Origin of the sequence: Neorhizobium descurainiae (assembly GCF_051400715.1) — a bacterium.
Lineage (GTDB): Bacteria > Pseudomonadota > Alphaproteobacteria > Rhizobiales > Rhizobiaceae > Neorhizobium.
The window spans coordinates 307652-362898 of record NZ_JBLFFK010000003.1 but is presented as its reverse complement, the minus strand read 5'-3'; the positions used below and the strand labels follow the sequence as shown (position 1 = coordinate 362898).

At 61.6% G+C, this 55247-nt stretch carries 52 protein-coding genes and 5 tRNA genes (2 of these 57 running past the window's edge); 15 read left to right on the top strand and 42 right to left on the bottom strand.

Annotated elements, in window-relative coordinates:
• From rplP to rpsL, 13 genes are all read right to left on the bottom strand, one after another.
• Positions 1 to 126 carry the beginning of a 50S ribosomal protein L16 gene (rplP, locus tag ACMGE0_RS08430; RefSeq protein WP_436815398.1) on the bottom strand. The gene continues 288 nt to the left of window position 1, outside the view, so only the first 126 of its 414 coding nucleotides appear in the window; its start codon is at positions 124 to 126; its stop codon lies beyond the left edge, outside the window.
• A 38-nt stretch (positions 127 to 164) separates the two neighbouring features.
• Entirely contained in the window at positions 165 to 905 is a 741-nt protein-coding gene (gene rpsC, locus ACMGE0_RS08425; protein WP_436815397.1) for a 30S ribosomal protein S3, read from the bottom strand.
• Positions 905 to 1294 (bottom strand): 50S ribosomal protein L22, encoded by a 390-nt coding sequence (gene rplV, locus ACMGE0_RS08420; RefSeq protein ID WP_085423140.1) that lies wholly within the window; start codon positions 1292 to 1294, stop codon positions 905 to 907. The genes rpsC and rplV overlap by 1 nt, the downstream gene beginning before the upstream one ends.
• 2 nt (positions 1295 to 1296) lie before the next feature.
• Positions 1297 to 1575 (bottom strand): 30S ribosomal protein S19, encoded by a 279-nt coding sequence (rpsS, locus tag ACMGE0_RS08415; protein ID WP_085423139.1) that lies wholly within the window; start codon positions 1573 to 1575, stop codon positions 1297 to 1299.
• An 18-nt stretch (positions 1576 to 1593) separates the two neighbouring features.
• Entirely contained in the window at positions 1594 to 2430 is an 837-nt protein-coding gene (gene rplB / locus ACMGE0_RS08410; RefSeq protein ID WP_436815396.1) for a 50S ribosomal protein L2, read from the bottom strand.
• A gap of 11 nt (positions 2431 to 2441) precedes the next feature.
• Positions 2442 to 2735: a 50S ribosomal protein L23 gene (locus tag ACMGE0_RS08405; protein ID WP_436815395.1), complete on the bottom strand. Its 294-nt coding sequence runs from the start codon at positions 2733 to 2735 to the stop codon at positions 2442 to 2444.
• Positions 2732 to 3352: a 50S ribosomal protein L4 gene (rplD, locus tag ACMGE0_RS08400; RefSeq protein WP_436815394.1), complete on the bottom strand. Its 621-nt coding sequence runs from the start codon at positions 3350 to 3352 to the stop codon at positions 2732 to 2734. Before rplD ends, ACMGE0_RS08405 begins: the two co-directional genes overlap by 4 nt.
• Before the next feature lie 14 nt (positions 3353 to 3366).
• Positions 3367 to 4008 (bottom strand): 50S ribosomal protein L3, encoded by a 642-nt coding sequence (rplC, locus tag ACMGE0_RS08395; RefSeq protein ID WP_085423136.1) that lies wholly within the window; start codon positions 4006 to 4008, stop codon positions 3367 to 3369.
• Between the two features lie 50 nt (positions 4009 to 4058).
• The gene (rpsJ, locus tag ACMGE0_RS08390) at positions 4059 to 4367 is read right to left on the bottom strand and encodes a 30S ribosomal protein S10 (RefSeq protein ID WP_003547547.1); all 309 of its coding nucleotides are present in this window, start codon (positions 4365 to 4367) and stop codon (positions 4059 to 4061) included.
• Positions 4368 to 4629: 262 nt separating this feature from the next.
• The gene (gene tuf / locus ACMGE0_RS08385) at positions 4630 to 5805 is read right to left on the bottom strand and encodes an elongation factor Tu (RefSeq protein ID WP_436815385.1); all 1176 of its coding nucleotides are present in this window, start codon (positions 5803 to 5805) and stop codon (positions 4630 to 4632) included.
• A gap of 69 nt (positions 5806 to 5874) precedes the next feature.
• Positions 5875 to 7974: an elongation factor G gene (fusA, locus tag ACMGE0_RS08380; protein WP_436815393.1), complete on the bottom strand. Its 2100-nt coding sequence runs from the start codon at positions 7972 to 7974 to the stop codon at positions 5875 to 5877.
• A gap of 33 nt (positions 7975 to 8007) precedes the next feature.
• Positions 8008 to 8478: a 30S ribosomal protein S7 gene (gene rpsG / locus ACMGE0_RS08375; RefSeq protein ID WP_085423134.1), complete on the bottom strand. Its 471-nt coding sequence runs from the start codon at positions 8476 to 8478 to the stop codon at positions 8008 to 8010.
• An 83-nt stretch (positions 8479 to 8561) separates the two neighbouring features.
• Positions 8562 to 8933 (bottom strand): 30S ribosomal protein S12, encoded by a 372-nt coding sequence (gene rpsL / locus ACMGE0_RS08370; RefSeq protein ID WP_003507760.1) that lies wholly within the window; start codon positions 8931 to 8933, stop codon positions 8562 to 8564.
• Positions 8934 to 9420: 487 nt separating this feature from the next.
• Between rpsL and ACMGE0_RS08365 the strand changes: the two genes are divergently transcribed.
• Entirely contained in the window at positions 9421 to 9714 is a 294-nt protein-coding gene (locus ACMGE0_RS08365; protein WP_436815392.1) for a transcriptional regulator, read from the top strand.
• Positions 9715 to 9850: 136 nt separating this feature from the next.
• Here ACMGE0_RS08365 and rpoC read toward each other — a convergent pair whose 3' ends face one another.
• The 10 genes from rpoC to ACMGE0_RS08315 all read right to left on the bottom strand — a co-directional run bounded on the left by rpoC (position 9851) and on the right by ACMGE0_RS08315 (position 23779).
• Entirely contained in the window at positions 9851 to 14059 is a 4209-nt protein-coding gene (gene rpoC, locus ACMGE0_RS08360) for a DNA-directed RNA polymerase subunit beta' (RefSeq protein WP_436815391.1), read from the bottom strand.
• Positions 14060 to 14244: 185 nt separating this feature from the next.
• Positions 14245 to 18381 (bottom strand): DNA-directed RNA polymerase subunit beta, encoded by a 4137-nt coding sequence (gene rpoB / locus ACMGE0_RS08355; RefSeq protein WP_436815390.1) that lies wholly within the window; start codon positions 18379 to 18381, stop codon positions 14245 to 14247.
• A gap of 255 nt (positions 18382 to 18636) precedes the next feature.
• Positions 18637 to 19020, bottom strand: coding sequence for a 50S ribosomal protein L7/L12 (gene rplL / locus ACMGE0_RS08350; RefSeq protein ID WP_436815389.1), 384 nt, complete (start codon positions 19018 to 19020; stop codon positions 18637 to 18639).
• 60 nt (positions 19021 to 19080) lie between these two features.
• The gene (rplJ, locus tag ACMGE0_RS08345) at positions 19081 to 19602 is read right to left on the bottom strand and encodes a 50S ribosomal protein L10 (protein ID WP_113131338.1); all 522 of its coding nucleotides are present in this window, start codon (positions 19600 to 19602) and stop codon (positions 19081 to 19083) included.
• A 364-nt stretch (positions 19603 to 19966) separates the two neighbouring features.
• Positions 19967 to 20662: a 50S ribosomal protein L1 gene (rplA, locus tag ACMGE0_RS08340; protein ID WP_436815388.1), complete on the bottom strand. Its 696-nt coding sequence runs from the start codon at positions 20660 to 20662 to the stop codon at positions 19967 to 19969.
• 1 nt (position 20663) lies between these two features.
• On the bottom strand, positions 20664 to 21095 hold the full coding sequence (rplK, locus tag ACMGE0_RS08335; RefSeq protein ID WP_085423127.1) for a 50S ribosomal protein L11: 432 nt from the start codon (positions 21093 to 21095) through the stop codon (positions 20664 to 20666).
• A gap of 179 nt (positions 21096 to 21274) precedes the next feature.
• Positions 21275 to 21805 carry a transcription termination/antitermination protein NusG gene (gene nusG, locus ACMGE0_RS08330; protein WP_085423126.1) on the bottom strand — a complete coding sequence of 177 codons (531 nt, stop codon included), beginning with the start codon at positions 21803 to 21805 and terminating at the stop codon, positions 21275 to 21277.
• Between the two features lie 16 nt (positions 21806 to 21821).
• Positions 21822 to 22022 carry a preprotein translocase subunit SecE gene (gene secE / locus ACMGE0_RS08325; protein WP_085423125.1) on the bottom strand — a complete coding sequence of 67 codons (201 nt, stop codon included), beginning with the start codon at positions 22020 to 22022 and terminating at the stop codon, positions 21822 to 21824.
• Between the two features lie 199 nt (positions 22023 to 22221).
• Positions 22222 to 22297 (bottom strand) — tRNA-Trp (locus tag ACMGE0_RS08320).
• 105 nt (positions 22298 to 22402) lie between these two features.
• Positions 22403 to 23779: a capsule polysaccharide biogenesis protein gene (locus tag ACMGE0_RS08315; RefSeq protein ID WP_436815387.1), complete on the bottom strand. Its 1377-nt coding sequence runs from the start codon at positions 23777 to 23779 to the stop codon at positions 22403 to 22405.
• A 163-nt stretch (positions 23780 to 23942) separates the two neighbouring features.
• Here ACMGE0_RS08315 and ACMGE0_RS08310 point away from each other — a divergent pair, with 163 nt between their 5' ends.
• Positions 23943 to 25235 (top strand): capsule polysaccharide biogenesis protein, encoded by a 1293-nt coding sequence (locus ACMGE0_RS08310; protein ID WP_436815386.1) that lies wholly within the window; start codon positions 23943 to 23945, stop codon positions 25233 to 25235.
• 101 nt (positions 25236 to 25336) lie between these two features.
• Here the strand turns inward: ACMGE0_RS08310 and tuf (ACMGE0_RS08305) are convergent, their stop codons facing one another.
• From tuf (ACMGE0_RS08305) to ACMGE0_RS08295, 3 genes are all read right to left on the bottom strand, one after another.
• On the bottom strand, positions 25337 to 26512 hold the full coding sequence (gene tuf, locus ACMGE0_RS08305) for an elongation factor Tu (protein WP_436815385.1): 1176 nt from the start codon (positions 26510 to 26512) through the stop codon (positions 25337 to 25339).
• Between the two features lie 267 nt (positions 26513 to 26779).
• Positions 26780 to 26853, bottom strand: a tRNA-Gly gene (locus tag ACMGE0_RS08300).
• A gap of 25 nt (positions 26854 to 26878) precedes the next feature.
• A tRNA-Tyr gene (locus ACMGE0_RS08295) sits at positions 26879 to 26963 on the bottom strand.
• Positions 26964 to 27171: 208 nt separating this feature from the next.
• Between ACMGE0_RS08295 and ACMGE0_RS08290 the strand changes: the two genes are divergently transcribed.
• The 4 genes from ACMGE0_RS08290 to ACMGE0_RS08275 all read left to right on the top strand — a co-directional run bounded on the left by ACMGE0_RS08290 (position 27172) and on the right by ACMGE0_RS08275 (position 31175).
• The gene (locus ACMGE0_RS08290; RefSeq protein WP_436815384.1) at positions 27172 to 28050 is read left to right on the top strand and encodes a TrmH family RNA methyltransferase; all 879 of its coding nucleotides are present in this window, start codon (positions 27172 to 27174) and stop codon (positions 28048 to 28050) included.
• A gap of 159 nt (positions 28051 to 28209) precedes the next feature.
• Entirely contained in the window at positions 28210 to 28779 is a 570-nt protein-coding gene (locus ACMGE0_RS08285; protein WP_436815383.1) for a DUF982 domain-containing protein, read from the top strand.
• A gap of 80 nt (positions 28780 to 28859) precedes the next feature.
• A complete protein-coding gene (gene cysQ / locus ACMGE0_RS08280) occupies positions 28860 to 29648 on the top strand; it encodes a 3'(2'),5'-bisphosphate nucleotidase CysQ (protein WP_436815514.1) in 789 nt (262 codons plus the stop codon).
• A gap of 225 nt (positions 29649 to 29873) precedes the next feature.
• The gene (locus ACMGE0_RS08275; RefSeq protein WP_436815382.1) at positions 29874 to 31175 is read left to right on the top strand and encodes a UDP-glucose dehydrogenase family protein; all 1302 of its coding nucleotides are present in this window, start codon (positions 29874 to 29876) and stop codon (positions 31173 to 31175) included.
• Between the two features lie 92 nt (positions 31176 to 31267).
• Here ACMGE0_RS08275 and ACMGE0_RS08270 read toward each other — a convergent pair.
• Positions 31268 to 31343, bottom strand: a tRNA-Thr gene (locus ACMGE0_RS08270).
• 252 nt (positions 31344 to 31595) lie between these two features.
• Between ACMGE0_RS08270 and ACMGE0_RS08265 the strand changes: the two genes are divergently transcribed.
• The gene (locus tag ACMGE0_RS08265; protein WP_436815381.1) at positions 31596 to 32369 is read left to right on the top strand and encodes an NAD kinase; all 774 of its coding nucleotides are present in this window, start codon (positions 31596 to 31598) and stop codon (positions 32367 to 32369) included.
• Positions 32370 to 32416: 47 nt separating this feature from the next.
• Here ACMGE0_RS08265 and ACMGE0_RS08260 read toward each other — a convergent pair whose 3' ends face one another.
• The gene (locus tag ACMGE0_RS08260; protein ID WP_436815380.1) at positions 32417 to 33073 is read right to left on the bottom strand and encodes a TetR/AcrR family transcriptional regulator; all 657 of its coding nucleotides are present in this window, start codon (positions 33071 to 33073) and stop codon (positions 32417 to 32419) included.
• 170 nt (positions 33074 to 33243) lie between these two features.
• On the opposite strand from ACMGE0_RS08260, the gene ACMGE0_RS08255 reads away from it, so the two are divergent.
• Positions 33244 to 34449, top strand: a complete 1206-nt coding sequence (locus ACMGE0_RS08255; RefSeq protein ID WP_436815379.1) for a multidrug effflux MFS transporter — start codon at positions 33244 to 33246, stop codon at positions 34447 to 34449.
• Between the two features lie 73 nt (positions 34450 to 34522).
• Here ACMGE0_RS08255 and prfB read toward each other — a convergent pair.
• From prfB to ACMGE0_RS08240, 3 genes are all read right to left on the bottom strand, one after another.
• Positions 34523 to 35654 (bottom strand): peptide chain release factor 2 gene (prfB, locus tag ACMGE0_RS08250; protein WP_436815378.1). Its coding sequence is split into 2 segments (ribosomal slippage): positions 34523 to 35584 and positions 35586 to 35654, totalling 1131 coding nucleotides; the frame shifts between segments, so codons are not numbered across the junction.
• A gap of 106 nt (positions 35655 to 35760) precedes the next feature.
• Positions 35761 to 38217 (bottom strand): penicillin-binding protein 1A, encoded by a 2457-nt coding sequence (locus ACMGE0_RS08245; protein ID WP_436815377.1) that lies wholly within the window; start codon positions 38215 to 38217, stop codon positions 35761 to 35763.
• 253 nt (positions 38218 to 38470) lie between these two features.
• Positions 38471 to 39619: an N-acetylmuramoyl-L-alanine amidase gene (locus ACMGE0_RS08240; protein ID WP_436815513.1), complete on the bottom strand. Its 1149-nt coding sequence runs from the start codon at positions 39617 to 39619 to the stop codon at positions 38471 to 38473.
• A gap of 720 nt (positions 39620 to 40339) precedes the next feature.
• Between ACMGE0_RS08240 and ACMGE0_RS08235 the strand changes: the two genes are divergently transcribed.
• The 6 genes from ACMGE0_RS08235 (at position 40340) to aat (ending at position 47356) form a co-directional block, all read left to right on the top strand.
• Positions 40340 to 43279 (top strand): Rne/Rng family ribonuclease, encoded by a 2940-nt coding sequence (locus ACMGE0_RS08235; protein WP_436815376.1) that lies wholly within the window; start codon positions 40340 to 40342, stop codon positions 43277 to 43279.
• 279 nt (positions 43280 to 43558) lie between these two features.
• On the top strand, positions 43559 to 44320 hold the full coding sequence (locus ACMGE0_RS08230; RefSeq protein ID WP_436815375.1) for a DsbA family protein: 762 nt from the start codon (positions 43559 to 43561) through the stop codon (positions 44318 to 44320).
• Positions 44321 to 44447: 127 nt separating this feature from the next.
• On the top strand, positions 44448 to 44885 hold the full coding sequence (aroQ, locus tag ACMGE0_RS08225; RefSeq protein WP_436815374.1) for a type II 3-dehydroquinate dehydratase: 438 nt from the start codon (positions 44448 to 44450) through the stop codon (positions 44883 to 44885).
• Positions 44886 to 44913: 28 nt separating this feature from the next.
• The gene (gene accB, locus ACMGE0_RS08220; RefSeq protein ID WP_436815373.1) at positions 44914 to 45378 is read left to right on the top strand and encodes an acetyl-CoA carboxylase biotin carboxyl carrier protein; all 465 of its coding nucleotides are present in this window, start codon (positions 44914 to 44916) and stop codon (positions 45376 to 45378) included.
• A gap of 5 nt (positions 45379 to 45383) precedes the next feature.
• Positions 45384 to 46730, top strand: coding sequence for an acetyl-CoA carboxylase biotin carboxylase subunit (gene accC, locus ACMGE0_RS08215; RefSeq protein WP_436815372.1), 1347 nt, complete (start codon positions 45384 to 45386; stop codon positions 46728 to 46730).
• An 8-nt stretch (positions 46731 to 46738) separates the two neighbouring features.
• On the top strand, positions 46739 to 47356 hold the full coding sequence (gene aat, locus ACMGE0_RS08210) for a leucyl/phenylalanyl-tRNA--protein transferase (RefSeq protein ID WP_436815371.1): 618 nt from the start codon (positions 46739 to 46741) through the stop codon (positions 47354 to 47356).
• A gap of 4 nt (positions 47357 to 47360) precedes the next feature.
• On the opposite strand, the gene ACMGE0_RS08205 is transcribed toward aat, so the two are convergent.
• The 6 genes from ACMGE0_RS08205 to ACMGE0_RS08180 form a co-directional block, all read right to left on the bottom strand.
• Positions 47361 to 47780 (bottom strand): DUF2155 domain-containing protein, encoded by a 420-nt coding sequence (locus tag ACMGE0_RS08205; protein ID WP_436815370.1) that lies wholly within the window; start codon positions 47778 to 47780, stop codon positions 47361 to 47363.
• A gap of 75 nt (positions 47781 to 47855) precedes the next feature.
• Complete coding sequence (locus tag ACMGE0_RS08200; RefSeq protein ID WP_436815369.1) at positions 47856 to 48254, bottom strand: NADH:ubiquinone oxidoreductase subunit NDUFA12; 399 nt, start codon at positions 48252 to 48254, stop codon at positions 47856 to 47858.
• Between the two features lie 102 nt (positions 48255 to 48356).
• Positions 48357 to 48818 (bottom strand): GNAT family N-acetyltransferase, encoded by a 462-nt coding sequence (locus ACMGE0_RS08195; RefSeq protein WP_436815368.1) that lies wholly within the window; start codon positions 48816 to 48818, stop codon positions 48357 to 48359.
• Between the two features lie 21 nt (positions 48819 to 48839).
• A complete protein-coding gene (locus ACMGE0_RS08190) occupies positions 48840 to 49346 on the bottom strand; it encodes a GNAT family N-acetyltransferase (protein WP_436815367.1) in 507 nt (168 codons plus the stop codon).
• A gap of 61 nt (positions 49347 to 49407) precedes the next feature.
• Positions 49408 to 50910: an Asp-tRNA(Asn)/Glu-tRNA(Gln) amidotransferase subunit GatB gene (gene gatB / locus ACMGE0_RS08185; protein ID WP_436815366.1), complete on the bottom strand. Its 1503-nt coding sequence runs from the start codon at positions 50908 to 50910 to the stop codon at positions 49408 to 49410.
• A gap of 88 nt (positions 50911 to 50998) precedes the next feature.
• A complete protein-coding gene (locus tag ACMGE0_RS08180; protein WP_436815365.1) occupies positions 50999 to 51508 on the bottom strand; it encodes a GNAT family N-acetyltransferase in 510 nt (169 codons plus the stop codon).
• Positions 51509 to 51788: 280 nt separating this feature from the next.
• On the opposite strand from ACMGE0_RS08180, the gene ACMGE0_RS08175 reads away from it, so the two are divergent.
• Positions 51789 to 52046 (top strand): YjhX family toxin, encoded by a 258-nt coding sequence (locus ACMGE0_RS08175; protein ID WP_436815364.1) that lies wholly within the window; start codon positions 51789 to 51791, stop codon positions 52044 to 52046.
• 65 nt (positions 52047 to 52111) lie between these two features.
• On the opposite strand, the gene ACMGE0_RS08170 is transcribed toward ACMGE0_RS08175, so the two are convergent.
• The 5 genes from ACMGE0_RS08170 to gatA form a co-directional block, all read right to left on the bottom strand.
• On the bottom strand, positions 52112 to 52387 hold the full coding sequence (locus ACMGE0_RS08170; protein ID WP_436815363.1) for a hypothetical protein: 276 nt from the start codon (positions 52385 to 52387) through the stop codon (positions 52112 to 52114).
• A 68-nt stretch (positions 52388 to 52455) separates the two neighbouring features.
• Complete coding sequence (locus tag ACMGE0_RS08165) at positions 52456 to 53598, bottom strand: slipin family protein (RefSeq protein WP_436815362.1); 1143 nt, start codon at positions 53596 to 53598, stop codon at positions 52456 to 52458.
• A 397-nt stretch (positions 53599 to 53995) separates the two neighbouring features.
• A tRNA-OTHER gene (locus ACMGE0_RS08160) sits at positions 53996 to 54069 on the bottom strand.
• A 214-nt stretch (positions 54070 to 54283) separates the two neighbouring features.
• Positions 54284 to 54748: a GNAT family N-acetyltransferase gene (locus ACMGE0_RS08155; RefSeq protein ID WP_436815361.1), complete on the bottom strand. Its 465-nt coding sequence runs from the start codon at positions 54746 to 54748 to the stop codon at positions 54284 to 54286.
• 20 nt (positions 54749 to 54768) lie between these two features.
• Positions 54769 to 55247 carry the end of an Asp-tRNA(Asn)/Glu-tRNA(Gln) amidotransferase subunit GatA gene (gene gatA / locus ACMGE0_RS08150; protein WP_436815360.1) on the bottom strand. The gene runs 1003 nt beyond the window's last position, so 479 of the gene's 1482 nt are visible here — the last part of the coding sequence; its start codon lies beyond the right edge, outside the window — the gene reads right to left on this strand; the stop codon is at positions 54769 to 54771.

The following is a 55247-nucleotide window of genomic DNA, read 5'->3' as shown; positions in this document are numbered from 1 at the left end:
GACGCGGTTCGGTTCCTGAGCCTTCAGGCCGAATTCGCCGAAGGCCAGGTCGAAGCCGCCCTTGGCCACACCCTTGATGCGGCCCTTGAACTGCTTGCGATACTTGGTACGCTTTGGCTGCAACATTTTCTTACTTCTCCGAGCTTATCTTTCGCCAGCGCTTATCAAGCGTTTTCGCGTTCGCGGCGGCGATCACGGTCGCCACGGTCGCGGTCGCGGCTTGCCGGACCCTGCGCATCGCCTTCCAGCGCGCGGCGTTCGGAAGCCATCGGATCGTGCTCAAGGATTTCGCCCTTGAAGATCCAGACCTTGATGCCGCAGATGCCGAAGGCGGTTTCGGCTTCGGCCGTGCCGTAGTCGATGTCGGCGCGCAGCGTGTGCAGCGGAACGCGGCCTTCACGATACCATTCGGTACGGGCGATTTCCGCACCGCCGAGACGACCGGCGCAGGTGATCTTGATGCCTTCGGCGCCGAGACGCATGGCCGACTGAACGGCACGCTTCATCGCACGGCGGAAAGCCACGCGGCGCTCGAGCTGCTGGGCGATCGACTGGGCGACGAGCGTCGCGTCGATTTCCGGCTTGCGCACTTCGACGATGTTGAGGTGCGTTTCCGAAGACGTCATCTGCGAAAGCGTCTTGCGGAGCTTCTCGATGTCGGCGCCCTTCTTGCCGATGATCAGACCCGGGCGAGCCGAGTGGATCGTGACGCGGCACTTCTTGTGCGGACGCTCGATGACGACCTTGGCGATGCCGGCCTGCTTCAGCTCCTGCATCAGATAGGCGCGGATCTTCAGGTCCTCGTGGAGGAGCTGACCGTATTCCGCGTTATCGGCGAACCAGCGGCTGTCCCAGGTACGGTTGATGCCGAGGCGGAAACCGATCGGATTGATTTTCTGGCCCATTATGCGGCCTCCCCTTTTTCCTCGACTTCGCGAACGACGATCGTCAGATGCGAAAACGGCTTCTCGATCCGCGATGCGCGGCCGCGGCCGCGGGCGTGGAAGCGCTTCATCACGATCGACTTGCCGACATAGGCTTCGGAGACGATCAGCGAGTCGACGTCGAGGTCATGGTTGTTTTCGGCATTGGCGATCGCAGACTCGAGAGTCTTCTTCACCGTGCCGGCGATGCGCTTGCGCGAGAATTCGAGCTCGGCGAGCGCGCGGTCGACCTTCTTGCCGCGGATCATGGCGGCAACGAGGTTCAGCTTCTGGGGGCTGACACGGAGCGTGCGCGCAACTGCCTGCGCCTCGTTGTCCTTCAGCCGGCGTTCGGTCTTAGCCTTCGCCATGATTACTTCCTCTTCGCCTTCTTGTCCGCGCCGTGACCGTAATAGGTACGGGTGGGAGCGAATTCACCGAACTTGTGTCCGACCATGTCTTCGTTGACGCTGACCGGAATGTGCTTCGAGCCGTTGTAGACGCCAAACGTCAGACCAACGAACTGCGGCAAGATCGTGGAGCGACGGCTCCACATCTTGATTACTTCTGCGCGTCCGCCTTCGCGTACCTTCTCAGCCTTCTTGAGAAGATAGCCGTCAACAAACGGACCTTTCCATACTGAACGAGCCATTGAACGACTTCCCTTCTCTTACTTCTTGCGCTGATGGCGCGAACGCATGATGAACTTGTCCGTGGACTTGTTCGAACGGGTGCGCTTGCCCTTGGTCGGCTTGCCCCACGGGGTCACCGGGTGGCGACCACCGGAGGTGCGGCCTTCACCACCGCCGTGCGGGTGGTCGACCGGGTTCATGACGACGCCGCGGTTATGCGGACGCTTGCCCCGCCAAACGGTACGACCAGCCTTGCCGTCGTTGATGTTGCCGTGATCCGGGTTGGACACCGCACCGACCGTGGCCAGGCAGGAGCCCGGAACGAGGCGCTGCTCGCCGGAGTTCAGACGAAGGATCGCCATGCCGGCGTCGCGGCCGACGAGCTGGACATAGGTGCCGGCCGAACGAGCGATCTGGCCACCCTTGCCCGGCTTCATTTCCACGTTGTGGACAATGGAGCCGACCGGGATGTACTGCAGCGGCATGGTATTGCCGGGCTTGACGTCCACTGCCTTGTCGGAAGCGATGACCTTGTCGCCGGCAGCAAGGCGCTGCGGAGCGAGGATGTAGGCCTGCTCGCCGTCCGTATAGGTGACGAGCGCGATGAATGCCGTGCGGTTCGGGTCGTATTCCAGACGCTCGACCGTGCCTTCGACGTCGAACTTGCGACGCTTGAAGTCCACGAGACGGTAGGTGCGCTTGTGACCACCACCGATGAAACGAGCGGTGATGCGACCGTTGTTGTTACGGCCGCCGCTCTTGGTGAGACCTTCCGTCAGCGTCTTGACCGGCTTGCCCTTCCAGAGGCCGGACCGGTCGACGATGACCAGCTGACGCTGGCTCGGGGTCGTCGGGTTGTAGCTTTTCAATGCCATTGTTCTTTACCTCAGAGACCGGTGGAGACGTCGATCGTCTGACCTTCGGCCAGGGTGACGACAGCCTTCTTGACGTCCTTCTGCTTGCCGATGAAGCCGCGGAACCGCTTCACCTTGCCCTTGCGGACAAGCGTGTTGACGGCCGTGACCTTCACGCCGAACAGCGCCTCGACGGCAGCCTTGATCTCCGGCTTGGAAGCAGTCTTGGCAACGTTGAAGACGACCTGGTTCTGCTCGGATACCAGCGTCGACTTTTCGGTGATCGCCGGCGAGACGATCACATCATAGTGGCGAAGATCCGTCATTTGAACCGCTCCTCCAGAGCTTCTACCGCAGCCTTGGAAAGCACGAGCTTGCCGCGGCGCAGGATATCGTAAACATTGATGCCCTGAACCGGCAGAACGTCCACGTTCGGGATGTTCTGGGCTGCGAGCTTGAAGTTGCTGTCGAGCTCGGCGCCGCCGATGAACAGCACGTTGGTGAGGCCGAGCGAAGCGAAGGAACCGGCGAGCGCCTTGGTCTTGGCCTCAGCCGCAACCAGGCTATCGACGATGATGATGTCTTCAGCCTTCATCTTGGCAGACAGGGCGTGACGCAGAGCGAGCGCGCGGACCTTCTTCGGAAGGTCGTGCTCGTGGCTGCGGACGACCGGGCCATGGGCCTTGCCGCCGCCGCGGAACTGCGGAGCGCGAGCCGAATGGTGACGAGCGCGGCCCGTACCCTTCTGCTTGTACATCTTCGCGCCGGTGCGAGCGATCTCGGAACGGCCCTTCGACTTATGAGTGCCCTGCTGCTTCTTGGCGAGCTGCCAGCGAACCATGCGGGCCAGAATGTCTTCGCGGGGGTCGAGGCCGAAAATCTCGTCCGACAGGGCTACCTTGCCGGCGTCTTTTCCCTCGAGGGTCTTGACGTTAAATTCCATTGTAGCTGGCTCCCTTACTTCGCGGCCGACTTGACGGCGTCGCGAACGACGATCCAGGCGCCCTTGGAGCCGGGGACGGCACCCTTGACGAGGATCAGGCCACGGTTCTCGTCGGTGGAGACGACTTCGAGGTTCTGGGTGGTGACGCGGGTCTGGCCCATGTGACCAGCCATGCGCTTGCCCTTCCAGACGCGGCCCGGATCCTGGTTGTTACCGGTCGAACCATGCGAGCGGTGCGAAACGGACACACCGTGCGTGGCACGCAGACCACCGAAGTTGTGGCGCTTCATAGCGCCGGCGAAACCCTTACCGATCGTGGTGCCGGTGACGTCCACCAGCTGGCCGGCCTGGAAATGGGCCGCCGTCAGCTCGGTGCCGACATCGATCAGATTGTCTTCGGAAACGCGAAACTCGACGAGCTTCGCCTTCGGCTCGACGTTGGCGACGGCAAAGTTGCCGCGCATCGCCTTGGTGGTATTCTTCACCTTGGCCGTGCCTGCACCCAGTTGAAGAGCGGTATAGCCGTTCTTCTCGACGGTGCGGTGCGCGACGACCTGGCAATTTTCCAGCCGCAATACGGTTACCGGGATATGCTCGCCGGCGTCGTTGTAGACGCGGGTCATTCCCACCTTCTGTGCAATTACACCCGAACGCATCGGTTCAATCCTTCTCACTCAGTCCGAAACCCTGGCCGAAACCTTAAGTCTCAGAGCTTGATCTCAACATCGACACCTGCGGCGAGGTCGAGCTTCATCAGCGCGTCCACCGTCTGCGGCGTCGGGTCAACGATATCGAGAAGGCGCTTATGGGTGCGCATCTCGAACTGCTCGCGGCTCTTCTTGTCGATGTGGGGGGACCGGTTAACCGTAAACTTCTCGATGCGGGTCGGAAGCGGAACGGGGCCCCGGACGCTTGCGCCGGTGCGCTTCGCCGTCGACACGATCTCGCGCGTGGAAGCATCGAGAATCCGGTGATCGAACGCCTTCAGGCGAATGCGGATATTTTGGCCGTTCATTCGACGTTATCCTTGTTGTCTGTTATCCGCGTGCCAACCAAATACGGCACGGGTTGTTCTTTCTTTCCTAAGGCGGACCACCGGTTTCAAAGATCGAAGGGGACACCGAAACCGGCATCCCTTTCCAGTCTTCGGGCCGTTTGGCCCACCTTATGTGTTGATTGCTGCCTCGAAGCCGAAGCAGAGGCAAATCGCGCTGGCGCGCCATTTGCTACATTTTTATGTCATAAGCAAGCGGCGTTCTGCCGCTTGCTTAAAAAGATCACTCGACGATGGAGGCGACGATGCCTGCGCCGACGGTGCGGCCGCCTTCGCGGATGGCGAAGCGCAGCTTCTCTTCCATGGCGATCGGCACGATCAGCTCGACATCGACCGTCACGTTGTCGCCCGGCATCACCATTTCCGTGCCTTCCGGCAGCGTCACGATGCCCGTCACGTCCGTCGTGCGGAAGTAGAACTGCGGACGGTAGTTGGTGAAGAACGGCGTATGACGGCCACCCTCTTCCTTCGTCAGGATGTAGGCTTCCGCCTTGAACTTCTTGTGCGGCTTCACCGAACCCGGCTTGCACAGGATCTGCCCGCGCTCGACGCCGTTGCGGTCGACACCGCGCAGCAGCGCGCCGATGTTGTCGCCCGCCTGGCCCTGGTCGAGCAGCTTGCGGAACATCTCGACGCCCGTGCAGGTCGTCTTCGTCGTCGGACGGATGCCGACGATCTCGACTTCCTCGCCCACCTTGATGATGCCGCGCTCGACGCGGCCCGTCACAACCGTGCCGCGGCCCGAGATCGAGAACACGTCTTCGATCGGCATCAGGAACGGCTGGTCGATCGGACGCTCCGGCGTCGGGATATAGGCATCCACCTGCGCCATCAGCTCGCGGATCGCGTCTTCGCCGATCTTCTTGTCCGAATCTTCCAGTGCCGCAAGCGCCGAACCCTTGACGATCGGAATGTCGTCGCCCGGGAAGTCGTAGGACGACAGAAGCTCGCGCACTTCCAGCTCGACAAGCTCCAGAAGCTCAGCGTCGTCGACCTGGTCCACCTTGTTCAGGAACACCACGATCGCCGGTACGCCGACCTGGCGGGCCAGCAGGATGTGCTCGCGCGTCTGCGGCATCGGGCCGTCGGCGGCCGAAACAACCAGGATCGCGCCGTCCATCTGCGCCGCACCGGTGATCATGTTCTTCACATAGTCGGCGTGGCCGGGGCAGTCGACGTGAGCATAGTGGCGGGCCGGCGTCTCATACTCGACATGCGCCGTCGAGATGGTGATGCCGCGCGCCTTCTCTTCCGGCGCCGCGTCGATCTGGTCATAGGCCTTGAACTCGCCGAAATACTTCGTGATCGCCGCCGTCAACGACGTCTTCCCATGGTCAACGTGACCAATCGTGCCGATGTTGACGTGCGGCTTGTTCCGCTCAAACTTGCTCTTTGCCATTTCCGGCTCTCCGTTCTCATCCCCTCATCCGGGGAAAAAATCTCTACTGTTTCAGGCGGTGGACTCCGGTCACTTCTGACCGGAGTACTTGGCCTGGATTTCCTGGGCGACGTTCGTCGGAACCGGCGCGTAATGATCGAAGACCATCGAGTACTGGGCACGACCCTGCGACATGGAGCGCAGGTTATCGACGTACTTGAACATGTTCGCCAGCGGCACGTGGGCGTTGATCACGACGGCGATGCCGCGCGATTCCTGGCCCTGGATCTGGCCACGGCGGGAATTGAGGTCGCCGATCACGTCACCGACGTAATCTTCCGGCGTAACCACCTCGACCTTCATGATCGGCTCGAGGAGCTGGGCGCCAGCCTTCTTCGCCGCTTCGCGGAAGCAGGCGCGGGAGGCGATTTCGAAGGCGAGAACCGACGAGTCGACGTCATGGTAGGCACCGTCGAGGAGCGTCGCCTTGACGCCGAGCATCGGGAAGCCCGCGAGCGGACCGGAGGAGAGCACGCTTTCGATGCCCTTCTGGACGCCCGGGATATATTCCTTCGGAACCGTACCGCCGACGATCTTCGATTCGAACTTGAACTCTTCGCCTTCCGGATTCGGCTCGAACAGGATCTTCACGCGAGCGAACTGGCCCGAACCGCCGGACTGCTTCTTGTGCGTGTAGTCCTCTTCGTGCTGCCTGGTGATCGTCTCACGGTAGGCGACCTGCGGAGCACCGACATTGGCTTCGACCTTGAACTCGCGACGCATGCGGTCGACGATGATGTCGAGGTGAAGTTCGCCCATGCCGGCAATGATCGTCTGGCCGGATTCCTCGTCCGACTTGACGCGGAAGGACGGGTCCTCGGCGGCGAGACGGTTGAGCGCGAGGCCCATCTTTTCCTGGTCGCCCTTGGACTTCGGCTCGATGGCGATCTGGATGACCGGCTCGGGGAATTCCATGCGCTCCAGGATGACCGGCTTCAGCGGATCGCAGAGCGTGTCGCCCGTGGTGGTTTCCTTGAGGCCTGCAAGAGCGACGATGTCGCCGGCGAAGGCTTCTTCGATGTCCTCACGGGAGTTGGAGTGCATCTGCAGCATGCGGCCGACGCGCTCGCGCTTTTCCTTGACCGTGTTCATCAGCGAGGAGCCCTTTTCGAGCTTGCCCGAGTAGATGCGGCAGAAGGTGAGCGAACCGACGAAGGGGTCGTTCATGATCTTGAAAGCGAGCATGGAAAGCGGCTCGCTGTCGTCCGCATGACGCTCGATCTCGGCTTCGGTCTTGACGTCGATACCCTTGATCGACGGAATGTCGGCGGGCGACGGCAGGAATTCGACGACGGCGTCGAGCAGCGGCTGAACGCCCTTGTTCTTGAAGGCCGAGCCGCAGAACATCGGGAAGAACTTGACGTCGATCGTGCCGCGACGGATGAGCGCGCGGATCTTGTCGTTGTCCGGCATTTCGCCTTCGAGATAGGCTTCCATCGCCTCTTCGTCGATCTCGACAACCGTCTCGATCAGCTTTTCGCGATATTCTTCAGCTTTCGCCTTCAGGTCGGCCGGGATTTCGACGACGTCCCACTGGGCGCCGAGGGATTCGTCGCGCCATACGAGAGCATTCATCTCGATCAGGTCGACGACGCCCTTGAAGTCGCTTTCAGCGCCGATCGGCAGCTGGCAGACGACGGCGGTCGCGCCAAGACGGGTCTTGATCATCTCGACGGAGCGGTAGAAGTCCGCACCGGTCTTGTCCATCTTGTTGCAGAAGATCATCCGCGGGACGTTGTACTTGTCGGCCTGACGCCAGACGGTTTCCGTCTGCGGCTCGACGCCGGCATTGGCGTCGAGAAGGGCGACCGCACCGTCGAGCACACGCAGCGAACGCTCGACTTCGATGGTGAAGTCCACGTGGCCGGGGGTGTCGATGATGTTGAAGCGGCGCATCTTGCCGTCACGGCCCTTCCAGAAAGTCGTGGTGGCAGCGGACGTGATCGTGATGCCGCGCTCCTGCTCCTGCTCCATCCAGTCCATCGTGGCTGCGCCATCGTGAACTTCGCCGATCTTGTGCGACTTGCCGGTGTAATAGAGGATACGCTCGGTGGTCGTGGTCTTGCCGGCGTCGATATGCGCCATGATACCGAAATTTCGGTAGTCTTCGATTTTATACTCGCGAGCCATGGGACTGCCTTTCGAATTTCGATCGGATGAAGATTACCAACGGTAGTGCGAGAATGCGCGGTTGGCATCCGCCATCTTGTGCGTGTCTTCACGCTTCTTGACGGCGCTGCCACGGTTGTTGGCGGCATCCATAAGTTCACCGGAAAGGCGATCGACCATGGTCGTCTCGTTACGCTTGCGGGCGGCGGCGATCACCCAGCGGATCGCAAGAGCCTGACGGCGCTCCGGACGCACGTCGACCGGAACCTGGTACGTGGCACCACCAACACGGCGCGAGCGAACTTCGACATGTGGCGCGACGTTGTCGAGCGCCTGATGGAAGATACCCAGCGGGTCCTGCTTGGACTTGCCCTGCACGGCGTCGAACGCACCATAGACGATGTTTTCGGCCACGGACTTCTTGCCGTGGAGCATGATCGCATTCATGAACTTCGTGACGACGAGATCACCGAACTTCGGATCCGGATTGATCTCACGCTTTTCTGCACGATGGCGTCGGGACATACTTCTTCTCGTCTCTCAATTGTTATGGGCGCTTTATCACGCGGAGAACCTCGCGCAGCGCCGGATCAGTTAAATCCGAAGGATTACTTCGGACGCTTCGCACCGTATTTCGAACGGCGCTGCTTGCGGTTCTTGACACCCTGGGTATCGAGAACGCCGCGGATGATGTGGTAGCGAACACCCGGCAGGTCCTTGACGCGGCCGCCGCGGATCATGACGACGGAGTGTTCCTGCAGATTGTGGCCTTCACCCGGGATGTAGCCGATCACCTCGAAGCCGTTGGTCAGGCGGATCTTGGCAACCTTACGCAGAGCCGAGTTCGGCTTCTTCGGGGTCGTGGTATAGACGCGGGTGCAAACGCCGCGCTTCTGCGGGTTCTCCTGCAGGGCAGGAACCTTGTTGCGCTTTACCTGTGCCTGACGCGGCTTGCGGATCAGCTGGTTTACGGTAGGCATATAACCATCCCTTGCAAAATCTTCTTCCAAGCCCCTTCGGGGCCAATCTGATGCCGTTTCCGGCGGCGGCACACACATTTCCTCATGCGCAAAACGTGGCCCGATCCGCTTTCCGGATGGACCACAAAAGGCAGAGGACGCATTCCTCATGCGTCATGCGTGCAGCATTCGTGTCTTCAACGTGCGTATGGAACCGTGTCTGAGGCGAACTCCGGAACGAGTCATCCCGGACGGACAAGCCTCACATCGCTTCCGATGCGGGGCGTTTACTGTTTTCCCCCCTGCCCGTCAAGGCCCACCCCGAAAATAATCCCGCAGAGCCTGGGATTCCGGCCCGAACGGCGCTCCCGGGACAAGGTTTCGTGAGTTTTTTCCTCTTCGCGCCAATAATGTTTGGGAATCGATGCCGATCGCTCTAAGAGTGCGGGAACATTCCACATCGTTCCGCCTTCGGACGGCATCGGCAATTGGCTTCGCGGAGATGACCATGATTACCACCCCGGACAACGACAACAACCTCGACGGGCCGATGGTCTTCATCATCATCGGCAAGGGCTATGAGGTCAAGGGCGGCGACGGCGTCGAGCTGCATATCATGCTGCGGGCGCCGGATGACGATTCCGCCGTGCGCGAGGCGCTCAACGCCCTTTCCGAAGAAGGCTTTCTCGAAGCCGACCTCGACCAGATCGGCGTGCTCACCGACGAGCCGACGGAAGAGCCGCATGCTTCCGCCTACCAAGGGGCTCTCGAGGGCGAAGTGGCCATCATAAGGTTCGAATAACCGGATCGGACAAGTCATCGTTCACACCCGCGGAACGAAACTGAAAGCTCGAACCTGAGACGAAAAACGCCCGGATTTCTCCGGGCGTTTTTTATTGGAAGGAGGGCGCCCGGAACGAGCGCCCTGCCCCGCAATCCTATTCGGCGGCGGGAGCGTTTTCGCCTGCCATGTCCTGCAGCATCGGGGTGGCCGACGATGCGCCGGTGCCCTTCTTGCGCTCCTCGAGGATGAGGTCGTCGCGCGAGGTGGCGATGCGGCGGATCTGGGTCATGGTGCCGCCCGTACCGGCCGGGATGAGGCGGCCGACGATGACGTTCTCCTTGAGACCCTGCAGCGTGTCCATCTTGCCGGCGATCGCAGCTTCCGTGAGAACCTTGGTAGTCTCCTGGAAGGAAGCGGCCGAGATGAAGGACGGGGTCTGCAGCGACGCCTTGGTGATGCCGAGCAGAACCGGTTCGCCGTAGGCGAGCTTCTTGCCTTCCTCGGCAAGGCGCTCGTTGGCGTCTTCCAGCTCGATCCGGTCGACATTGTCACCGACGATGTACTGGCTGTCGCCGGCATCGGTGATCTCGACCTTCTGCAGCATCTGGCGGACGATCACCTCGATGTGCTTGTCGTTGATGACAACGCCCTGCAGACGGTAGACTTCCTGGATTTCGTTGACCAGGTAGGAAGCCAGAGCTTCCACGCCCTTGATCGCCAGGATGTCGTGCGGCGCCGGGTTGCCGTCGAGGATGTAGTCGCCCTTCTCGATGTAGTCGCCGTCCTGAAGATGGAAAGGCTTGCCCTTCGGGATCAGGTATTCGACCGGTTCGACACCGTCTTCCGCCGGCTCGATCATGACCCGACGCTTGTTCTTGTAGTCGCGGCCGAGGCGGATCGTGCCATCGATCTCAGCGATGATGGCGTGATCCTTCGGACGGCGCGCTTCGAAGAGCTCGGCGACACGCGGCAGACCGCCGGTGATGTCCTTGGTCTTGGCGCTTTCCATCGGGATACGGGCAAGAACGTCACCCTGGGAGACCTTCTGGCCCGGCTCGACGGACAGGATCGCATCGACCGACAGCTGGAAGCGGGCTTCGCCACCACGGCCGAGCTTGGCGATGTTGCCGGCTGCGTCCTTGATGATGATCGCAGGCTTCAGGTCCGAGCCACGCGGCGTCGAACGCCAGTCGATGACCTGGCGCTTGGTGATGCCGGTGGATTCGTCGGTCGATTCCGAAACGGAGATGCCGTCGACGACGTCCTCGAACTGAACCGTGCCTTCGACTTCCGTCATCATCGGGCGGGTATAGGGGTCCCACTCGGCGAGACGCTGGCCGCGGCGGACCTTGTCTCCGTCATCCACGAACAGCTTCGAACCGTAGGCGACGCGCTGCGAGGACCGCTCGACGCCGCGCTCGTCCAGGATGGTGATCGCCATGTTGCGGCCCATCGCGACGAGTACGCCTTCGGAGTTGCGCAGCATGTTGCGGTTCTTGATCTGGATCGTGCCTTCGTAGGACGCTTCCAGGAACGACTGGTCGACCACGTTCGCCGTACCGCCCAGGTGGAAGGTACGCATGGTGAGCTGCGTGCCCGGCTCGCCGATCGACTGAGCGGCAATGACGCCGACAGCCTCGCCGATGTTGACGGGCGTACCGCGTGCCAGATCGCGGCCGTAGCAGACCGAGCAGACGCCCGTCTGCACTTCGCAGGTCAGCGCCGAACGGATGCGGACGGACTGGATGCCGGCCTTCTCGATATCGACAACATGCGGCTCGAGGATCATCTGGCCGGCCTTGACGATGTTCTCGCCGGTGACCGGGTTGTCGATGTCATCAAGCGCGGTGCGGCCGAGGATACGGGCGCCGAGCGAAGCCACGACCTGGCCGGCATCGACGATCGCCGTCATGGTCAGGCCCTTGTCGGTACCGCAATCGACCAGGTTGACGATGCAATCCTGGGCGACGTCGACGAGACGGCGGGTCAGGTAGCCCGAGTTCGCGGTCTTCAAGGCGGTGTCTGCGAGACCCTTGCGGGCACCGTGCGTCGAGTTGAAGTACTCGTTCACGGTCAGGCCTTCCTTGAAGTTCGAGATGATCGGCGTCTCGATGATCTCACCCGACGGCTTCGCCATCAGGCCACGCATGCCGCCGAGCTGGCGCATCTGGTTCGGCGAACCGCGAGCACCCGAATGCGACATCATGTAGATCGAGTTCATCGGCTTCTGGCGACCGTTGTCGTCGAATTCGACGGCCTTGATGCGGGCCATCATCTCTTCGGCGACCTTTTCGGTGGCCTTGCCCCAGGCATCGACGACCTTGTTGTACTTCTCGCCCTGGGTGATCAGGCCGTCGTTGTATTGCTGCTCGTATTCCTTCACCAGCGCTTCCGTATCGCCGACAATCTTCTGCTTGCTGTCCGGAATGATCATGTCGTCCTTGCCGAACGAAATGCCGGCGCGGCAGGCGTGGGTGAAGCCGAGTTGCATGATGCGGTCGCAGAAGATCACCGTGTCCTTCTGCCCGCAATGACGGTAGACCGTGTCGATCATCCTGGAGATGTTCTTCTTGGTCATTTCCTGGTTGCAGATGTCGAAGGGAACGTTGACGTTCTTCGGCAGGAGCTCACCGATGATCATGCGGCCGGGCGTGGTCTCGTAGATCTTCGAAACCGGCTTGCCTTCGGCATCGACGGTCTTGAAGCGGCCCTTGATCTTGGCGTGCAGGGTGACGACCTTGTTTTCCAGAGCGTGGTGCAGTTCGCCCATGTCGGAGAAGGCCATGCCCTCGCCCGGCTCGTTCTGGTTCATGATCGACAGGTAGTAGAGGCCGAGAACCATGTCCTGCGACGGCACGATGATCGGGGCACCGTTGGCCGGATGCAGGATGTTGTTCGTCGACATCATCAGCACGCGGGCTTCGAGCTGGGCTTCGAGCGACAGCGGCACGTGAACGGCCATCTGGTCGCCGTCGAAGTCGGCGTTGAAGGCCGTGCAGACGAGCGGATGCAGCTGGATCGCCTTGCCTTCGACCAGGATGGGTTCGAAGGCCTGGATGCCCAGGCGGTGCAGCGTCGGCGCACGGTTCAGCAGAACCGGATGCTCGCGGATGACCTCGTCGAGGATATCCCAGACTTCCGGCTTTTCCTTCTCGACCAGCTTCTTCGCCTGCTTGACGGTCGAGGAATACCCCTTGGCGTCGAGACGGGCGTAGATGAACGGCTTGAAGAGTTCGAGCGCCATCTTCTTCGGCAGGCCGCACTGGTGCAGCTTCAGTTCCGGGCCGGTCACGATGACCGAACGGCCGGAATAGTCGACACGCTTGCCGAGCAGGTTCTGACGGAAGCGGCCCTGCTTGCCCTTCAGCATGTCGGAGAGCGACTTCAGCGGGCGCTTGTTGGCGCCGGTGATGACGCGGCCGCGGCGGCCGTTGTCGAACAGCGCGTCCACAGATTCCTGCAGCATGCGCTTTTCGTTACGGATGATGATGCCCGGAGCGCGCAGTTCGATCAGGCGCTTCAGACGGTTGTTGCGGTTGATGACGCGGCGATAGAGATCGTTGAGGTCGGAGGTCGCAAAGCGGCCGCCATCCAGCGGAACCAGCGGACGCAGGTCCGGCGGGATGACCGGAACGACCTTCATGATCATCCATTCCGGGCGGTTGCCGGATTCGATGAAGTTCTCGACGATCTTCAGGCGCTTCATCAGCTTCTTCTGCTTGAGATCCGACGTGGTGTCGGCAAGCTCGGAGCGCAGGTCGCCGGCGATCTTTTCGAGATTCATCGAAGCGAGCATCTCGTAGATGGCCTCGGCACCGATCATCGCGGTGAACTGATCTTCGCCGAACTCGTCGACGGCGATCATGTACTCCTCTTCGGAGAGAAGCTGGTTCTCCTTGAGCGAGGTCAGGCCCGGCTCGGTGACGATGTAGTTCTCGAAATAGAGAACGCGCTCGACATCCTTCAGCGTCATGTCGAGAAGGGTCGCGATGCGGGACGGAAGCGACTTCAGGAACCAGATGTGGGCAACGGGCGCAGCGAGCTCGATATGGCCCATGCGCTCACGGCGAACGCGCGACAGCGTGACTTCGACGCCGCACTTTTCGCAGATGATGCCCTTGTACTTCATGCGCTTGTACTTGCCGCACAGGCACTCGTAGTCCTTGATCGGCCCGAAGATGCGCGCGCAGAAGAGGCCGTCGCGTTCCGGCTTGAACGTGCGGTAGTTGATGGTCTCCGGCTTTTTGATTTCGCCGTAGGACCAGGAGAGAATCTTCTCCGGCGACGCGATCGAGATACGGATCGAATCGAAGTGCTGCGCAGGCACCTGCGGATTGAAAAGATTCATGACCTCTTGGTTCATGCCTATCTCCTTTAGGGGCGGGTTACGCCCTCGGCTTGCGACCGGTACAGTCCAAATTCCCGGGACGGACCGTCCGGCGCTCTTAAATGGTCATAGCCGCGAAATGCGGCAAAAGTTCCCCGGTCCTGCCGGCGAAAGCCGGCGGCGGGAGCGGCGCGCGCGAAAAGCGCGCGCCTTTCTTGTCGTTATTCGGCTGCGTCGGGCAGCTGACCCTCGGCCGGGGCCTCGATCTTGGAGTTCTCGAGCTCGACCGACAGACCGAGCGAGCGCATTTCCTTGACGAGAACGTTGAAGCTCTCCGGAATGCCCGCCTCGAACGTGTCGTCGCCGCGGACGATCGCTTCGTAGACCTTGGTACGGCCGGCCACGTCGTCCGACTTCACGGTCAGCATTTCCTGCAGCGTGTAGGCGGCGCCGTAAGCTTCGAGAGCCCAGACCTCCATTTCGCCGAAGCGCTGACCGCCGAACTGCGCCTTGCCACCAAGCGGCTGCTGGGTGACGAGCGAGTACGGGCCGATCGAACGGGCGTGGATCTTGTCATCCACGAGGTGGTTCAGCTTGATCATGTACATGTAGCCGACCGTGACCTTGCGGTCGAAGGGCTCACCGGTCCGGCCATCGTACAGGACCGACTGACCCGACGGATCGAGACCGGCCTTCTTGAGCATGGAAGCCACATCCGGCTCGTGAGCGCCGTCGAAGACCGGCGTCGCGATCGAAACACCGCGCTTCGACTGTTCGGCGAGACGGACGAGCGACTCGTCGTCGAAGTTCGCCACTTCGTCATTCGCGAGGCTCTCATAGACGTCCTTCAGCTCCGTCTTGAGGCCGGAGATGTCGTTCGACTTCCTGTACTCCTCCAGCAACTGGCCGATCTTCCTGCCCATGCCGGCGCAAGCCCAGGCAAGGTGCGTTTCCAGGATCTGGCCGACGTTCATGCGTGACGGCACGCCGAGCGGGTTCAGAACGATGTCGACATGCGTACCGTCTTCGAGGAACGGCATGTCCTCGACCGGAACGATGCGGGAGACGACGCCCTTGTTGCCGTGACGGCCGGCCATCTTGTCGCCCGGCTGGATCTTGCGCTTCACAGCGACGAAGACCTTGACCATCTTCATGACGCCCGGAGGCATTTCGTCGCCGCGCTGGACCTTTTCGACCTTGTCCATGAAGCGCTGTTCAAGGCGCGACTTGGATTCGTCGTACTGGGCACGAAGCGCTTCGATCTCGCCCTGGACCTTCTCGTCCTCGACGGCGAACATCCACCACTGCGACCGCGGATATTCCGAGATCACGGCGTTCGAAAGCTCGACGCCCTTCTTGAAGCCCTTCGGGCCGGCAACCGACATCTGGCCGCGCAGCATGTCCGTCAGACGGCCATAGACGTTGCGGTCGAGGATCGCCTGTTCGTCGTCGCGGTCCTTGGCGAGGCGTTCGATTTCCTCACGCTCGATCGCCATGGCGCGCTCGTCCTTTTCGACGCCGTGACGGTTGAAGACGCGGACTTCGACGACCGTGCCGAACGTGCCCGGAGGCATGCGCATGGACGTATCGCGAACGTCGGAAGCCTTTTCACCGAAGATGGCGCGCAGGAGCTTTTCCTCCGGCGTCATCGGGCTTTCGCCCTTCGGCGTGATCTTGCCAACGAGGATGTCGCCCGGCTGGACTTCGGCGCCGATATAGACGATGCCGGCTTCGTCGAGGTTCTTCAGCGCCTCTTCCGAAACGTTCGGAATGTCGCGCGTGATTTCTTCCGGACCAAGCTTGGTGTCACGCGCCATCACTTCGAATTCTTCGATGTGGATGGAGGTGAACACGTCGTCCGATACGATGCGCTCGGAGAGCAGGATCGAGTCTTCGTAATTGTAGCCGTTCCACGGCATGAACGCGACGAGCGCGTTGCGGCCGAGAGCGAGGTCGCCGAGGTCGGTCGACGGACCGTCCGCGATGATGTCGCCCTTGTTCAGAACGTCACCCACGGAAACCAGCGGACGCTGGTTGACGCAGGTGTTCTGGTTCGAACGCTGGAACTTCTGCAGACGATAGATGTCGACGCCTGACTTCGACGGATCGAGGTCTTCGGTGGCGCGGATAACGATACGGGTCGCATCGACCTGGTCGACCACGCCGCCACGGCGGGCGGCGATCGCCGCACCGGAATCGCGGGCGACGACCGGCTCCATGCCGGTGCCGACGAACGGAGCCTCGGCGCGCACCAGCGGCACGGCCTGACGCTGCATGTTCGAGCCCATGAGCGCGCGGTTGGCGTCGTCGTTTTCCAGGAACGGGATCAACGCCGCGGCAACCGAAACGAGCTGCTTCGGCGAGACGTCCATCAGGTTGATGGTGTCGCGCGGAGCAAGCATCACTTCGCCGGAATGGCGGCAGACCACGAACTCCTCGGCGAAGGTGCCGTCATCGTTCATCGGAGCGTTCGCCTGCGCGACGTAGTACTTCGCCTCTTCCATGGCGGAGAGGTAAAGCACGTCGTTGGTCACCTTGCCGTCGACGATCCTGCGGTACGGGCTCTCGATGAAGCCGTACTTGTTGACGCGGGCGAAGGTCGCAAGCGAGTTGATCAGACCGATGTTCGGGCCTTCCGGCGTCTCGATCGGGCAAATGCGGCCGTAATGGGTCGGGTGAACGTCGCGAACTTCGAAGCCCGCGCGCTCGCGGGTCAGACCACCCGGGCCAAGGGCCGAAAGACGGCGCTTGTGGGTGATTTCCGAAAGCGGGTTCACCTGGTCCATGAACTGCGACAGCTGCGAGGAGCCGAAGAATTCACGAACCGCGGCGGCAGCCGGCTTCGCGTTGATCAGGTCCTGCGGCATGACGGTGTCGATCTCGATCGACGACATGCGTTCCTTGATAGCGCGCTCCATGCGCAGGAGACCCAGGCGATACTGGTTCTCCATCAATTCACCGACCGAGCGGACACGGCGATTGCCGAGGTTGTCGATGTCGTCGATCTCGCCCTTGCCGTCGCGCAGCTCGACCAGCATCTTGACCACGGCCAGGATGTCGTCCTTGCGCAGCGTGCGAACCGTGTCGGCAACATCGAGATCGAGGCGCATGTTCATCTTCACGCGGCCGACGGCGGAGAGGTCGTAACGCTCCGCGTCGAAGAACAGCGAATTGAACATGGCTTCCGCCGATTCCATGGTCGGCGGCTCGCCCGGACGCATGACGCGATAGATGTCGAAAAGCGCGTCCTGGCGGTTCTCGTTCTTGTCGGCCGCAAGCGTGTTGCGGATATAGGCGCCGACATTGATGTGGTCGATGCCGAGAATCGGGATTTCGTCGAAGCCTGCGTTCAGGATGATCGGCAGGGTCTTCTCGTCGATCTCGTCGCCGGCTTCCAGGTAGATCTCGCCGGTTTCCAAATTGACGACGTCTTCGGCGAGATAGTTGCCGTAGAGATCGTCATTGGTGGCCTTCAGCGCCTTCAGGCCCTTGTCGGAGAGCTGGCGCAGGAGGCGCGGAGTGAGCTTCTTGCCGGCCTCGACGACGACTTCGCCGGTGTCGGCGTCCACCATCTCGGAGAGAGCCTTCGCACCCTTCAGGGTTTCCGGCTGGAACGGAATCCGCCAGCCATCGCCGTCGCGCTCGTAGATCGACTTCGAGTAGAAGGTCGACAGGATATCCTCGCCGTCCATGCCGAGCGCCATCAGAAGCGAGGTCACGGGGATCTTGCGGCGGCGGTCGATACGGGCGAAGACGATGTCCTTGGCGTCGAACTCGATGTCGAGCCAGGAACCGCGATAGGGAATGACGCGGGCGGCGAAAAGCAGCTTGCCGGAAGAGTGGCTCTTGCCCTTGTCGTGGTCGAAGAAGACACCCGGCGAACGGTGCATCTGGGACACGATCACGCGTTCGGTGCCGTTCACGATGAACGTACCGTTATCGGTCATGAGCGGCATGTCGCCCATGTAGACGGACTGTTCCTTGATGTCCTTGATGGATTTCGCGCCGGTATCCTCGTCGATATCGAACACGATGAGACGCAGCGTCACCTTAAGAGGCGCCGCATAGGTCAGATCGCGCTGGCGGCACTCTTCCACGTCGAACTTCGGCGGTTCGAACTCGTAGGACACGAATTCGAGCATGGAGGCGCCGGAAAAATCGGTGATCGGGAAGACGGACTTGAAGACGGCGTTCAGACCTTCGTCCGGGCGGCCGCCCTTCGGTTCGTCGACCATCAGAAATTGGTCATAGGACGCCTTCTGAACCTCGATGAGGTTCGGCATCTCAGTGACTTCGGGGATTTTTCCAAAAAACTTGCGTACGCGCCTGCGACCATTAAACGAAAGGGTCTGAGCCATCGTCGCTCCTTCAAAATTGCATCCGGGCCTGCAACGGACGGGGTTCGCTGGCCAGTCGATCCCGTCGATCAATGGGTATTCCCAATCTCGTCCCACTTCCCCAACACGCCAGGCCGGATCGCCTTTTCGGTTCGGTTCGGGACCATCCTCTCGAGAACCCATTACCCAGGAACCGTTTTTGACGGTTCCTGGGTAATCTGTTCGGAGGAAAACCGGTGGGAGAGGAGAAATCCCCTCTCCCACCGCATTCCGATATTACTTGACGTCGACCTTGGCGCCGGCATCCTCAAGCTTCTTCTTGAGGTCAGCGGCTTCAGCCTTGGAGACGGCTTCCTTGACAGCCTTCGGAGCGCCTTCGACGAGGTCCTTGGCTTCCTTGAGGCCGAGGCCGGTGATGGCACGGACTTCCTTGATGACGTTGATCTTGTTCGCGCCGGCATCCGTGAGGATGACGTCGAACTCGGTCTTTTCTTCTTCAGCCGGAGCGGCAGCACCGCCGGCAGCACCGCCAGCGGCAGCAACGGCTACCGGAGCAGCGGCAGAAACGCCCCACTTCTCTTCGAGCAGTTTGGAAAGCTCAGCAGCTTCCAGAACGGTCAGAGCAGAGAGGTCTTCAACGATCTTTGCGAGATCAGCCATTTTACTAGTTCCTTATATTCGGTTCGAACTTGGTTTGGGTATGAACAGCGAAAAACCGCCTTAAGCGGCTTCCTCGTCCTTCTTGGCGTAGGCCGCGAACACGCGGGCAAGCTGGCTTGCCGGTGCCGCGACAACCGTAGCGACGCGGGTGGCCGGAGCATTCAAGAGGCCCAGCAGCTTGCCGCGAAGCTCGTCCAGCGAAGGCAGGGTCGCAAGCGACTTGACCGCATCCGCAGAGAGCGTGGTTGCACCCATGGCGCCGCCCAGGACAACGATCTTGTCGTTGGTCTTGGCGAAATCCATGACGACCTTCGGAGCCGTGACCGGGTCTTCGCTGAATGCGATCAGCGTCTGACCCTTGAAGAGATTTGACATCCCTTCCGACTCCGTACCCTGAAGAGCGATCTTGGCCAGACGGTTCTTCGCGACTTTGACGGTGCCGCCAGCAGCGCGCATCTTCGAACGAAAATCGTTCATCTGCGCAACTGTGACACCAGCATAGTGGGCCACGACAACCGAACCGGAAGCCTTGAAGACTTCGTTCAGCTCCGTGACAAATTCGCGCTTTTCCGCTCTTTCCACTGTCTGTCTCCAGTTGACGGGACCGCAATCCTGCAGGTCCCATCGGGTTGCCTTTGCCTCAAGGGGCCCGTCTCGGGACCCTATGGTCCCTTGATTAGGACCCCAAGCGACGCTTGAGGATCCTGTCCCCTCGCTCTGTCGCCGTAAGGCTCCAGGCACAAGGCACACTAGGCTCGAACCGAATTCGCGAGGCGCATGGCACCTCAAAAATCTCGGGTCTTACCCGTCTCATGCAGGTCAAACGATTAAGGCCGAAGCCACCCGCAATCTCGGACAGGAATTCCGGATTTCTCCGGAAATCCCCGGCCCCGAAGGACCGGGAATTCAGTCATCCGAAGCCCGAAAGCTCCGGAAATTCTTATGATCAGACCGTGACCGTGGCCGGATCGATCTTGACGCCGGGGCCCATGGTCGAGGAGATCGCCACGCGCTTGACGTAGTTGCCCTTGGCGCCAGCCGGCTTGGCCTTGATCACCGCATCGGCGAAAGCCTTGATGTTCTCTTCCAGCGCCTTGGCGTCGAACGACGCTTTGCCGACGCCGGCATGCACGATACCGGCCTTTTCGACGCGGAACTCGACGGCGCCGCCCTTGGAGGCCTTGACGGCTGCGGCGACGTCCATGGTGACCGTGCCGACCTTCGGGTTCGGCATCATGCCACGCGGGCCGAGCACCTTGCCGAGACGACCGACGAGCGGCATCATGTCCGGCGTGGCGATGCAGCGATCGAAGTCGATCTTGCCGCCCTGGACGATTTCGACCAGGTCTTCGGCGCCGACGATGTCCGCACCGGCCGCTTTGGCTTCGTCAGCCTTGGCGCCACGGGCGAAAACGGCGACGCGAACGTCACGGCCGGTGCCGTTCGGCAGATTGACGACGCCGCGGACCATCTGGTCTGCGTGGCGCGGATCGACACCGAGATTCATGGCGATTTCGACCGTCTCGTCGAACTTCGCGGTCGCACGGGCCTTGACCATCGATATGGCGTCGTTGAGCGCGACGAGCTTGGTCGGATCGACGCCTTCGCGGATCTTCTGAATACGCTTTGCAAGCTTTGCCATGTTATGCCACCACTTCCAGGCCCATGGCGCGGGCGGAGCCCTCGATCATGGCCATTGCGCCTTCGATATCCGCGGCATTCAGGTCCTTCATCTTGGCTTCGGCGATCGACTTGATCTGAGCCTTGGTGAGGGTACCGGCCTTGGCGCCCTTGCCCGGAGTCTTGGAACCGGACTGGATCTTCGCTTCCTTCTTGAGGAAGTAGCTGACCGGCGGCTGCTTCATCGCGAAGGTGAAGGACTTGTCCTGGTAATAGGTGATGACGACCGGGATCGGCATACCCTTTTCCATTTCCTGCGTGGCGGCGTTGAACGCCTTGCAGAATTCCATGATGTTGATGCCACGCTGACCAAGCGCCGGGCCGATCGGCGGGGACGGGTTTGCCGATCCTGCCTTGACCTGCAGCTTGAGCTGGCCTGCTACCTTCTTAGCCATTTCTCTCTGCCTTTCGTTATGGGCCGGCTTCCCGGCCCGACATGCCGGATTTCTCCGGCGGCTGCGGTTGCGTGGTTCGGTCGGGGCTCCCGGCTAAAGGCGCCATCCCTCCCACGCGATTTGCGGCAGACGCCGCACGAAGCCAGCCGCACGAGCAGCCGGCCCCATCTCGAAATTCATCAGACCTTTTCGACCTGACCGTATTCCAGCTCGACCGGGGTCGCGCGACCAAAGATCGAGACCTCCACCTTGAGGCGGGAACGCTCCTCGTCGACATCCTGCACGGTGCCGTTGAAAGAAGCGAAAGGACCATCCGAGACGCGGACCTGCTCGCCGATCTCGAACGTGATCGAGGACTTCGGCCGCTCCACGCCTTCCTGGACCTGACCGAGAATGCGCTCGGCCTCGAAGTCCGGGATCGGAACCGGCTTGTTGTCGGAACCGAGGAAACCGGTGACCTTCGGCGTGTTCTTGATGAGGTGATAAGCCTCATCGGTCAGATTCGCCCGGACAAGAACATAGCCCGGGAAGAACTTGCGCTCGGAATCGACCTTGCGGCCACGGCGCACTTCAACGACCTTCTCAGTCGGCACCAGGATCTTCTCGAACAGATGCTCAAGCCCCTTCTGGCGAGCCTTGTTCTCGATATCCTCGGCAACCTTCTTCTCAAAATTAGAATATGCGTGGACGATGTACCAGCGCGCCGCCATCTTCATTCTCCAAGAATCAAACGCTGACGTTCAGTACGAGACGTAACAACCAGCCAATCAACTGGTCCGCAGCGAAGAAAAACAGCGCAGCAAAAATAACCATCACCAGCACCATGGCCGTGGAGATCATTGTCTCGCGCCGAGACGGCCAATGAATTTTAGCCGCTTCAGAGCGCACCTGGCGCAGAAACGTAACGGGATTGGTTTTGGATGCCATCGACTGCCCACGCAATTACGGCGCGTAAAGCTGACCTCGCTCAGCCCCACGCACCGCGTGTCTGTTTTGAACTCTACATAAACACCCCTTCCCCTTTACACAAGAGGGAAAACAGTGTTCGATGAAATTTCGTCCCTTCGTTCGGCACGCCAATTTCAGACAATTCCGCTGCGTTCAATCTCGCGCCAATCATCGGAAATGGCAGGGGCAGAGGGGCTCGAACCCCCGACCTGCGGTTTTGGAGACCGCCGCTCTACCAACTGAGCTATACCCCTTCAACCCCGGCGGAAACGGACAGTCCTTTGCCGCCGGCAAGCTAGGCGCTCCCTTTAAGGGGATGCGCCACGCTTTGCAAGAGCGTTTTTGAATATCCCCGCGTTCTAACTCAGGTTTCTGTTGCCGGAGTCCGAAGGCTTCACAAAGCGCCCGACGGAAAGCGCCGGCTCCGGCCCGCCCGCCAGGATTTCCTTGCCCGGCAGCACGCCCGAAGACTGGGCGTTTCTTTCGGGCAGGGGCGGAAGACGACGCCAGGAAAGACGCGGCGGCCTTTCCACATAGGCGTCCGGCTGGTTGACCATCCCCCCTGCGACGCGGGCGACGATCGCCTCGATGCCAAACCTGCGGCCGTCCTCGTTGTAGAAGTTGCCTTTCACCTGAATGGTGCCGGCCAGCGCCTTGACGAAATCGGCCAGCAACTCATTGTCGATCGGTTCGGGATGGCGCCAGAAGCTGTCCAGCCCGCCTTGATGGGTGAGGCCGGGAATGTCGTAGATCGCCGAACCGAGAGCGATGGTCGGTATGCCGAGGCGCAGGCTCTGGAGGCCGGTGGTGGAATTGACGATAACGACACCCTGGGATCGTTTGAGAATCCTGCTGAGATCCCCCTTCTCGATGAAGACCACCCGGCCGGCAACGCGATGACGCGCCGCCAACCGCGCAACCACCTTGCGCCATCCTTCCAGATCGTTGTCGAGCGGGTGCTGCTTGACGATCAGCCGGCTGCCTTCGGGCGCATGGCGCGAAAAGGACTGCATCACCTGCTCGAGCATCTGCGAAAGATGCCGGTAGGGCGAATTCGCGCGGATCTGATAGTCGCTCTGCAATTGCAGCGCCAGCAGGTAGTTGATCCGGGTCTCGTCCTCCAGGAAGCCTTCCGGAAGATCGTGCCGCGGGCGGAACATGCGCGGCAGCCAGGAGAGATAATCGAAAAGAGGATCGTAATATTTGTCCGAACGATAAAACGGAAACATCGCCCGGCCGAAATAGGCGGCGAGATTATAAACAACCTCGTTCGTCGCCTCCTGCCCGAAGGTGTGGCCGTAATGGGCCTTCAGATCCGGAACGCCCACCTGTTTCGCAATCCTGCGGATGTGATCCGGATCGCTTGGAAAATGGGAAAAGCGTCCCATGCCGTTCCGTTCGAGGGTGATCCAATCCGGCCTCAAATAGCCGAATTCCACAGCATGACATCGGACGCCGAACTTGCGGGCCACGCGTGTCGCCAGCCGGTGATAAGGCAACCGGTCCGCATAATAGAGGATATCCGTGACGCCTTCCCGGCGAATCAGGTCCGCCAGGTAGCGCGGCCAGGCCCGCAAGGTGCCGCGATAGTTGACCGCTCCGCGCCTGCGCCAGTAGAGCTGGTCGCCGAATGAGAAGTTCACGCGCTGCGTTCCGATACCCTGCGCCTCGAACGCTTCGGCCAGCTCTCGCCAGAAAACGGAAGGAGGACCCTGCAGGAAGAGGACTTTGGTCATGCGAAAACCAATGTTGTTTGTGACTCGGTACGCCAGGAACGACTGACAAAAACGGTGTCAATTGCCAGATTTGCCGCTAAACATCGAAAGGTATTTTCATCAAGGCAGTTCCCCCGTCAATGCCGAACCCGAAGCCTTATATCATTCCCACAGGTTGTGCGATATGAAATCACGCACGTTCCTGTTCCTTCAGGGGCCAGCCTCGCCTTTCCTCAGGTCGCTGGCGGAAGCGGTGGAAAAGAAAGGCGCTTCCGTCAAGAAACTCAGCGTCTGCCTCGGAGATCTGGTCTTTTGGTGGCCAAAGGAAAGCGACTTCTTCAAAGATCGCAACGATAAGTGGCCGGTGTATCTCGAATGCTACATTCGCGATCACAATATCACCGACATTGTCATGTTAGGTGATGGCCGGCGCATTCATGCAGCAGCCGCGGACATCGGCATTCGCGAGGGGCTTCGCGTCCATATTCTGGAACACGGCTATCTGAGGCCCGACTGGCTGACCGTCGAACCGGACGGCATGTCCGCTCATTCCCGGTTCCCGCGGGAGCCGCGCGAGATCGAAGCGCTGGCTGCGGGCCGACCGGCGGTCCCGTCCGGCGGCCTTTACCGGTCGAGCTTTCTCACCTATGCGCTTTACGACCTCACCTACCACATTCCGAACGTCGTTCTCGGCTGGCTCGTTCATCCGCACTACCGGACGCATGGCCCGGTCCATCCGCTGGTCGAGTACAGCGGCTGGTTCTGGAAAGGCCTGACGGCGGGCAAGCGCCGACGCGAGGCCGAGAAGGCGATAGCGGCCTCTCTGGCGCCCGATGCGAACGGGAATGCAGAATTCTTCCTGTTTCCGCTTCAATTGCCAGGCGATTACCAGATCCGCCGGCATGCGCCCGGAGGCGATCTCTTCAGGCTCGTCGACGCGGCCGTCGCATCCTTCGCCCGGCATGCCCCGGCCGGAAGCCACCTGCTCTTCAAGGTCCACCCGATCGACAACGGACTGTCGCGCTGGCCAGATCGCATCGGTAAAGCAGCGGGAAAGCATGGGGTTGCCGGACGAGTGTTCGTCGCAGACGGCGGCGATACGGACGCTTTGATCCAAAAGTCCAGCGGCATCGTGACGGTCAATTCGACGGTGGGACTGACGGCGCTCGCCGCGGGAAAGCCGGTCGTTGCGCTGGGATCTGCGATCTACGATGTGCCCGGGCTCACCTTTCAGGACAGCCTCGCCGCCTTCTGGCAGAGACCTGTCGCTCCCGATCCGGACCTCTTCGATGCCTTCATGCGGGCGCTTGCGGCGACCACGCAGGTGCGCGGCGGCTTCATCGGCCGGCAGGCAATTCAGGCCGGTGTCGAGAATGTCGCCGAACGGCTCATGGAAACCGAAGACAGGCTTCCCCTCGCCTTTCGCAAGCCACGGGGCCCCGCATCCTTCCGTTACGAGAGCGAGCTCTTTCCCTAGGATTGACTCAAGGTGAGAAGGCCCGCTCGCTCTGCGGCATTCTCAAAAGCAAAGGGCCCCGCCGTTTCCGGCGAGGCCCTCTTATTCCGATATGGTGTCGATCACTCGACGATGGAAGCGACGATGCCTGCGCCGACGGTGCGGCCGCCTTCGCGGATGGCGAAGCGCAGCTTCTCTTCCATGGCGATCGGCACGATCAGCTCGACATCGACCGTCACGTTGTCGCCCGGCATCACCATTTCCGTGCCTTCCGGCAGCGTCACGATGCCCGTCACGTCCGTCGTGCGGAAGTAGAACTGCGGACGGTAGTTGGTGAAGAACGGCGTATGACGGCCACCCTCTTCCTTCGTCAGGATGTAGGCTTCCGCCTTGAACTTCTTGTGCGGCTTCACCGAACCCGGCTTGCACAGGATCTGCCCGCGCTCGACGCCGTTGCGGTCGACACCGCGCAGCAGCGCGCCGATGTTGTCGCCCGCCTGGCCCTGGTCGAGCAGCTTGCGGAACATCTCGACGCCCGTGCAGGTCGTCTTCGTCGTCGGACGGATGCCGACGATCTCGACTTCCTCGCCCACCTTGATGATGCCGCGCTCGACGCGGCCCGTCACAACCGTGCCGCGGCCCGAGATCGAGAACACGTCTTCGATCGGCATCAGGAACGGCTGGTCGATCGGACGCTCCGGCGTCGGGATATAGGCATCCACCTGCGCCATCAGCTCGCGGATCGCGTCTTCGCCGATCTTCTTGTCCGAATCTTCCAGTGCCGCAAGCGCCGAACCCTTGACGATCGGAATGTCGTCGCCCGGGAAGTCGTAGGACGACAGAAGCTCGCGCACTTCCAGCTCGACAAGCTCCAGAAGCTCAGCGTCGTCGACCTGGTCCACCTTGTTCAGGAACACCACGATCGCCGGTACGCCGACCTGGCGGGCCAGCAGGATGTGCTCGCGCGTCTGCGGCATCGGGCCGTCGGCGGCCGAAACAACCAGGATCGCGCCGTCCATCTGCGCCGCACCGGTGATCATGTTCTTCACATAGTCGGCGTGGCCGGGGCAGTCGACGTGAGCATAGTGGCGGGCCGGCGTCTCATACTCGACATGCGCCGTCGAGATGGTGATGCCGCGCGCCTTCTCTTCCGGCGCCGCGTCGATCTGGTCATAGGCCTTGAACTCGCCGAAATACTTCGTGATCGCCGCCGTCAACGACGTCTTCCCATGGTCAACGTGACCAATCGTGCCGATGTTGACGTGCGGCTTGTTCCGCTCAAACTTGCTCTTTGCCATTGAATGCTTCCTGTGAACATAAGAGGTGAACCCGGCGACCGGGTTTGGTGTCGCCGTTTAAGGCTTTCCACCAGAATGCGCAAGACATAATTACGGCACGCGCCGGGACAAGGGGGAGCCGGGAAACCTGCGTCAGACGGGCGCCGAAAGTCTCATCGCCGGCACCAGCGACCGAGGAAGAGATCGCCTCCTCGCCGGATGCACCCGGACAAGGCATCACCGGAGGTCGCCTCGTGAGAGGCAGCACGGCCAAATGGATGAAAGTCTTGGAGCGGGTAGCGGGAATCGAACCCGCGTATTCAGCTTGGAAGGCTGCTGCTCTACCATTGAGCTATACCCGCGGGGTGGTCCGATCCGGCGACAGAATGGTGGAGGGAGTTGGATTTGAACCAACGTAGGCTGAGCCAACGGATTTACAGTCCGTCCCCTTTAACCACTCGGGCATCCCTCCAGTTTTCCGTCTGGATCTGCTGACCAAGCTCGTCAGACCGAAGAACGTTTCCTCGTCCCGCGATCTGCGCCGCGTATATGACCGCACCGTTCCCGTCTGTCAACACGAGGCTTTTGGAAAAATGACGAAAAAATAAATTGCCCCGCGACCTGCGCCTCCCGGCCGCGGGAGGGCTTTGCCGAACGAGCCGGCACCGCTATAAGGCGCCATGAGCAAGGAAGACCCACAGGACAAATCCGGCCGCGACAGCCATTACGCCTCGCTGCGCCGCGCCGTGCGCGACGCCAAGCGCGAGCGCGGCGAAATTCCGACGCCGCCGCAGAAGCGGCCGAAATCCAACAAGGACTGGAAGCCGCCGCAGCTTCAGCCGGAACAGGTCTTTCTCTATGGCCTGCATACCGTGCGCGCCGCGCTCGACAATCCCGAGCGCAAGCTGATCAAGCTGTCGGTGACGCAGAACGCCTTTGCGCGGCTCGATATCGGCGAGGCGACCGCCCTTCCCTTCCCGGTCGAATTCGTCACGCCGCAGGATATCGATAGAGTGCTCGGCCCCGAGGCGATCCACCAGGGTGCGATGCTGGAGACCCGGCCGCTTCCGGTGCGCCGGCTGGAAGCGCTCAAGGAAAGCCCGCTGCTCCTCGTCCTCGACCAGGTGACCGACCCGCATAATGTCGGGGCGATCATGCGTTCGGCCGTCGCTTTCGGCGCGGGCGCGATCATCACCACCCAGAGACACAGCCCGACGGAATCCGGCGTGCTTGCCAAATCGGCCTCGGGCGCGCTCGAACTCATACCTTATATACAGATCACCAATCTCGCGGATGCGCTCAGCGACCTGCATCGGCTCGGCTTCCAGACGATTGGGCTCGACTCGGAAGGACCGGCGCCGCTCGAAGGCACGTTCGCCGGCGACCGGATCGCGCTGGTGCTAGGCTCCGAAGGCAAGGGCCTGCGGCAGAAGACCCGCGAGACCGTGACGGCGCTGGCAAGGCTCGACATGCCGGGTGCGATCAAATCGCTCAACGTCTCGAATGCAGCCGCCGTGGCGCTTTATGCCACGCGGCAGCATCTGGCGGAGCGAATTTGACATTTGATCCCCACCAAGGATGGGCGCTCATTCAAATGTCGGAGGAAAAGGACCACCAGCGAAGGCGGGATGACCGCTTTCGCTTCAACTGCCGGTCGAAATCCATCTCCGCGCAAGCTTTATATGAAATCCTCCTAATGTTCTTGCTGGGAGATGGGGATGGATCGCGGAACCTGGAGAAAGCCCGTCGTTCTGGAAATGTATGGACGACCCGGCCTCGTGACCGTTTCCGATACGCTGGAGGCGGCCCTGACGCTTCTCGGAGCCTGGCCCGCAAAGCGGAGCGAGGCCCATGTGACAGCGGTGACGACCTGCCGCGACGTCCTGACCGGAAAAGCCATAGCAGGCCTGGCGCGCGCCGACTTCATAGAAGCCGCTCTGGACGCGGGATATCACGTTCAGCCGGAAACCTTTCTGGACGCCCAATGGACGTTGTTTCCCAGCCTCAGCGATGATCTCCAGGAGCATTTCGACCCATCCCATGCCGGCGCTACGCAGCTCGCGCCACCGATAGATGTCCTTGACGGAAGGCAGATATCCGGGCCCGTCATTTCCTGGGATGGGCCGCCTTCCGATGCGCTCCGACCCGAGAGGATCGGGATGCGGGAATTGCTCGTACGCTTGGCGGAGATACTTGGCATGATCCTCTTGGAGACGTGCAGGAACGCGGCCGATCTCCTGAACATCGACATCGACGCCCGGCGAAGACCGAATCGCGGGATCCGCTAGTTTTTAAGACTCCCAAGTGGTGGGCAAACATGTCATTGCAGGTGCTTTGCAAATTGATGTGACCGCCCGCCATGAACTCCATGCTCGCTACATTCGAAAAAGCCGCGCTGCTCGCAGGCAAGGCCATTTTAGATGTCCAGAAAGCGGGGCCGAACACCAGCTACAAGGCCGACCGCTCGCCGGTGACGGAGGCGGACGAGCGGGCCGAGGCGATCATCCTGGCCGAGCTCGCCCAGGCGTGTCCGGATATTCCGGTGGTCGCTGAGGAAGCCGCCGCTATGGGACGTATCCCCGCGATCGAAGGGCGCTCCTTCATCCTTGTCGATCCGCTCGACGGAACCAAGGAGTTCATCAGCGGCTACCCGGATTTCACGGTCAACATCGCCCTGATCGAGAACGGCGCGCCCGTGCTGGGCGTCGTTTACGCCCCTGCCCTCCATGTCGCCTATCTCGGCGGCGGCGGAGAAGCGGTGAAGCTCATCGTCGATGATGACATGGCCGTGTCTACCCGGGAGCCGATCCTGGCCAGGCAGGTCGAGACGCCGCCGGTCGCGGTCGCAAGCCGCTCCCATAGCTCCGGCGAGACCGAAGCCTTCCTCAAGGCGTCGGGGGCCCTGGACATCCGCTGCATCGGCTCGTCCTTGAAATTCTGCCTGCTGGCGGAAGGGGCGGCCGACCTCTATCCCCGTTTCGGACGGACGATGGAATGGGATACGGCGGCGGGCGATGCGGTATTGCGCGCAGCCGGCGGCGCGACGCTCCAGCTTGATGGCGGACCGCTGCGTTACGGCAAGACCGGACAGGCGGGTCTGGTGGATTTCGTCAATCCCGATTTCATCGCCTGGGGCCGGCGCAAGAACCCGGCTTGAGACACCGCCGAGGCCGCGAACCGGAGCCATTCACACCGCGGTCACAGAGACCGCCGATTTTCGCGGGCGGGCGGCGGCCTGCCGAATCGCATAGTTCGGAAGATGCAACGCAACCCGGTGGAATTAATTCTATTCTCTGATGATGCGTTGCAATAAAAACCGGAAGCGAATAGGAAAATTGCAGATGAAAGCAGACGTTCTGCTTAACCGTGACGGGGATTGCTGATGCGTATTGTAATGGTTGGATCGGGTTACGTCGGCCTGGTTTCGGGAGCCTGCTTTGCGGATTTCGGACATGACGTGATCTGCGTGGACAAGGCGGTGGAAAAGATCGAGGCGCTGAAGAAGGGCGTCATCCCGATCTTCGAGCCGGGACTGGACGCGCTGGTCGAATCGAACGTCAAGGCCGGACGTCTTTCCTTCACCACCGATCTCGGCAGCGCGGTTGCCGATGCCGACGTCGTCTTCATCGCCGTCGGCACGCCGTCGCGCCGCGGCGACGGACATGCCGACCTCGGCTACGTCTATGCCGCGGCCCGGGAAATCGCCGCGGCGATCAAGGGCTTCACCGTCGTGGTCACCAAGTCCACCGTCCCGGTCGGCACCGGCGACGAGGTCGAGCGGATCATCCGGGAAACCAACCGGCAAGCGGATTTCGCCGTCGTCTCCAACCCGGAATTCCTGCGCGAGGGTGCGGCGATCGAGGACTTCAAGCGGCCGGACCGGATCGTGGTCGGCCTTTCCGACGAACGCGCCCGCGCCGTCATGACCGAAGTCTACCGGCCGCTCTATCTCAACCAGTCGCCGCTCCTCTTCACCAGCCGCCGCACGTCCGAGCTCATCAAATATGCCGCGAACGGCTTCCTGGCGATGAAGATCACCTTCATCAACGAGATGGCGGATCTCTGCGAACGGGTCGGCGCCGACGTGCAGGACGTCTCGCGCGGCATTGGCCTCGACGGCCGTATCGGCTCGAAATTCCTGCATGCAGGTCCCGGCTACGGCGGCTCCTGCTTCCCGAAGGACACGCTGGCGCTTGCCAAGACCGCGCAGGACCATGACAGCCCGGTTCGCCTGATCGAGACGACCATCGCCGTCAACGACAACCGCAAGCGCGCCATGGGCCGCAAGGTGATCGCCGCCGCCGGCGGCGACGTGCGCGGCAAGAAGATCGCCGTCCTCGGCCTCACCTTCAAGCCGAACACGGACGATATGCGGGACAGCCCGGCAATCGCGGTGGTCCAGACGCTGAAGGATGCGGGCGCGATCGTTTCCGGCTACGATCCGGAGGGCATGGCAAACGCAAGGCAGCTCATGGAGATCGAATTTGCGAGCGGTCCCTATCAGGCGGCCGAAGGCGCCGATGTCGCCGTTCTCGTCACCGAGTGGAACGAGTTCCGCGCGCTCGACCTCGAACGCCTCAAGTCCGTCATGAAGGCGCCGGTCCTCGTCGATCTGCGCAACGTCTACCGCAGGCCCGAAGTCGAGGCCCACGGTTTTACCTATACCGGCGTGGGCAAGGTCTGACGGTAAAAGCAGGGCGCAGGGGCAAAGCTCTGCGCCCACCCACCATTATCAATTCGGAGCTATGGGGAAGGCTGCCTGCTACAGCGTGGAAGTGGTGCCCCCGGCAGGGTTCGAACCCGCGACCCCCTGATTACAAATCAGGTGCTCTACCAACTGAGCTACAAGGGCACTTTCGAGACGGGGAGTTACCAGATTTTCCCTTCCTGTAAAGGGAAAATCGCCATGATGGTTTAAACCGGAACATCGTGTGCCGGGGAAGCCAGATTGCCCGATGGGCCAAGGCGCTTGTCCAGAGGCCGGTTTTTCCTGTACCTAAGGCCGTCCCGCCGGCATGGTCCTGTCACAGGATCGTGTTAGGTCAACCGGTTACAGCGTCCCTAGCGCGCCCAGTCGGGCGGCGGCACCGTCAAAGGCCCGTTCATGTCGTCCCAGCCCAAAAAGCTTTCCTTCATCGCCTCCACAGCGCCGGAAGCGCAGTCCGGACTGGAAGAACTGGTGCGTCTCTACGGCAATGTGCGCACGGAAGAATCCGACGTGATCGTGGCGCTCGGCGGCGACGGCTTCATGCTGCAGACGCTGCGCGAGACGATCAATACCGGGAAAAGCGTCTACGGCATGAATCGCGGTTCGGTCGGCTTCCTGATGAACAACTACCGCACGGAGAAACTCCACGAGCGCATCGAAGCGGCCGTCGAGAACGAATTCCACCCGCTCAAGATGACGACCACCAACGAGGACGGTTCCACATCCATTGCGCTCGCCATCAACGAGGTCTACCTCTTCCGGCAGTCCTATCAGGCGGCCAAGCTGAAGGTGGAGATCGACGGCCACGTGCGGCTGGAGGAGCTCATCTGCGACGGCCTGATGATCGCAACCCCTGCCGGCTCGACCGCCTACAATCTCTCCGCTCACGGCCCGATCCTGCCGCTCGAAGCGCCGCTGCTCGCCATGACGCCGGTTTCGGCCTTCCGGCCACGGCGCTGGCGCGGCGCGCTGCTGCCGAACCATGTCTGCGTCGATCTCGACATCCTCGAACCGGACAAACGCCCGGTCAATGCGGTCGCCGACAATGTCGAGGTCAAATCCGTGCTGCATGTCCGGGTGGCGCAATCGGCCGAGGTGACCGCGCGTATTCTTTCCGATCCGGACCATTCCTGGTCGGACCGGATTCTTGCCGAACAGTTCAACAACTGACCCAACGTCAGCCGGCCCGGCGGCAGATATCTGACCTTGCGTGAAGGCTAGCGCTTGCGGACGAAGGCGCGCAGAAAAGTATTCGTCGCATTCGCCGCCATCCGATCGATCTCGGTATCCGGCGTCTGCCGTCCGAGCTGCTGGTCGTAGCGCAGGTCGGTCGCGAGAAGCGCCATGTACTGGCGGGCGGCGAGCGCCGGATCATCGATGTCGAGATAACCGGCATGGGCGAGCTGGGCAAGGCGCGCGGCGATCGCCGGATATTTCTTGCCTGGCCCGTATTCCTTCCAGGTCTCGAAAAGCTCGGGGAAGCGGGCGCCCTCCGTCTCCACCAGCTTGCGCAGCCAGCGGCCGTTGGGATCGCAGATCGCCTTGCGCAGAAGCTGTGCCGAAAAGGCCGTCAGCTCCCTTTCCAGATCCTGCGGCGCGACGGGAAACGTATCGAGGACGCGGAAGAAACCGGCGCTGGACCGATCGGTGATTTCGGCGACCACGACCTTGAAGAGATTATCCTTATCGCCGAGCTGGTTGTAGACCGTCTGGCGCGAGACCCCTGCCCTTGCCGCGATCGCGTCGATGCTGGCGCCGGCAAACCCCTGCTCGGCAAAAACATCGGCCGCGGCGTTCAATATCGCCTGGCGCTTGTTCTGCGCCGGCGGCCAGGTCTCGTGATCGCGCGTAAGTTCGGCAGACGAATTTTTCATGACATTACCATATCGGCACTTGACGGATTGGACAATCGTGTCCAAAATCTTTTACATGATTGCGTGCGCCCATCCTCCCGATCTCGGCCGGCTCTCATAATCAGCTCCCATAATCGTCCTCCGCCCTGCCGTATCACGGCAGATGTGGTGACGGGAAAGGTTTTTTCCAAATGCAAAGCAGAGCTCCTTCGCATGCCCTGTCGCTCGGGCTGCTCTCCGCTATCGGGCTTTTCGCCCTCGACATGTATCTTCCCGCCCTTCCCACCATCAGCGCCAACCTGAATGCCGACAGCCATGCGGTGCAGGCGAGCCTGATCTCGTTCTTTGCCGCCATGGCGGTTTCGCAGATCGTCTATGGGCCTGTGTCCGACATGTTCGGCCGCAAGCCGCCGCTCTATGCGGGTCTCGGCCTTTATGCGGTCGGCGCAATCGGCTGCGCGCTGTCGCCGTCGATCGAATGGCTGATCGCCTTCCGCTTCCTGCAGGGCATGGGCGCCTGCGCCGGCGTCGTCATCTCCCGCGCCATCGTCCGCGACCTGCATACCGGCCCGGCAGCGGCCCAGCTGATGTCGCGGCTGATGCTGGTCTTCAGCGTCTCGCCTATCCTCGCGCCCCTCGCCGGCAGCATCGTCACCGTCTTCGGCGACTGGCGGCTGATCTTCTGGGTCATGGTCGGAGCCGGCGCCGTCGGTCTCATCGTCGTTCTCTTCTTCCTCGAAGAGACGCGCCTTCCCGCCGCCCGCAGCGAAAGCAGCGTCGGCAGCGCGCTCAGGGCTTACGGCACGTTGCTCAAAGATCCCTATTACCTCGGGCTCGTCTTCATCGCCTCCTTCGGCATGTCGAGCTACATGATCTATGTGGCCAATTCCTCCTTCGTGCTGATCGAGCATTACGGTCTCACGCCGTCCTTCTACAGCGTCGTCTTCTCCTGCAACGCAGTTGCCTTCATCGGCATGTCGCAGATGAACGGCTGGCTGTCCCGCAAGATCGGACTCAGGAAGGTCATCCGCGGCGCGGTCCTCGGTTACGCGGCGATGATGGTCACGCTGGCGCTCGTCACATCGCTCGGGCTTGATCGGCTCGACATCATGGCGGCGTTTCTCTTCGGCGGCTACGGCTTCCTCGGCATGATCATCCCGACGGCGGCGGTTCTGGCGCTCGAGCATCACGGACGAATCGCCGGCACGGCTTCGGCCATGATGGGCACGATCCAGTTCGTGACCTCGGCGGTCGTCGTCGGCGTCGGCGGCCTGTTCGCCGACGGGACCTCGCTGCCCATGGTCACCGTCATCGCCGTCTGCTCGACGATCGTCTTCCTGCTGTCGCTCGTCGTCCTGCGCAGCCGGCGCGGCGCCATGGCAGCCGCGGCGGAATAAACGGTCCTCCAAGCAACAAAAAAGCGGCCGGGCTTCAAAGCCCGGCCGCTTTCATCTGCATCTGCAAAACGCCTTATTCCACGTCGGCGACTTCGACATCCGGCTTGCCGCTGATGCGATGGGCAAGTGCGGCTTCCATGAACTCGTTCAGGTCGCCGTCCAGCACGTCGTCAGGCGCCGTGCTTGCGACGCCGGTGCGCAGGTCCTTCACGAGCTGATAGGGCTGCAGCACGTAGGAGCGGATCTGATGGCCCCAGCCGATATCGGTCTTGGAGGCCGCTTCGGCATTGGCCGCCTCCTCACGCTTCTTCAGCTCCGCTTCGTAAAGACGGGCGCGCAGCATGTCCCAGGCCTTGGCGCGGTTCTTGTGCTGCGAGCGTTCCTGCTGGCACTGCACGACGATGCCCGACGGGATATGCGTGATGCGCACGGCCGAGTCGGTCGTGTTGACGTGCTGGCCGCCCGCACCCGACGAACGATAGGTATCGATGCGGCAGTCGCTCTCGTTGATCTCGATATTGATCGAGTCGTCGACGACCGGATAAACCCAGATCGACGAGAAGGAGGTGTGCCGGCGCGCGTTGCTGTCATAGGGCGAGATGCGGACCAGGCGGTGGACGCCCGATTCGGTCTTCAGCCAACCATAGGCGTTGTGGCCCTTGACGAGGATCGTGGCGGACTTGATGCCGGCCTCTTCGCCGTCATGGACTTCCAGAAGCTCTACCTTGAAGCGCTGGCGCTCGGCCCAGCGGGTGTACATGCGCAGAAGCATGTTCGCCCAGTCCTGGCTTTCGGTGCCGCCGGCGCCGGAATGGACTTCCAGATAGGTGTCGTTGCCGTCAGCCTCGCCGGAGAGCATGGCTTCGACCTGACGGCGGGCAGCTTCGGCCTTCAGCGCCTTCAATGCGTCCTCGGCCTCCTTGACGATCGCCTCGTCGCCCTCTTCCTCACCGAGCTCGATCAGCTCGATATTGTCGGAAAGCTGCTGTTCGAGAGCCTTCACGCCGCTGATGCCGTCTTCGAGCTGCTGGCGTTCGCGCATCAGCTTCTGCGCTTCCTGGGCATCGTTCCAGAGGTTCGGATCCTCTGCCTTGTTGTTCAACCAGTCCAGTCGTCTTACCGCCTGGTCCCAGTCAAAGATGCCTCCTCAGCAGGCTTATGGCCTGCTTGATTTCATCGACTACATTCATCATTTCCGCACGCATGCGCTTGTTCTTCACTCTTATGTTGGGTGTTTAAGGTGCCGTGGACATAGTTGCCCCGGTCCCGGATGTAAAGCCCGAGACCGGCCGGCAATCGTGCAGGGATGGATCAGAAGAGGCCCGGCATGCCGGAAGTCACGGCCTGCTGCGCCTGCGGCGAATTGCTGAAGATCTGGTCCTGCGTCATGTATTCGCCGTCACCGATGACCTGGAAGACGTCGGCCGGGCCGGTACCGGGCTTGAACGCCTCGACGATCGTGTCCGGTTCGCCTTCCATGGCCCCCATGCCGGTCTTGCGGTTGACGGCGATCAACTGCATGCCCTCCGGCACATGGAACTTTTCAGCCGGCATGAGCTTGGCCGCCTCGGTCAGAAACTGGCCGAAGATCGGCGCGGCGAGCCCGCTGCCGGTTCCGGCCCGGCCGAGCGGCGTCGGAGTGTCGTAGCCGACATAGAGGCCGGCGACGAGATTCGGCGTGAAGCCCACGAACCAGGCGTCCTTCTCGTCGTTGGTCGTGCCGGTCTTGCCGGCGACATCGCGGTCCTTGACCGGAATCTTGCCGGCGGCCGTCCCGCGCTGGACGACACCCTGCATCATCGAGGTGATCTGGTAGGCGGTCATCGGGTCGAGGACCTGCTCGCGGTTATCGACGATCGTCGGCTCTTCCTGGTTCGCCCATTCATTGTAGTTGCAGCCGTCGCAGGCACGCTCCTCATGACGGAAGATCGTCTTGCCGTAACGGTCCTGGATGCGGTCGATGACGGTCGGCTTGATCTGCTTGCCGCCATTGGCGATCACGGCATAGGCCGACACCATGCGCATGACAGTCGTCTCGCCGGAACCGAGCGACATGGCAAGCACCGGCAGCATCTTGTCATAGATGCCGAAACGCTCGGCATATTCGGCGACCAATTCCATGCCCATGTCCTGCGCAAGGCGTACGGTCATCTGGTTGCGGGACTTTTCGATGCCCGTTCTCAGCGTCGAGGGACCGGCAGACTCCCCGCCGTAGTTTTCCGGCTTCCAGACCTGGCCGCCCGAAACGATCTCGATCGGGGCGTCGAGAATGACGGACGCCGGCGTATAGCCGTTGTCGAGCGCGGCCGCATAGACGAAGGGTTTGAAGGAGGAGCCCGGCTGACGCATCGCCTGGGTGGCGCGGTTGAATTCAGACTGCGCATAGGAGAAGCCGCCGACCATGGCGAGCACGCGGCCCGTATTCGGGTCCATGGCGACGAGACCGCCCTGAACCTTCGGCGGCTGGCGCAGCCTGTACGTCTTCGCCGCCGCGTCGATCGGCTCGGCATAGACCACGTCGCCCGGCTTCAGCACGCCGTCCGGCGACTTTACCGTCTTGCGGGCGCCGGTGGCGTCACGGAAGGCCCATTTCATGTCGTCGGCGGCGATCGTGCCGGTCTCGCGGGCTGGATCAACCTTGCCGTTCGCATCGGTCGACGGCTGCAAGCCGATCGACACGGATTTCGCCGACACGTCGGTCACGACCGCAAGTTTCCATTCCGGCACGTCACGGAGCGGCGGCAGCTTGGCGAGCTCCGGCCCCCAATCCCCCGCCATGCCGATCTCGGCGACCGGGCCGTGGAAACCGCGCCGCTCGTCATATTCCACGAGACCATTTTGAAGCGTGTGGCGCGCGATCACCTGCAGATCGGGATCGAGCGAGGTGCGCACCGAAAGGCCGCCTTCGTAAAGGGCCTTGTCGCCATAGCGTTCGATGATCTGGCGGCGGACTTCTTCCGAAAAGAAGTCCGAGGCGAAAAGATGCGTGCCGCTGCGGCGCTGTTTCACTCCGAGCGGCTGCTTCTTGGCTTCGTCCGCGTCCGGCTGGGTGATGTAGCCGTTCTCGGCCATGCGGTCGATGACCCAGTTGCGGCGCTCTATAGCCTGCTTTTCCCGACGGAACGGATGATAGTTGGCCGGCCCCTTGGGAAGGGCCGCGAGGTAGGCGGCTTCGGCCGTCGTCAGCTCCGTCACCGCCTTGTCGAAATAGGTGAGCGCCGCGCCGGCTATGCCGTAGGAATTCAGGCCGAAGAAGATCTCGTTCAGGTAGAGTTCGAGGATCTTGTCCTTCGAATAGGTCTGCTCGATGCGGAAGGAGAGGATCGCTTCCTTGACCTTGCGGTCGATCGTCTGGTCCGAGGTCAGGAGGAAGTTCTTCGCCACCTGCTGGGTGATGGTCGAGGCTCCTTCCGGGCGCCGGCCCGAGCCGAAATTCTGGATATTGGAGACGATCGCGCGGGCGAGACCGGTGGGGTCGATGCCCGGGTGGTTGTAGAAATTCTTGTCTTCGGCCGAAAGGAAGGCCGCCTTCACGCGGTCGGGCACGGCCTGGATCGGCAGGAACAGGCGGCGCTCGCGCGCATATTCGGCCATCAGCGCACCGTTGCCGGCATGGACGCGGGTCGCGACCGGCGGCTCGTAAGAGGCGAGCACTTCGTAGTTCGGCAGACCCTTGGTCATCCCGCTGAGGTAAATACCCACACCGGCAGCCACGACCAGAAACAGCACGCAGGCCAATCCAAAGAGATAACCAATCAATCTGACCATATCGGAGCTACCGTTCGGCTTTCATTCGGCGCGTGGAACATACCATCGCATGGTTTGAGGCGTTTTGCACGGTGATTGAAGTAGCGCAAGGCGAAAGCGGATCAATCGTCCGTCATCCACCGCGTCTGATTTCCACCGAGTAACCGCCGGAATGTGAGTAAAATAGGGCTCTGAGTTCCGATTTACGCTCCTTCATGCCGCCTCCTCGACATTCGCAGACACCTGTGGCGGCGCGGCCACGAGGCGCCCCTTATCAGCCGCCGTTCTGCACTGCGCGGTCGCGATAGCGCCTTACGGCGTCGGCGAGACGGTCGGCCACCTTTCCGCGCCAGGCCTCGTCCAGCAGCAGCTTCTCATCCTCCTCGTTGGACAGGAATCCGAGCTCCAGCAGCACCGACGGAATATCCGGCGCGCGGAGCACCTGGAAACCCGCGTAACGGTGCGGATTGTTGATGAGCCCGATCTGGCCTTCGAAGGATTCGACGACATTGGCGGCCAGCGCGGTCGAGAAGGCCTGCGTTTCGCGCCGCGCCAGATCGAGCAGGATATCGGCCACTTCCGGAGGGCCGCTCTTGATGCTGAAGCCGGCGAGTTCGTCGGAGAGGTTTTCACGCGCGGCGAGGTTTTCCGCCATGCGGTCGGAGGCCCTGTCGGAAAGCGTGTAAACGGTCGCGCCGCGGATATCCTTCTGCGCCAGCGTATCGGCATGCAGCGAGATGAAGAGATCCGCATGCCCCTGACGGGCGAGCGTGACGCGTTCGGAAAGCGACAGGAACGTATCGTCGTCGCGGGTCAGGAAAGCCTTTATGCCATCAATCCTGTTCAGCCGATCGGCAAGTATCCTGGCGAAAGCGAGCGTGATGGTCTTTTCCGGCGTCTTCGTTCCCGCCCCGGTGGCGCCGGCGTCGATGCCGCCATGGCCGGCATCGACGGCGACGGTGAAGACATCGTCCCGCTCGACCATCGCCAGCGGATCCCGAGCGGGCGGGGCCGGCATGTCCCAGCTCTGCGTCTTGACGAGATCGGCAAAGGCTTCCTTGGACGTCATTTCCGCGTCCAGCACAAGGCGATAGCTGCCGTCGTCGTTCGGCTGCACCTCGGCCAGAACCAGCTTCACGGGCTTTCTGGCCGTCAGGACGATGCGGGCGCTGGTTTCGTCCATCGTTCCGTAACGTATATCCCTGAAGAGACCGCGGGCGGAAAGGTCTTCGGCCGGGAAACCGAAGGCGGCGGCGGGCAGATCGATGATCACCCGTTCCGGCGCGGCGACGTAGTGCACCGAAAATTCCGGCTTCTGCTCGAAATCGATGACTATCCGGGTGCGCGCATCGTCGCCCGCGACCCGCGCGCCGAAGGCGAGAAGCGGCTGCGCCGCCGCATGCGCGGGAGCGGCGGGAAGCATGGCGGCAAGGCCCGCCAGGAACAGCAGCGCGAAAGCGATTCGCGCCAGAACGCCATTCAGGCCCGTGCCGCAGGCTTCAACCGCGCTTGCCTTCACACCCACCCTCAAACCGAAACTCGCATTCAAAACCCCGCCGCCCATCCGAAATCCGCATCGAAGTGCCCGCTCCAGAAGGCATTTGCACGTCGGAGGATGCGAATCAACCACCCGTTCCCTGCCATCCATAAGGTCCCTAATTCCATCCAGAATATGGCAAACCTGGCTTTTCCCTTGCTATTGTGACCGATAAACCATACAACGCGCATGAGGGTTAAAGTGTTGACGGGATAGTCTGCCGATAGGCTGCCAGCCGCACGGGATCTGGCGCCGGAGACCGACAGTCATCCGCCGTCGCTACACTTTCTCCTGATACTCGATCCATCCGGCGGTGGCCGGAACAAGTCCCGGGTGGCGTGCCACCCACCGCTCACACGGAGCACATTCATCGGGCCTGAGGGCCTATGGTATCGTCACTCTCGTTTGGTTTTTAATGTCGCGGCACAATTTTCAGAACCTGGAAGGATTGAGGGAGCAAGAAGCCCCGTCATCTTTCCGGTTGCCGTCACAGTCATGCCCGACGGGAACATCTTTATCCGGCGCAACGACCGAATCGCACGACAGGCCTGACCTCACGGCAGGCCTTTCTGCATTCCCACGGCGGCGCCGAGGAGCAGAATATCAATGGCAGACAAAATGCTTATCGACGCGTCTCATGAAGAGGAGACGCGCGTAGTCGTCGTTCGTGGCAACCGGATCGAAGAATTCGATTTCGAATCGCAGCATAAGAAACAGATACGCGGCAATATCTATCTGGCGAAAGTAACGAGGGTCGAACCCTCCCTGCAGGCCGCTTTCGTCGATTACGGCGGGAATCGCCACGGCTTCCTCGCCTTTGCCGAGATCCATCCCGACTATTACCAGATCCCGCTCGCCGATCGGCAGGCGCTGATGCAGCAGGAGGCCGAGGACCAGCGCAAGATCGCGGAAGCCGAAGCCGCCGATCCGATGGTCGATCTCGCCAACGAGGAACAACCCGATATCGGCATCGTCGGCGCCAGGCCGGCCGAGAGCAAGCAGCCGGCCGAAGCACCCGTCGAAACGAAGGAAGCCGCTTCCGCAGAGGCCGCGCCTGCCGAGGAAGCCGAAAAGCCGAAGGCCAAGCCGAAGCGCAGCCGCTCCCGCAAGAAGGCGCCCGAAGCGGCGACGGAAGAGGCTCCCACCGCGGAAGCCGCAGCACCGGAAGGCGAAAACACACCCTCCTCGGATAATAGCGATGACGAAGGTTCGACGTCCGGCGAGATGGCCGCGATGGTCGAAACCGATTCGATCTCCGAAGACGTCGACGCCCGCCGCCGTCACGACGACGATCTCGATGACGACGAGGATGAGGACACGCACGAAAAGGAAGAGATCGAATCGGTCGGCGCCGAAGACGCGATGGAAGAGGTTCCGGATCGCGTCGTGCGCAAGCCGCGCAAGCAGTACCGCATCCAGGAAGTCATCAAGCGCCGCCAGATCCTGCTCGTCCAAGTCGCCAAGGAAGAGCGCGGCAACAAGGGCGCGGCCCTCACAACCTATCTCTCGCTCGCCGGCCGCTACTCGGTGCTGATGCCGAACACGGCGCGCGGCGGCGGCATTTCCCGCAAGATCACCCAGCCGCAGGACCGCAAGCGGCTGAAGGAAATCGCCCGCGAGCTCGACGTGCCGCAGGGCATGGGCGTCATTCTCCGCACCGCCGGCGCCAACCGCACCCGCGTCGAAATCAAGCGCGACTTCGAATATCTCATGCGGCTCTGGGAAAACGTCCGCACGCTGACGCTGAATTCCACGGCACCCTGCCTCGTCTACGAGGAGGGCTCGCTGATCAAGCGCTCTATCCGCGACCTCTACAACAAGGACATTTCCGAAATCATCGTCTCCGGCGAGGAAGGCTATCGTGAAGCGAAAGACTTCATGAAGATGCTGATGCCGAGCCATGCCAAGGTGGTCCAGCCCTACCGCGACCTGCATCCGATCTTCTCGCGCTCCGGCATCGAGGCGCAGCTCGACCGCATGCTGCAGCCGCAGGTGACGCTGAAATCCGGCGGCTATCTGATCATCAACCAGACGGAAGCGCTGGTCGCCATCGACGTCAACTCCGGCCGTTCGACCCGTGAACACTCGATCGAGGAGACCGCGCTCCAGACGAATCTGGAAGCGGCCGAGGAAGTGGCCCGCCAGCTGCGGCTGCGCGACCTCGCCGGCCTGATCGTCATCGACTTCATCGACATGGAGGAGAAGCGCAACAACCGCGCCGTCGAAAAGAAGCTCAAGGACTGCCTGAAGAGCGACCGCGCCCGCATCCAGGTCGGCCGCATTTCCCATTTCGGCCTCTTGGAGATGTCGCGCCAGCGCATCCGCGCCTCAGTGCTCGAATCGACGACGCAGATCTGCTCGCATTGCGGCGGCACCGGCCACGTGCGCTCGCAGTCGTCGATCGCGTTGCACGTGCTACGCGGCATCGAGGAGTATCTCCTCAAGAACACGACGCATGACATCACCGTCCGCACCACGCCGGACATTGCGCTCTACCTGCTCAACCACAAGCGCGTCACCGTGATGGATTACGAGAAGCGCTTCGGCGTCTCGATCTTCATCGAATCGGACGTCGGCATCGGCTCGAGCCATTTCGCGATCGATCGCGGCGAGCCGGTTGAAAACCCGGTCAAGATCGAAAGCCTGATGCAGTTCGCGGCGATCCCGGTCGAGGAAGACGAGGATGACGTCGTCTTCGAACTGGACGAGGAAGAGGACGAAGACATCGGCGAAACGCAGGCCGCCGCCGCTGTGGATCGGGGTCAGCAGGGTGAGGAACAGGGCGGACGCAAGCGCAAGCGCCGGCGTCGCCGCCGCAACCGCAACGGCGAGCGTGGCGGAGAGGCCCAGGCCGTACGGGCCGGCGGCGAGGATATCACCGCAGGCGACGACGAAGCCGATGAGGGCGAAGACGATGTCTCCGAAGCATCGGAAACCGCGGCCGGCTCCGACGGGGAAGAAGATTCGCGCCGCAAGCGCCGCCGGCGCGGCAAGCGCGGTGGCCGCCGCAACCGCAATGGTGAGGAAGGCCATGAGCTGAGCGCCGCCGGCGACGGCGAAGGCTCGGATGAAGCGGATGAAGGCGAAGGCGATGAAGCCGTAGCGGCGGCGGAAGCCTCCGAAGAGGCTGCCGTCGCGACCGTGCCGGCTTCCGCCGAGACGGAAGAAATTCCTCCGGCAAGCGAAGCCCCCGTCAAGCCGCGCCGCTCGCGTCGCGGCAAGGCTGCAGCAACAGCCGAAGCTCCGTCTGCGGAAGAAATGCCGGCTCCGGTGGAAGCCGTGGTCGAACAGGTCGAGGCAGCCCTGGGCGAGGAGCCCAAGGCTGTCGAAGACGTTCCCGTTGAGGAAATATCCGCCGCAGACGCTGCAGACGCGGAACAGGCCGATGCCGCGGAGGCGAAGCGCGTCCGCGCCAACCGCGCCTCGAACATATCCTCCTCGACAGAGGCGGTCGTGAAGAGTTCCGAACCAAAGACGCCGGACGGCGACAGCGATCCAACCAAGCCGAAAAAGGCCGGCTGGTGGCAGCGCCGCGGCTTCTTCTGAGGCGCATTCTGATCAAGCGAAACGGCCGCCTCAGACGCGGCCGTTTTTGTTTGGTGCAAGAAACGCTTCAGCCATCTGCCAAAACGAATCCGGAAATGCTTCCAACGCTTTGAAATTCGCGCCCCTTTCGCCTCAGCAATGCAGACCAACGCAGTTGTGAAGCTCCGGAAACCGTTCGACAATGATTTTGCAGTTTCTTGATCGGTCCGACTGGCTTACTTTCGGCGCAAATCGAAACCACGGTGCACCGAATTCGCGTGCCCCCCGATGAGGATACGGATGACCCGCCTGTTCAAGACGCTTGCCGCCGGTTCGATGCTGGCTCTCGCACTTTCCGCCGCCGCTCCCGCCTTCGCCCTGGACGACCAACAGAAAAAGGAGATGGGCGAATTCATCCGCGAATATCTCCTTCAGAACCCGGAGGTCCTGATCGAGGCGCAGGATGCCCTGCAGGCGAAGCAGCAGGCTCAGCGCGCCGAACAGTCCCTGAAGGGCATAGCCGACAACAAGGAGGCGATATTCTCCTCCCCGACCGACATCACGCTCGGCAATCCGAAGGGCGACGTTACCGTCGTCGAGTTCTTCGACTACAATTGCGGCTACTGCAAGCGGGCGCTCGCCGACATGGACGATATCCTCGCCAAGGACAAGAACATCCGCTTCATCCTGAAGGAATTCCCGATTCTCGGACCGGATTCGCTTGCGGCGCACCGGGTCGCGAATGCCGTTCGCCTGCTTGCGCCGGAAAAATATGGCGAGTTCCATCGCACACTTCTCGGTTCCCAGGAGCATGCCTCCGAGGAGACGGCGATCGCCGTCGCCGTCTCGCTCGGAATTGACGAGGCGGAGATCCGGAAGTCGATGACCGAGAACCCGAACGACGACCTGGTGCGCCAGGCCTACCAGCTCGCCAACGCCATCGGCATTACCGGTACGCCGACCTATGTCGTCGGCAACGAAGCGGTCTTCGGCGCGGTCGGCATCGAGGCGATCGAGGCGAAAGTGGCCAATGTCCGCGCCTGCGGCAAGGCGACCTGCTGATCCGCGATCGCCCGCCCTCGTCTCGCCGCAGTGGACGCACCGGCTTTCGGCAAGCCGGGGGCTTTTCCTTGCCGTCCTGGCGGTCTATAGGTGGCCCTGAATTTCTGGATGGAACAAAAGATCAGTGATGAGCAAGACGGTTTTCGTCCTCAACGGCCCCAATCTCAACATGCTGGGAAAGCGCGAGCCGGGCATCTATGGCGGACAGACGCTAAAGGACGTGGAAAACGACTGTATCGCAGCCGGAAGAGAGCTTGGCTTCACGGTCGATTTCCGCCAGAGCAATCATGAAGGCGTGCTGATCGACTGGATACACGAGGCCGGCGACAAGGCCGTCGGCGTCGCCATCAATGCCGGCGCCTATACCCACACCTCGATCGCCCTGCACGACGCCATCAAGGCGATTTCCGTGCCGGTGATCGAACTCCATATCTCGAATGTCCACGCGCGGGAGGAATTCCGCCATCATTCGATGATCGCTCCAGCCGCGAAGGGCGTGATCTGTGGTTTTGGCACCGCGAGCTACATTCTCGCACTGCACGCCTTGAAATCCATTACCGCCTGACAAGATAAACAGAACAATAGGGTTTGCCATGTCTGAGAAGAAGAACGGGATCGACAAGGGACTGATCCGCGACCTCGCGAACATCCTCAACGATACCGACCTCACCGAGATCGAAGTCGAACAGGACGACGTTCGCATCCGCGTGTCCCGCGCCGGGACGACGCAATATGTCCAGGCCCCGATCGCCGCAGCTCCCGCCTTTGCCCCGGCGGCGGCTCCCGCAGCTGTCGCCGCAGCGCCGGCCGCGCCCCAAGACAACAAGAACGCCGTCACGGCGCCGATGGTCGGTACCGTCTATCTCGCCCCGGCACCCGGCGCCCGCGCCTTCATCGAAATCGGCGCTACCGTCAAGGAGGGCCAGACGCTCCTCATCATCGAGGCCATGAAGACGATGAACCAGATTCCGTCGCCGCGGTCCGGCAAGATCACGGACATCCTGGTCAACGACGCGCAGCCCGTCGAATACGGCCAGCCGCTCGTCGTCATCGAGTAAGGCCCATGATTTCCAAGATCCTCATAGCCAATCGAGGCGAGATCGCACTTCGCGTCCTGCGCGCCTGCAAGGAACTCGGCATTGCGACGGTCGCGGTCCATTCCACCGCGGATGCCGACGCCATGCATGTGCGGCTTGCCGACGAGAGCGTCTGCATCGGGCCGCCGCCGTCGCGCGAAAGCTATCTGAACATCCACCAGATCGTCGCCGCCTGCGAGATCACCGGCGCCGACGCCGTCCATCCCGGCTATGGTTTTCTCTCCGAGAACGCGAAGTTCGCCGATATCCTCGAAGCGCACGGCATCACCTTCATCGGTCCGACCGCAGAACATATCCGGCTGATGGGCGACAAGATCACCGCCAAGCTGACGGCGATGGAACTCGGCATTCCGGTCGTCCCCGGCTCCGACGGCGAAGTGCTTCCCGAGAACGCGCTCGAAATCGCCAGGCAGATCGGCTTTCCAGTGCTCATCAAGGCGACCGCCGGCGGCGGCGGACGCGGCATGAAGGTCGCCAAGACAGAGGCCGATCTCGATGAGGCGCTCAATACCGCCCGTACGGAAGCCGCAGCCGCCTTCGGCAACGCAGCCGTCTACATGGAGAAATATCTCGAAAAGCCGCGCCATATCGAGATCCAGGTGGTCGGCGACGGCGAAGGCAATGCGATCCATCTCGGCGAGCGCGACTGCTCGTTGCAGCGCCGCCACCAGAAGGTCTGGGAAGAAGCCAATTCCCCCGCTCTCAATGTCGAACAGCGCACGAAGATCGGTCAGATCTGCGCCGACGCAATGAAGAAGCTGAAATATCGCGGCGCCGGCACGATCGAGTTCCTCTACGAGAACGGCGAATTCTATTTCATCGAAATGAACACCCGCCTGCAGGTGGAGCATCCGGTCACCGAAGCGATCACCGGCATCGACCTCGTGCATGAGCAGATCCGCGTCGCTTCCGGCGGCGGTCTTTCGGTGAAGCAGGAAGATGTGACCTTCCAGGGCCACGCCATCGAATGCCGCATCAATGCCGAGGATCCGCGCACCTTCGTGCCCTCGCCCGGCACGATCACGCATTTCCATGCGCCCGGCGGCCTTGGCGTGCGCGTCGATTCCGGCGCCTATGCGGGCTATCGCATTCCGCCCTATTACGATAGCCTGATCGGCAAGCTCATCGTGCACGGCCGCACTCGCGTCGAATGCATGATGCGCCTTCGCCGGGTTCTGGACGAATTCGTCGTGGACGGCATCAAGACGACGCTGCCGCTTTTCCAGGATCTCGTCTCGAACCCGGATATTGCCAACGGCGACTACGACATCCACTGGCTGGAACATTATCTGGCCGGAGACAAAGCACACTAGGGAGTTAAATGGCAGGGCGGCGCGGCAGATATTATCCGGCAATCACTCCGGACATCCTGTTGCGTGCCTATTCCATTGGCCTTTTTCCGATGGCCGAATCCGCCGACGACCCGGAAATCTTCTGGGTCGAGCCGGAAATGCGCGGCATCCTGCCGCTCGATCAATTCCATGTCTCGAAGAGCCTTGCCAAGGCGATCCGCAGGAAGCCCTTCGACATCCGTTTCGATACAGCCTTCGAACGGGTGATCGCATTCTGCGCGGAACCGGCCGAGGACCGGCCGAGCACCTGGATCAACGCCACCATCCGCAAGCTTTATTCGGAGCTGCACCGGATGGGCCACGCCCACAGCGTCGAAGCCTGGGAAGGCGAGGAACTGGTGGGCGGGCTTTACGGCGTCTCGCTCGGCTCGGGCTTCTTCGGCGAAAGCATGTTTTCAAGACGTCCCAATGCGTCGAAGATCTGTCTCGTGCATCTGGTGGAGCGCTTGAAGGCGAACGGCTTCACTCTTCTCGACACGCAATTCACCACCGAACATCTGAAGACATTCGGCGCGATCGACATCCCGAAGGACGACTATCTCGGGCTGCTGAGGGCGGCGGTGGATTCGCCGCACAGGGAATTCTGAGAGATCAGTTCGTCGCGTTCGGCGGCGGCACGTCGGAGTTCTGCTTGCAGCCCGTCAGCCAGATGTCGTAGATCGGGTGCTCCACGGCGTTCAGGCCGGGACTGTCGGCGAACATCCAGCCGGTGAAGATACGGCGGATCTTGCGGTCGAGCGTGATTTCGTCCACTTCGACGAAGCCGTCGATCTTCTGGGCTTCCGTCTCGTCACGGGAATAGCAGACCTTCGGCGTCACCTGCAGCGCGCCATACTGCACGGTCTCATCGATATAGACGTCGAATGTCGTGATGCGGCCGGTGATCTTGTCGATGCCCTTGAATACGGCGACGGGATTGGAAAGCCGCGCGGCCGAGGCGCCGTCCACCGCAAGAACCGAAGCCAGCATCGTCAGAGCGCCGATCAACCGCCTGCGTGGAAAAACCGTCATCAATCCCATCATGCTTCCCGTTTCGGCAGACAAGTCAGGTCGAGGCCTAGAGTGCGATTGTGGCCAAAACAGGTGTCAGCTGCCGGGCGTCCAGGCATCGTAGTCGCCGGTGACGCGGGGGCGCTCGCCGGTCGCGGCGAGCGAACCCTTCGGACGATAGGCGAAGGGCGTGCCGGTCAGGTTCAGCTTGTGCGGCTTCTGCCATTCGCGGGTCTTGTAATCTTCCTTCGACGGCGGAACGTCGGTGCGGTAATGCATCCAGCCGTGCCAGCCCGACGGGATCGCGGAGGCTTCGGCATAATCCTTGTAGATCACCCAGCGCTTCGGCTTGCCCCAGGAGGTCATCGGACCTTCGTAATAGACGTTGCCGAGCTCGTCCTCGCCCACCTTCTTGCCGAAACGCCAGGTGAAGAAGCGCGTACCGAGCGTCTGTCCGTTCCACCAGGTGAATATCTGCAGCAGGAGGTTTTTCATGAGTTTTCCGTCGGCTTAACAAACAGGAAGGCCATAGAAGGGCTGATCCGCTTATGCCGCTTGATACCGCTCATGTCCAGTGTTTCTGCGTTGTCGCACACGTCATTTGAGCTTCATCTTGAAGCCGAAATGGCTTTTGGCGAACCCGAGCCGTTCGTAGAAGCGATGCGCGTCGGTGCGAGCCGTGTTGGACATGAGCTGAACCAGCCGGCACTCCCTGCGCCGGGCCTCGGCAATTGCATGTTCGATCATCTGCGCTCCGATGCCCTTGCCGCGCATATCGGCGCGGGTCTGCACGGCCTCGATGATCATCGACAGAGATCCCCGGCCCGTCAGCGTGCGGTTGAAGAGGATCTGAAAGGTGCCGACCACCTCGCCGACCAATTCCGCCACGAAGAGCTGTTCGTTCGGCGAAGCGTCGATCACATGGAAGGCGCGGAGATAATTCTCGAAAAGCTCCGGATCCGCCGTGTCGCCGTGGCCGCCGATATCGTCCGCCGCAAAGAGAGCGATCAGTTGATGAAGATCCGATTCCCTTGCCCTGCGGATCGTGATGTCAGCCATGCGACAGCCCCCTTCTACGCCCTAGTGCGGCAACAATCTCTTTTCCATGATGATCGCCGGCAGGCCGGATGCCGGACCGCCGAATTCCTCCATGCGGTCCACCTCGGCAAAGCCGAGCCGCGAATAGAAGGAAATGGCGCTGGTGTTCTGCAGCGCCACTTCCAGGCGCATGATCTCGGCATCCGGAAAGCAGGTTTCGAGTTCGGCGAAGATGTCGCGTCCGATGCCGCCGCGCTGGCAGGACGGCTTGACGTAGAGCTGGTGCAGCATCGCCGTCTTGGTCATCTTCCTGTACATGGCGGCATAGCCCATGCCGCCGATTTCCTGGCCGTTGTCGGCCACCAGAAATTCGCCGCCCTTCTTCAGGATGCGCGACCGGATCGCCGCCGGCGAATGCCAGCCGTCGATCATCCGCTGCACCTGCAACGCACCGTAGAACGGATCATAGGTGTCGTGAAAGGTCTCCGTCAGCAGAGCGCGGACCTGTTCGATGTCGCGCTCACTCGCGGTTCTGACAAAGTAGACCATAGGCACTTCCCTAGCGGCATCGGCTACCCGAAAACCGCCTCACATTTTCCGGCCGATGCCGTTATTCCTCGATCCCCAGCTTCGCCTTGACGAGCGCCTGGACGGCCTGCGGATTGGCCTTGCCGCCGGTCGCTTTCATCACCTGACCGACGAACCAGCCGGCCAGCGTCGGCTTCGCCTTCACCTTGGCGACCTGATCCGGATTGGCGGCAATGATCTCGTCAACCGCCTTTTCGATCGCGCCCGTGTCAGTCACCTGCTTCATGCCGCGGGCCTCGACGATTTCGGCCGGATCGCCGCCCTCGTTCCAGACGATCTCGAAGAGGTCCTTGGCGATCTTGCTGGAGATGGTCTCGGCCTTGATGAGGTCGATGATGCCGCCAAGCTGAGCGGGCGAAACCGGAGTCTCTTCAATGTCTTTGCCGGTTCTGTTCAAGGCGCCCAGCAAGTCGTTGATGACCCAGTTGGCGGCCGCCTTGCCGTCGCGGCCTTCGGCCACCACCTCGAAATAATCCGCGATCGCCTTTTCCGAGACCAGGACAGAGGCATCATAAACGGAGAGGCCGAGCTCGCGCACGAAGCGGGCCTTCTTGTCGTCCGGCAGTTCCGGCAGATCCTTCTTCAGCTCTTCGACGAAGGCGTCGTCGAATTCCAGCGGCAGGAGATCCGGATCGGGGAAGTAACGGTAATCATGCGCCTCTTCCTTGGAACGCATGGAGCGCGTCTCGCCCTTGCCCGGATCGAAGAGACGGGTCTCCTGGTCGATCGTGCCGCCCTCTTCGAGGATGCCGATCTGGCGGCGCGCCTCGAATTCGATCGCCTGGCCGATGAAGCGGATGGAGTTGACGTTCTTGATCTCGCAGCGCGTGCCGAAAGCTTCACCGGGGCGGCGCACCGAGACGTTCACGTCGGCGCGCATGGAGCCCTCGTCCATGTTGCCGTCGCAGGTGCCGAGATAGCGCACGATCGAGCGCAGCTTCGTCATATAGGCCTTGGCCTCGTCGGAGGAGCGCATATCGGGCTTGGAGACGATCTCCATCAGCGCCACGCCGGAGCGGTTCAGGTCCACATAGGACATCGTCGGATGCTGGTCGTGCATCGACTTGCCGGCGTCCTGTTCCAAGTGCAGGCGCTCGATGCCGATCTCGATATCCTCGAACTGTCCCTGACGGTCGGGGCCGAGCGAAATGACGATCTTGCCCTCGCCGACGATCGGGTCCTTGTATTGGGATATCTGATAGCCCTGCGGCAGGTCCGGATAGAAATAATTCTTGCGGTCGAAGACCGAGCGGTTGTTGATCTGCGCCTTCAAGCCAAGGCCGGTGCGCACCGCCTGCTTCACGCATTCCTCGTTGATCACGGGCAGCATGCCCGGCATGGCCGCATCGACGAGCGAGACATTGGAGTTGGCCGGCTTGCCGAATTCGGTCGAAGCGCCGGAAAAGAGCTTGGAATTGGAGAGGACCTGGGCGTGCACCTCCATGCCGATGATCACTTCCCAGTCGCCGGTGGCGCCGGGAATCAAACGTTTCGGATCAGGCGTGCGGACGTCGACAATGGTCATCTGATGCTCTTGAAATGGTCTCGATTGGGTTTTCTGGAGGTAGAGCAATTGGCGGTGCGGCGCAAGCTTATCTGACGCTTTGGCGCAGTCAGAAGCTCGGACCGTAGGTCTCCGGTTCTTCCGCCACGAGCCGCTTGGAAAGCCCCACCGACTGCACGTCGCGATCGATCTTCGGCGAATAGGCGACCGACAGCCAGTTGATGGAATAGCCATGCTTTTCGAAGAAGCCGACCGCCTCGGCATTCTGGGCGTGGGTCTCGACGCGGGCGACCTCGAAACCCTGGCGGACGATCTCGCCTTCGATCTCCGCGATCAGCGCGCGGCCAAGGCCCTGCCCCTGGAAGGCCGGGTCGATCCAGAAATCCGAGATCAGCTCATCGAGATTTTCGCGCGCCGCCCAGCCGGCCACGGTGCCGCCCTGCTCGATGACGGTGATGGTGAGCCAGGAGGAACGCGTGAAATTCTGAAAGGCGCTGCGGGCGCTCGCGCGCATATCGGTCATCTCGCCGATGGCGTTCATGGCCTTTTCCCAGGCGCGGAAACCGACCTCGCTCAAGATATCCGTTTCGTCTTCCCGCGCATTGCGAAGAGTGGCCATGGCGTCCCCTGTTGCAGTGCCCAGTAGAACACCGAGTTCGAGCTTTTACCAGCGCAACATGTTGCCTATTGCGCTGCAGCGCTTGACGGCCGTGGAAAACACGCCTAGCAGCGGTTCTGTATAGATGGAGTTTTGATGTTCTCTTCGAAAGAGACCCGGTAAGGGGCCGGCCGCCCGAGCAGGCGCACCGGCCCAGACAAAAACGAGAACACCGACGCTGAACGAGCGCCGGTAACGTTTTTGCGCGCTCGCCAGCGAGCGCTTATCCGGACATCAAACAATGGATATTTCCCGCGCCGAACAGCGCATCCTCCACCTGCTCGCCCAGGGCGGCAGGATCGAGATCACCCGAGACGAAAACCGCAAGATCGAAAAGCTGCAGCTCTATACCCGCGAGGGCTGGGTCTTCGCCGGGTTGGACATCATCACCTTCCGAAAGCTCAAGCAGAAGAAGGCGATCAGGTCCAACGGCGGCAAGCCCTACCGCATAACCGAACGCGGACTGGTGCTGGTAAGGGCCGAGCAGGACAACAGGTAGATCGCTGCCGGTGGCCGCGCGTCGCCATTGACGCGCGGTCTTTGGTGTGCGGCCTTGGCCTGCGTTCAAATAAGCCCCGAAAGCTCGGCCTTCATCGCGGCCCACTCCTCGGCAATCGATCCGGGCGACCGCTGCTTTCCCGCGCGGCGGTACCAGTAGCCGGCATTCCAATCGTCACCTTCGATGCGATGGCAAAGGGCATGGCCCCAATCAAACGGCTGTTCGCCCTCATGCGCCTGGCAAATCTCGTGGACGGCCTCCCAATCGGGGCCTATGCTGAAACCAGCGGTGGCGAGGCGATCGAATGCGTCTATGAGGTGCGCAAGATCCGAGTTCGACATGAGGCTTCCTCCGCAAGCTTCCTTTATAACAGGCGCCGCCTCGAAAGCCGAGACGGCGCCTGTCTTCATCAGTCGCGCAGATTGATGATGTCGTGCATCAACCCGCCCGTGCCGTTGTGGATGGTCAGGTGACCAATCTTGCCGGCGATCGTTTCGAGCGCTTCGAGCTCCTTCAGGCGCAGCATAACCGGGTTTTCGGCCATGACCTTCGCCGTATTGAGGAGCGAACGGGTGGCGTTCGTTTCCTCGCGGCGGCGGATTGCATTGGCCTCGGCCTGCTTTTCTGCCGCGACGACCTGGTTGAGGATCTCGCGCATCTCGCCCGGCAGGATCACGTCTTTGAGCTCGATGCCGGAAACCTCGATGCCGATCGCCGCCATGTCCTCGCGGACCTTCTCGGCGGCTTCCACATTGATCGTCACCTTACGCTCGAGGATCTGGTCGAGGGTCAGGCTGCCGAGCGTGCGGCGGAAGACGAACTGCAGCGCGCGGTAGAGCGCGTCGGAGAAGTCCTTCACCACCGTCACCGCCTTGACCGGGTCGACGACGCGGTATTCGGCGGAGATGTTGATGCGGATCGTCACCCGGTCACGGGTCAGGAGTTCCTGGCCCGCAACATCGAGCGCCTGCCGCTTCAGGTCGATCACCTTCACCTGAAAGGCCTTGCCGACATTCCAGAATGCATGAACACCTGCGGCAAGCGTGCCAACCTGCGCACCGTCGACGAAGAGCAGGCCGACCTGTCCCTCGTTGACAAGATGCGTGCTGAACGCCTCACCCTTACGGACCTGAATGATGCGGCGCATCAAAGCCGGATCGACAGCAAGGTTCTCCGAGACGTCGATCCGCTTCTCCGCCCACGGCCCGGCGTCTTTCCAGACGACGAGCTTCTGGTTCGGCATCAGGACTGAAAAAATCGCACCATCGCGCTCGATCACCGCCACCTCGGCGGCTGCGGTACGGAAAACGGTCAGATTCCGGCCGGCTACATGCGGGAGCCTGTCGAACAGAGCCTTCTCGTAAGCCGAAACGAATGCCGGATTGGTCAGGTCGTGACGGGCGATCTCCAGGCTGTTGCGAGCATTCGGCAGCCAGTACATACCCGGCCCGTAAATGCCCATTATCCGGCCCTTGTGCAGGGCGATCACACGTTCGTTTTCCTTCACCAGGATGCGCTTGCGCCCCAAAATCATCTCGAGAAGCTTTGTCATGTTCGTTACTCCTTCGGTACGCCTACGTCATCGACCGATTTTTCCTTCGCTTTTTCGTTTCACTCTTTCATTCCCGGCATTGATCCGGGAACCGGTGGCAGGTTGCGTTCGCGGAACAGCAGGAGAGGACGTCGCGGCATACGGGCGGGCGTTGGAGAATTCTCCTCCGCCGGCCGGCATGCGGCTTGTTCGTCACTGTTGTTCTGGCTTGCGCCCCTGGTTTCGGAACGGTCCAAGGCCTTTCGGCCGCTTTCCGCTCTTCGGCATTCCGGTTCCCGAACCGTCGATCCTGGTAACACCGTGACAGGGTGCTGCTGGTTTGGAGCCAGCTTGGAGAAGGATTTGAACCTTCGACTTCAGATTATCAGTCTGATGCTCTACCCACTGAGCTATCCAATGGCGCAAATAGCGGGAATCGAACCCACGACCTCCGGAAATAAATCCGGCGCTCTCCCTCTGAGCTATATCCGCTTTCCGACCTCCGATGGGGCATCCGTATGCAGGACGGCAAAGCCGACTGCAAGGGAGGAGGGTTTGAACTCCGTCCGTTGACGTCCGCACTGGCTGACGACCGGGAGGGCGCGTTTAGGGCATTTCCTGGCGTGAAGGCAACAGGGAAAATTGAAGCCGTGAATTGCGGAGCCTCGGCGTTGCAACAGAGCAACAAATTAGAAAGGCTGAACTTTCAGCTCAACGTCTTCTCCAGATGCACTTTTTCGAGCTCGACGCCCATGCTCTTGGAATATTCCGGACCGCGCCAGACGATGACGAAGCCGCAGCGCTCGTAGAGCCGGATGGCGCCTGAATTTTTCGCATGGGTATCCAGGCGCGCGATCGCGAGACCTTCCGATATCATCAGGTCGCAGAGATAAAGTAGCAACGCACGGCCGACGCCCCTGCCCTGACAGTCCGGACGAACCCACAGATCGGACACATAGTTCGGCGCATTTTCCCGTGCGCCCCAGCCGACGATCTCGCCGTCCAGTTCCGCCACATGGATCTCGCCCTCCGTCTGCGACGGAAAGACCGCGAACTCATGCTCCACCCGGGCGATCACCGCGGGATCGAGATAACTGTCCTCGAAGGCGTCGCTCGCGGACCATGCCCCAAAACCCACAGCGGCAACCGCCTGATGATCGGCGGCCGTCATCCGGCGGATCGTGAGGCCCGTCACCACCACTTGGCCGGCGTGAACCTGCCGGCCGCCTGTTCGATGACATGGGCGGTGCGGAAGAGCGTTTCTTCCTCGAACGGCTTGCCGATGAGCTGCAGGCCGAGCGGCAGCCCCTTGTGGTCGAGGCCGGCGGGAACGGCGATGCCGGGAAGGCCTGCCATGTTCACCGTCACGGTGAAGATGTCGTTCAGGTACATCTTCACCGGATCGGAGGCGAGGTTCTCGTCGGCGACGCCGAAGGCGGAGGACGGGGTCGCAGGCGTCAGGATCGCATCGACGCCGGCGCCGAAGACGGTCTCGAAGTCGCGCTTGATGAGGGTGCGGACCTTTTGCGCCCGCAGGTAATAGGCGTCGTAATAACCGGCCGAAAGCACATAGGTGCCGATCATGATACGGCGCTTCACCTCCTGGCCGAAACCGGCGGCGCGGGTCTTCTCGTACATGTCGATGATGTCCTTGCCGTCGACGCGCAGAC

Excerpts from the sequence above, each read along its gene's own strand:
- accB (WP_436815373.1), top strand. The coding sequence starts at position 44,914 with ATGTCTGAGAAGAAGAACGGGATCGACAAGGGACTGATCCGCGACCTC.
- rpsG (WP_085423134.1), bottom strand. The coding sequence starts at position 8,478 with ATGTCCCGACGCCATCGTGCAGAAAAGCGTGAGATCAATCCGGATCCG.
- ACMGE0_RS08155 (WP_436815361.1), bottom strand. The coding sequence starts at position 54,748 with ATGACGGCCGCCGATCATCAGGCGGTTGCCGCTGTGGGTTTTGGGGCA.
- secE (WP_085423125.1), bottom strand. The coding sequence starts at position 22,022 with ATGGCATCCAAAACCAATCCCGTTACGTTTCTGCGCCAGGTGCGCTCT.
- rpsL (WP_003507760.1), bottom strand. The coding sequence starts at position 8,933 with ATGCCTACCGTAAACCAGCTGATCCGCAAGCCGCGTCAGGCACAGGTA.
- nusG (WP_085423126.1), bottom strand. The coding sequence starts at position 21,805 with ATGGCGGCGCGCTGGTACATCGTCCACGCATATTCTAATTTTGAGAAG.
- rpoC (WP_436815391.1), bottom strand. The coding sequence starts at position 14,059 with ATGAACCAAGAGGTCATGAATCTTTTCAATCCGCAGGTGCCTGCGCAG.
- gatB (WP_436815366.1), bottom strand. The coding sequence starts at position 50,910 with ATGACCATTGTCGACGTCCGCACGCCTGATCCGAAACGTTTGATTCCC.
- rplL (WP_436815389.1), bottom strand. The coding sequence starts at position 19,020 with ATGGCTGATCTCGCAAAGATCGTTGAAGACCTCTCTGCTCTGACCGTT.
- ACMGE0_RS08180 (WP_436815365.1), bottom strand. The coding sequence starts at position 51,508 with ATGGCCACTCTTCGCAATGCGCGGGAAGACGAAACGGATATCTTGAGC.
- ACMGE0_RS08285 (WP_436815383.1), top strand. The coding sequence starts at position 28,210 with ATGGATCGCGGAACCTGGAGAAAGCCCGTCGTTCTGGAAATGTATGGA.
- ACMGE0_RS08165 (WP_436815362.1), bottom strand. The coding sequence starts at position 53,598 with ATGACAAAGCTTCTCGAGATGATTTTGGGGCGCAAGCGCATCCTGGTG.
- ACMGE0_RS08255 (WP_436815379.1), top strand. The coding sequence starts at position 33,244 with ATGCAAAGCAGAGCTCCTTCGCATGCCCTGTCGCTCGGGCTGCTCTCC.
- rplD (WP_436815394.1), bottom strand. The coding sequence starts at position 3,352 with ATGGAATTTAACGTCAAGACCCTCGAGGGAAAAGACGCCGGCAAGGTA.
- ACMGE0_RS08175 (WP_436815364.1), top strand. The coding sequence starts at position 51,789 with ATGGATATTTCCCGCGCCGAACAGCGCATCCTCCACCTGCTCGCCCAG.
- tuf (WP_436815385.1), bottom strand. The coding sequence starts at position 26,512 with ATGGCAAAGAGCAAGTTTGAGCGGAACAAGCCGCACGTCAACATCGGC.
- aat (WP_436815371.1), top strand. The coding sequence starts at position 46,739 with ATGGCAGGGCGGCGCGGCAGATATTATCCGGCAATCACTCCGGACATC.
- fusA (WP_436815393.1), bottom strand. The coding sequence starts at position 7,974 with ATGGCTCGCGAGTATAAAATCGAAGACTACCGAAATTTCGGTATCATG.
- ACMGE0_RS08205 (WP_436815370.1), bottom strand. The coding sequence starts at position 47,780 with ATGACGGTTTTTCCACGCAGGCGGTTGATCGGCGCTCTGACGATGCTG.
- rplK (WP_085423127.1), bottom strand. The coding sequence starts at position 21,095 with ATGGCTAAGAAGGTAGCAGGCCAGCTCAAGCTGCAGGTCAAGGCAGGA.
- ACMGE0_RS08315 (WP_436815387.1), bottom strand. The coding sequence starts at position 23,779 with ATGACCAAAGTCCTCTTCCTGCAGGGTCCTCCTTCCGTTTTCTGGCGA.
- ACMGE0_RS08190 (WP_436815367.1), bottom strand. The coding sequence starts at position 49,346 with ATGGTCTACTTTGTCAGAACCGCGAGTGAGCGCGACATCGAACAGGTC.
- rplA (WP_436815388.1), bottom strand. The coding sequence starts at position 20,662 with ATGGCAAAGCTTGCAAAGCGTATTCAGAAGATCCGCGAAGGCGTCGAT.
- ACMGE0_RS08265 (WP_436815381.1), top strand. The coding sequence starts at position 31,596 with ATGTCGTCCCAGCCCAAAAAGCTTTCCTTCATCGCCTCCACAGCGCCG.
- rpsJ (WP_003547547.1), bottom strand. The coding sequence starts at position 4,367 with ATGAACGGCCAAAATATCCGCATTCGCCTGAAGGCGTTCGATCACCGG.
- ACMGE0_RS08245 (WP_436815377.1), bottom strand. The coding sequence starts at position 38,217 with ATGGTCAGATTGATTGGTTATCTCTTTGGATTGGCCTGCGTGCTGTTT.
- tuf (WP_436815385.1), bottom strand. The coding sequence starts at position 5,805 with ATGGCAAAGAGCAAGTTTGAGCGGAACAAGCCGCACGTCAACATCGGC.
- cysQ (WP_436815514.1), top strand. The coding sequence starts at position 28,860 with ATGCTCGCTACATTCGAAAAAGCCGCGCTGCTCGCAGGCAAGGCCATT.
- ACMGE0_RS08260 (WP_436815380.1), bottom strand. The coding sequence starts at position 33,073 with ATGAAAAATTCGTCTGCCGAACTTACGCGCGATCACGAGACCTGGCCG.
- ACMGE0_RS08365 (WP_436815392.1), top strand. The coding sequence starts at position 9,421 with ATGATTACCACCCCGGACAACGACAACAACCTCGACGGGCCGATGGTC.
- accC (WP_436815372.1), top strand. The coding sequence starts at position 45,384 with ATGATTTCCAAGATCCTCATAGCCAATCGAGGCGAGATCGCACTTCGC.
- rpsS (WP_085423139.1), bottom strand. The coding sequence starts at position 1,575 with ATGGCTCGTTCAGTATGGAAAGGTCCGTTTGTTGACGGCTATCTTCTC.
- rpoB (WP_436815390.1), bottom strand. The coding sequence starts at position 18,381 with ATGGCTCAGACCCTTTCGTTTAATGGTCGCAGGCGCGTACGCAAGTTT.
- rpsC (WP_436815397.1), bottom strand. The coding sequence starts at position 905 with ATGGGCCAGAAAATCAATCCGATCGGTTTCCGCCTCGGCATCAACCGT.
- ACMGE0_RS08230 (WP_436815375.1), top strand. The coding sequence starts at position 43,559 with ATGACCCGCCTGTTCAAGACGCTTGCCGCCGGTTCGATGCTGGCTCTC.
- ACMGE0_RS08195 (WP_436815368.1), bottom strand. The coding sequence starts at position 48,818 with ATGGCTGACATCACGATCCGCAGGGCAAGGGAATCGGATCTTCATCAA.
- ACMGE0_RS08235 (WP_436815376.1), top strand. The coding sequence starts at position 40,340 with ATGGCAGACAAAATGCTTATCGACGCGTCTCATGAAGAGGAGACGCGC.
- rplC (WP_085423136.1), bottom strand. The coding sequence starts at position 4,008 with ATGCGTTCGGGTGTAATTGCACAGAAGGTGGGAATGACCCGCGTCTAC.
- ACMGE0_RS08240 (WP_436815513.1), bottom strand. The coding sequence starts at position 39,619 with ATGCTTCCCGCCGCTCCCGCGCATGCGGCGGCGCAGCCGCTTCTCGCC.
- aroQ (WP_436815374.1), top strand. The coding sequence starts at position 44,448 with ATGAGCAAGACGGTTTTCGTCCTCAACGGCCCCAATCTCAACATGCTG.
- rplV (WP_085423140.1), bottom strand. The coding sequence starts at position 1,294 with ATGGCGAAGGCTAAGACCGAACGCCGGCTGAAGGACAACGAGGCGCAG.
- rplB (WP_436815396.1), bottom strand. The coding sequence starts at position 2,430 with ATGGCATTGAAAAGCTACAACCCGACGACCCCGAGCCAGCGTCAGCTG.
- ACMGE0_RS08200 (WP_436815369.1), bottom strand. The coding sequence starts at position 48,254 with ATGAAAAACCTCCTGCTGCAGATATTCACCTGGTGGAACGGACAGACG.
- ACMGE0_RS08310 (WP_436815386.1), top strand. The coding sequence starts at position 23,943 with ATGAAATCACGCACGTTCCTGTTCCTTCAGGGGCCAGCCTCGCCTTTC.
- ACMGE0_RS08275 (WP_436815382.1), top strand. The coding sequence starts at position 29,874 with ATGCGTATTGTAATGGTTGGATCGGGTTACGTCGGCCTGGTTTCGGGA.
- ACMGE0_RS08405 (WP_436815395.1), bottom strand. The coding sequence starts at position 2,735 with ATGACGGATCTTCGCCACTATGATGTGATCGTCTCGCCGGCGATCACC.
- ACMGE0_RS08290 (WP_436815384.1), top strand. The coding sequence starts at position 27,172 with ATGAGCAAGGAAGACCCACAGGACAAATCCGGCCGCGACAGCCATTAC.
- ACMGE0_RS08170 (WP_436815363.1), bottom strand. The coding sequence starts at position 52,387 with ATGTCGAACTCGGATCTTGCGCACCTCATAGACGCATTCGATCGCCTC.